Origin of the sequence: Enterobacter sp. Sphag1F (genome assembly GCF_014193275.1) — a bacterium.
Lineage (GTDB): Bacteria > Pseudomonadota > Gammaproteobacteria > Enterobacterales > Enterobacteriaceae > Pantoea > Pantoea symbiotica.
The window spans coordinates 402,429-460,099 of the sequence record NZ_JACHZD010000003.1 but is presented as its reverse complement, the minus strand read 5'-3'; the positions used below and the strand labels follow the sequence as shown (position 1 = coordinate 460,099).

At 56.6% G+C, this 57,671-nt stretch carries 50 protein-coding genes (2 of these 50 cut by a window edge); 27 read left to right on the top strand and 23 right to left on the bottom strand.

The window, feature by feature from the left end; translation table 11 throughout:
* Both FHW71_RS12905 and FHW71_RS12900 read left to right on the top strand, forming a co-directional pair.
* Nucleotides 1–1,045: the 3' portion of a GMC family oxidoreductase gene (locus tag FHW71_RS12905; protein ID WP_008105620.1), read on the top strand. 740 nt of this gene lie to the left of the window's left edge; the window shows 1,045 of its 1,785 coding nt (coding positions 741–1,785); its start codon lies beyond the left edge, outside the window; its stop codon occupies nt 1,043–1,045.
* 11 nt (nt 1,046–1,056) lie between these two features.
* Nucleotides 1,057–2,376 (top strand): cytochrome c, encoded by a 1,320-nt coding sequence (locus tag FHW71_RS12900; protein ID WP_179451841.1) that lies wholly within the window; start codon nt 1,057–1,059, stop codon nt 2,374–2,376.
* A gap of 68 nt (nt 2,377–2,444) precedes the next feature.
* On the opposite strand, the gene FHW71_RS12895 is transcribed toward FHW71_RS12900, so the two are convergent.
* The 4 genes from FHW71_RS12895 to FHW71_RS12880 all read right to left on the bottom strand — a co-directional run bounded on the left by FHW71_RS12895 (nt 2,445) and on the right by FHW71_RS12880 (nt 8,496).
* Complete coding sequence (locus FHW71_RS12895; RefSeq protein ID WP_179451842.1) at nt 2,445–3,854, bottom strand: MFS transporter; 1,410 nt, start codon at nt 3,852–3,854, stop codon at nt 2,445–2,447.
* A 190-nt stretch (nt 3,855–4,044) separates the two neighbouring features.
* Nucleotides 4,045–5,565 (bottom strand): p-aminobenzoyl-glutamate transporter, encoded by a 1,521-nt coding sequence (gene abgT / locus FHW71_RS12890; protein ID WP_154182518.1) that lies wholly within the window; start codon nt 5,563–5,565, stop codon nt 4,045–4,047.
* A 178-nt stretch (nt 5,566–5,743) separates the two neighbouring features.
* On the bottom strand, nt 5,744–7,186 hold the full coding sequence (locus FHW71_RS12885) for a M20 family metallopeptidase (protein ID WP_179451843.1): 1,443 nt from the start codon (nt 7,184–7,186) through the stop codon (nt 5,744–5,746).
* Nucleotides 7,183–8,496 carry an amidohydrolase gene (locus FHW71_RS12880; protein ID WP_179451844.1) on the bottom strand — a complete coding sequence of 438 codons (1,314 nt, stop codon included), beginning with the start codon at nt 8,494–8,496 and terminating at the stop codon, nt 7,183–7,185. The genes FHW71_RS12885 and FHW71_RS12880 overlap by 4 nt, the downstream gene beginning before the upstream one ends.
* Before the next feature lie 113 nt (nt 8,497–8,609).
* Between FHW71_RS12880 and FHW71_RS12875 the strand changes: the two genes are divergently transcribed.
* Nucleotides 8,610–9,512 (top strand): LysR family transcriptional regulator, encoded by a 903-nt coding sequence (locus tag FHW71_RS12875; protein WP_154193242.1) that lies wholly within the window; start codon nt 8,610–8,612, stop codon nt 9,510–9,512.
* Between the two features lie 78 nt (nt 9,513–9,590).
* A complete protein-coding gene (gene yjdN / locus FHW71_RS12870; RefSeq protein WP_008105604.1) occupies nt 9,591–10,022 on the top strand; it encodes a VOC family metalloprotein YjdN in 432 nt (143 codons plus the stop codon).
* Between the two features lie 126 nt (nt 10,023–10,148).
* Here the strand turns inward: yjdN and FHW71_RS12865 are convergent, their stop codons facing one another.
* The 3 genes from FHW71_RS12865 to FHW71_RS12855 all read right to left on the bottom strand — a co-directional run bounded on the left by FHW71_RS12865 (nt 10,149) and on the right by FHW71_RS12855 (nt 13,365).
* The gene (locus FHW71_RS12865) at nt 10,149–11,015 is read right to left on the bottom strand and encodes a nucleoside-specific channel-forming protein Tsx (protein WP_036620733.1); all 867 of its coding nucleotides are present in this window, start codon (nt 11,013–11,015) and stop codon (nt 10,149–10,151) included.
* Nucleotides 11,016–11,350: 335 nt separating this feature from the next.
* Nucleotides 11,351–12,709, bottom strand: a complete 1,359-nt coding sequence (locus FHW71_RS12860) for an ATP-binding protein (protein ID WP_008105600.1) — start codon at nt 12,707–12,709, stop codon at nt 11,351–11,353.
* Nucleotides 12,706–13,365, bottom strand: a complete 660-nt coding sequence (locus tag FHW71_RS12855) for a response regulator transcription factor (protein ID WP_008105599.1) — start codon at nt 13,363–13,365, stop codon at nt 12,706–12,708. The genes FHW71_RS12860 and FHW71_RS12855 overlap by 4 nt, the downstream gene beginning before the upstream one ends.
* Nucleotides 13,366–13,530: 165 nt before the next feature.
* Between FHW71_RS12855 and FHW71_RS12850 the strand changes: the two genes are divergently transcribed.
* The 3 genes from FHW71_RS12850 (at nt 13,531) to FHW71_RS12840 (ending at nt 16,218) form a co-directional block, all read left to right on the top strand.
* The gene (locus tag FHW71_RS12850; RefSeq protein WP_008105596.1) at nt 13,531–13,896 is read left to right on the top strand and encodes a helix-turn-helix domain-containing protein; all 366 of its coding nucleotides are present in this window, start codon (nt 13,531–13,533) and stop codon (nt 13,894–13,896) included.
* Nucleotides 13,897–14,003: 107 nt separating this feature from the next.
* Nucleotides 14,004–14,894: a LysR family transcriptional regulator gene (locus FHW71_RS12845; protein WP_179451845.1), complete on the top strand. Its 891-nt coding sequence runs from the start codon at nt 14,004–14,006 to the stop codon at nt 14,892–14,894.
* 112 nt (nt 14,895–15,006) lie between these two features.
* Nucleotides 15,007–16,218, top strand: coding sequence for an MFS transporter (locus FHW71_RS12840; protein WP_179451846.1), 1,212 nt, complete (start codon nt 15,007–15,009; stop codon nt 16,216–16,218).
* Between the two features lie 141 nt (nt 16,219–16,359).
* Here FHW71_RS12840 and FHW71_RS12835 read toward each other — a convergent pair whose 3' ends face one another.
* Both FHW71_RS12835 and FHW71_RS12830 read right to left on the bottom strand, forming a co-directional pair.
* A complete protein-coding gene (locus tag FHW71_RS12835) occupies nt 16,360–18,750 on the bottom strand; it encodes a glucose/quinate/shikimate family membrane-bound PQQ-dependent dehydrogenase (RefSeq protein WP_179451847.1) in 2,391 nt (796 codons plus the stop codon).
* 284 nt (nt 18,751–19,034) lie between these two features.
* Nucleotides 19,035–19,634, bottom strand: a complete 600-nt coding sequence (locus FHW71_RS12830; protein WP_154154634.1) for a hypothetical protein — start codon at nt 19,632–19,634, stop codon at nt 19,035–19,037.
* A gap of 409 nt (nt 19,635–20,043) precedes the next feature.
* Between FHW71_RS12830 and FHW71_RS12825 the strand changes: the two genes are divergently transcribed.
* Nucleotides 20,044–21,282, top strand: coding sequence for an MFS transporter (locus tag FHW71_RS12825; RefSeq protein ID WP_008105588.1), 1,239 nt, complete (start codon nt 20,044–20,046; stop codon nt 21,280–21,282).
* Between the two features lie 121 nt (nt 21,283–21,403).
* Here the strand turns inward: FHW71_RS12825 and FHW71_RS12820 are convergent, their stop codons facing one another.
* Complete coding sequence (locus FHW71_RS12820) at nt 21,404–22,564, bottom strand: Gfo/Idh/MocA family oxidoreductase (protein ID WP_179451848.1); 1,161 nt, start codon at nt 22,562–22,564, stop codon at nt 21,404–21,406.
* Between the two features lie 267 nt (nt 22,565–22,831).
* On the opposite strand from FHW71_RS12820, the gene FHW71_RS12815 reads away from it, so the two are divergent.
* Both FHW71_RS12815 and FHW71_RS12810 read left to right on the top strand, forming a co-directional pair.
* Nucleotides 22,832–23,710 (top strand): BadF/BadG/BcrA/BcrD ATPase family protein, encoded by an 879-nt coding sequence (locus FHW71_RS12815; RefSeq protein WP_179451849.1) that lies wholly within the window; start codon nt 22,832–22,834, stop codon nt 23,708–23,710.
* Nucleotides 23,711–23,728: 18 nt separating this feature from the next.
* Nucleotides 23,729–24,850, top strand: coding sequence for an ROK family transcriptional regulator (locus FHW71_RS12810; RefSeq protein WP_179451850.1), 1,122 nt, complete (start codon nt 23,729–23,731; stop codon nt 24,848–24,850).
* A 95-nt stretch (nt 24,851–24,945) separates the two neighbouring features.
* On the opposite strand, the gene ugpC is transcribed toward FHW71_RS12810, so the two are convergent.
* Together ugpC and FHW71_RS12800 are read right to left on the bottom strand one after the other, a co-directional pair.
* Nucleotides 24,946–26,037, bottom strand: a complete 1,092-nt coding sequence (gene ugpC, locus FHW71_RS12805) for a sn-glycerol-3-phosphate ABC transporter ATP-binding protein UgpC (RefSeq protein WP_179451851.1) — start codon at nt 26,035–26,037, stop codon at nt 24,946–24,948.
* A gap of 13 nt (nt 26,038–26,050) precedes the next feature.
* On the bottom strand, nt 26,051–26,650 hold the full coding sequence (locus FHW71_RS12800; RefSeq protein ID WP_061723467.1) for a GNAT family N-acetyltransferase: 600 nt from the start codon (nt 26,648–26,650) through the stop codon (nt 26,051–26,053).
* 528 nt (nt 26,651–27,178) lie between these two features.
* On the opposite strand from FHW71_RS12800, the gene FHW71_RS12795 reads away from it, so the two are divergent.
* The 4 genes from FHW71_RS12795 (at nt 27,179) to FHW71_RS12780 (ending at nt 31,796) form a co-directional block, all read left to right on the top strand.
* A complete protein-coding gene (locus tag FHW71_RS12795) occupies nt 27,179–28,522 on the top strand; it encodes an extracellular solute-binding protein (protein WP_008105576.1) in 1,344 nt (447 codons plus the stop codon).
* Nucleotides 28,523–28,581: 59 nt separating this feature from the next.
* On the top strand, nt 28,582–29,454 hold the full coding sequence (locus FHW71_RS12790) for a sugar ABC transporter permease (RefSeq protein WP_154154622.1): 873 nt from the start codon (nt 28,582–28,584) through the stop codon (nt 29,452–29,454).
* A complete protein-coding gene (locus tag FHW71_RS12785) occupies nt 29,454–30,269 on the top strand; it encodes a carbohydrate ABC transporter permease (RefSeq protein WP_061723466.1) in 816 nt (271 codons plus the stop codon). The genes FHW71_RS12790 and FHW71_RS12785 overlap by 1 nt, the downstream gene beginning before the upstream one ends.
* A 198-nt stretch (nt 30,270–30,467) precedes the next feature.
* Nucleotides 30,468–31,796: a glycoside hydrolase family 28 protein gene (locus FHW71_RS12780; RefSeq protein ID WP_179451852.1), complete on the top strand. Its 1,329-nt coding sequence runs from the start codon at nt 30,468–30,470 to the stop codon at nt 31,794–31,796.
* A 77-nt stretch (nt 31,797–31,873) separates the two neighbouring features.
* On the opposite strand, the gene FHW71_RS12775 is transcribed toward FHW71_RS12780, so the two are convergent.
* Nucleotides 31,874–32,944, bottom strand: coding sequence for a tartrate dehydrogenase (locus tag FHW71_RS12775; protein WP_179451853.1), 1,071 nt, complete (start codon nt 32,942–32,944; stop codon nt 31,874–31,876).
* A gap of 85 nt (nt 32,945–33,029) precedes the next feature.
* Between FHW71_RS12775 and FHW71_RS12770 the strand changes: the two genes are divergently transcribed.
* From FHW71_RS12770 to FHW71_RS12755, 4 genes are all read left to right on the top strand, one after another.
* Nucleotides 33,030–33,935 (top strand): LysR family transcriptional regulator, encoded by a 906-nt coding sequence (locus FHW71_RS12770; protein WP_179452016.1) that lies wholly within the window; start codon nt 33,030–33,032, stop codon nt 33,933–33,935.
* A 254-nt stretch (nt 33,936–34,189) separates the two neighbouring features.
* Nucleotides 34,190–35,611, top strand: coding sequence for a sodium:solute symporter family protein (locus tag FHW71_RS12765; RefSeq protein ID WP_179451854.1), 1,422 nt, complete (start codon nt 34,190–34,192; stop codon nt 35,609–35,611).
* A 1-nt stretch (nt 35,612) separates the two neighbouring features.
* The gene (locus tag FHW71_RS12760) at nt 35,613–36,800 is read left to right on the top strand and encodes an exo-alpha-sialidase (RefSeq protein WP_179451855.1); all 1,188 of its coding nucleotides are present in this window, start codon (nt 35,613–35,615) and stop codon (nt 36,798–36,800) included.
* Entirely contained in the window at nt 36,797–37,480 is a 684-nt protein-coding gene (locus tag FHW71_RS12755; protein ID WP_179451856.1) for an SDR family oxidoreductase, read from the top strand. Before FHW71_RS12760 ends, FHW71_RS12755 begins: the two co-directional genes overlap by 4 nt.
* Nucleotides 37,481–37,527: 47 nt before the next feature.
* Here the strand turns inward: FHW71_RS12755 and FHW71_RS12750 are convergent, their stop codons facing one another.
* Nucleotides 37,528–39,480, bottom strand: a complete 1,953-nt coding sequence (locus tag FHW71_RS12750; RefSeq protein ID WP_179451857.1) for a sigma 54-interacting transcriptional regulator — start codon at nt 39,478–39,480, stop codon at nt 37,528–37,530.
* Between the two features lie 197 nt (nt 39,481–39,677).
* Between FHW71_RS12750 and FHW71_RS12745 the strand changes: the two genes are divergently transcribed.
* The 5 genes from FHW71_RS12745 to FHW71_RS12725 all read left to right on the top strand — a co-directional run bounded on the left by FHW71_RS12745 (nt 39,678) and on the right by FHW71_RS12725 (nt 44,891).
* Nucleotides 39,678–40,697, top strand: coding sequence for a Gfo/Idh/MocA family oxidoreductase (locus FHW71_RS12745; RefSeq protein ID WP_154182562.1), 1,020 nt, complete (start codon nt 39,678–39,680; stop codon nt 40,695–40,697).
* The gene (locus tag FHW71_RS12740; RefSeq protein WP_179451858.1) at nt 40,697–41,476 is read left to right on the top strand and encodes a TIM barrel protein; all 780 of its coding nucleotides are present in this window, start codon (nt 40,697–40,699) and stop codon (nt 41,474–41,476) included. Before FHW71_RS12745 ends, FHW71_RS12740 begins: the two co-directional genes overlap by 1 nt.
* 85 nt (nt 41,477–41,561) lie before the next feature.
* On the top strand, nt 41,562–42,476 hold the full coding sequence (locus tag FHW71_RS12735; protein ID WP_101762333.1) for a substrate-binding domain-containing protein: 915 nt from the start codon (nt 41,562–41,564) through the stop codon (nt 42,474–42,476).
* A gap of 198 nt (nt 42,477–42,674) precedes the next feature.
* Nucleotides 42,675–43,643, top strand: coding sequence for a glycosyltransferase (locus tag FHW71_RS12730; RefSeq protein WP_179451859.1), 969 nt, complete (start codon nt 42,675–42,677; stop codon nt 43,641–43,643).
* Nucleotides 43,644–44,891 carry an O-antigen ligase family protein gene (locus FHW71_RS12725; RefSeq protein ID WP_179451860.1) on the top strand — a complete coding sequence of 416 codons (1,248 nt, stop codon included), beginning with the start codon at nt 43,644–43,646 and terminating at the stop codon, nt 44,889–44,891.
* 44 nt (nt 44,892–44,935) lie between these two features.
* On the opposite strand, the gene FHW71_RS12720 is transcribed toward FHW71_RS12725, so the two are convergent.
* A complete protein-coding gene (locus FHW71_RS12720) occupies nt 44,936–45,865 on the bottom strand; it encodes a glycosyltransferase family 2 protein (protein WP_179451861.1) in 930 nt (309 codons plus the stop codon).
* Between the two features lie 230 nt (nt 45,866–46,095).
* Here FHW71_RS12720 and FHW71_RS12715 point away from each other — a divergent pair, with 230 nt between their 5' ends.
* Nucleotides 46,096–47,547 carry a methyl-accepting chemotaxis protein gene (locus FHW71_RS12715; protein WP_179451862.1) on the top strand — a complete coding sequence of 484 codons (1,452 nt, stop codon included), beginning with the start codon at nt 46,096–46,098 and terminating at the stop codon, nt 47,545–47,547.
* Between the two features lie 461 nt (nt 47,548–48,008).
* Here FHW71_RS12715 and FHW71_RS12710 read toward each other — a convergent pair whose 3' ends face one another.
* The 5 genes from FHW71_RS12710 to FHW71_RS12690 all read right to left on the bottom strand — a co-directional run bounded on the left by FHW71_RS12710 (nt 48,009) and on the right by FHW71_RS12690 (nt 52,361).
* Nucleotides 48,009–48,299: a DUF1330 domain-containing protein gene (locus FHW71_RS12710; protein ID WP_179451863.1), complete on the bottom strand. Its 291-nt coding sequence runs from the start codon at nt 48,297–48,299 to the stop codon at nt 48,009–48,011.
* Nucleotides 48,299–49,180: a glutathione-dependent disulfide-bond oxidoreductase gene (yghU, locus tag FHW71_RS12705; protein WP_008106935.1), complete on the bottom strand. Its 882-nt coding sequence runs from the start codon at nt 49,178–49,180 to the stop codon at nt 48,299–48,301. The genes FHW71_RS12710 and yghU overlap by 1 nt, the downstream gene beginning before the upstream one ends.
* Before the next feature lie 101 nt (nt 49,181–49,281).
* Complete coding sequence (locus FHW71_RS12700; protein WP_179451864.1) at nt 49,282–50,301, bottom strand: LacI family DNA-binding transcriptional regulator; 1,020 nt, start codon at nt 50,299–50,301, stop codon at nt 49,282–49,284.
* A 124-nt stretch (nt 50,302–50,425) separates the two neighbouring features.
* Nucleotides 50,426–51,307: a sugar phosphate isomerase/epimerase gene (locus tag FHW71_RS12695; RefSeq protein WP_007888450.1), complete on the bottom strand. Its 882-nt coding sequence runs from the start codon at nt 51,305–51,307 to the stop codon at nt 50,426–50,428.
* A 16-nt stretch (nt 51,308–51,323) separates the two neighbouring features.
* Nucleotides 51,324–52,361: a Gfo/Idh/MocA family oxidoreductase gene (locus FHW71_RS12690; RefSeq protein ID WP_179451865.1), complete on the bottom strand. Its 1,038-nt coding sequence runs from the start codon at nt 52,359–52,361 to the stop codon at nt 51,324–51,326.
* A gap of 322 nt (nt 52,362–52,683) precedes the next feature.
* Here FHW71_RS12690 and FHW71_RS12685 point away from each other — a divergent pair, with 322 nt between their 5' ends.
* The 3 genes from FHW71_RS12685 (at nt 52,684) to FHW71_RS12675 (ending at nt 55,963) form a co-directional block, all read left to right on the top strand.
* Nucleotides 52,684–53,712 (top strand): LacI family DNA-binding transcriptional regulator, encoded by a 1,029-nt coding sequence (locus FHW71_RS12685; protein ID WP_179451866.1) that lies wholly within the window; start codon nt 52,684–52,686, stop codon nt 53,710–53,712.
* Between the two features lie 147 nt (nt 53,713–53,859).
* Nucleotides 53,860–54,783, top strand: coding sequence for a TIM barrel protein (locus FHW71_RS12680; protein WP_179451867.1), 924 nt, complete (start codon nt 53,860–53,862; stop codon nt 54,781–54,783).
* A gap of 10 nt (nt 54,784–54,793) precedes the next feature.
* Nucleotides 54,794–55,963: a Gfo/Idh/MocA family oxidoreductase gene (locus FHW71_RS12675; RefSeq protein WP_179451868.1), complete on the top strand. Its 1,170-nt coding sequence runs from the start codon at nt 54,794–54,796 to the stop codon at nt 55,961–55,963.
* Nucleotides 55,964–56,059: 96 nt separating this feature from the next.
* On the opposite strand, the gene FHW71_RS12670 is transcribed toward FHW71_RS12675, so the two are convergent.
* The 3 genes in view from FHW71_RS12670 to FHW71_RS12660 are tightly spaced (at most 9 nt apart) and all read right to left on the bottom strand, a layout consistent with a single transcriptional unit that may run on beyond the window.
* Nucleotides 56,060–56,797 carry an amino acid ABC transporter ATP-binding protein gene (locus FHW71_RS12670; RefSeq protein ID WP_286176210.1) on the bottom strand — a complete coding sequence of 246 codons (738 nt, stop codon included), beginning with the start codon at nt 56,795–56,797 and terminating at the stop codon, nt 56,060–56,062.
* A gap of 9 nt (nt 56,798–56,806) precedes the next feature.
* Entirely contained in the window at nt 56,807–57,562 is a 756-nt protein-coding gene (locus FHW71_RS12665) for an amino acid ABC transporter permease (RefSeq protein ID WP_179451869.1), read from the bottom strand.
* Between the two features lie 5 nt (nt 57,563–57,567).
* Nucleotides 57,568–57,671 carry the end of an amino acid ABC transporter permease gene (locus FHW71_RS12660; protein ID WP_179451870.1) on the bottom strand. The gene runs 592 nt beyond the window's last position, so the window shows 104 of its 696 coding nt (coding positions 593–696); the start codon falls outside the window, past its right edge; it ends in the stop codon at nt 57,568–57,570.

The following is a 57,671-nucleotide window of genomic DNA, read 5'->3' as shown; positions in this document are numbered from 1 at the left end:
TTACGCCTGTTACATGTATTCCAAAGCCTCGCCGAACGTCAACATCCTGCCCGCGCTGCGTCAGGAACCGAAGTTCGAGCTGCGCAACAACTCCTACGTGCTGCGCGTTAATTTGACCGACGATAAAAAACGCGCCACCGGCGTGACCTATCTCGATGGTCAGGGCCGCGAAGTGGTGCAGCCTGCGGACCTGGTGATCCTGTCGGCGTTCCAGTTCCACAACGTGCACTTGATGCTGCTCTCCGGCATCGGCAAGCCGTATAACCCGATTTCCAACGAAGGTGTGGTCGGCCGTAACTTTGCCTATCAGAACATCTCGACGCTGAAAGCGCTGTTCGACAAAAACACCACCACCAACCCGTTTATCGGTGCCGGTGGCGCAGGTGTGGCGGTGGATGATTTCAACGCCGACAACTTTGATCACGGCCCGCACGGCTTTGTGGGCGGTTCGCCATTCTGGGTGAATCAGGCCGGAACTAAGCCGATTTCCGGTTTGCCGACGCCGAAAGGCACGCCAAACTGGGGCAGCCAGTGGAAATCGGCGGTCGCGGATACCTACAACCATCACATCTCGATGGATGCGCACGGCGCGCACCAATCTTATCGCGCCAACTATCTCGATCTCGATCCGAACTACAAAGATGCCTACGGCCAGCCGCTGCTGCGTATGACCTTTGACTGGCAGGATAACGACATCAAGATGGCGCAGTTCATGATCGGCAAAATGCGCAAAATTACCGAAGCGATGAACCCGAAAATGATCATCGGCGGCGCGAAAGGGCCGGGATCGCACTTCGATACCACGGTCTATCAAACCACGCACATGAGCGGCGGCGCGATCATGGGTGAAGATCCGAAAACCAGCGCGGTGAACCGTTATCTGCAGAGCTGGGATGTGTCGAACGTGTTTGTGCCAGGGGCTTCGGCGTTCCCGCAGGGACTCGGCTACAACCCAACGGGCATGGTCGCAGCGTTGACCTATTGGTCAGCCAAAGCGATTCGTGAACAGTATCTGAAAAACCCCGGCCCGCTGGTACAGGCATAAGGAACACGGCGATGATCAAAAGCATTTTAGCCCTGTTTCTGGGCACGATGACGTTCGCCGCAGTGGCGGACGAGGCAGGTTCGGACGCGTTGGTGAAGCGCGGTGAGTATTTGGCGCGCGCGGGCGACTGCGTGGCCTGTCACAGCACCGAAGGCGGTAAACCCTTTGCCGGTGGACTGCCGATGGCGACGCCGATCGGCACCATTTACTCCACCAACATCACGCCGGACAAAGCCAACGGGATTGGTGAGTACAGCTATGACGACTTCCAGAAAGCGGTGCGTCACGGCGTAGCGAAAAACGGCGACACGCTCTATCCGGCGATGCCGTATCCGTCTTACGCGGTGGTCAGTGATGACGACATGAAGGCGCTCTACGCCTACTTCATGCACGGCGTGCAGCCGGTGGCGCAGGCGAACAAAGAGAGCGACATTCCGTGGCCGCTGTCGATGCGCTGGCCATTAGCCATCTGGCGCGGCATGTTTGCGCCGGACGTGAAAGCGTTTCAGCCGGCGGCACAGGAAGATCCGCAACTGGCACGCGGTCGCTATCTGGTGGAAGGTCTCGGCCACTGTGGCGCTTGCCATACGCCGCGTAGCATCACCATGCAGGAAAAAGCGCTCAACAACGGCGAAGGCAACAACTATCTTGCTGGCAGCAGCGCGCCGATTGATGGCTGGACCGCCAGCAACCTGCGTGGCGACAACCGCGATGGTTTAGGCCGCTGGAGCGAAGAGGATCTCAAGCAGTTCCTGCGCTTTGGCCGCAACGATCACACCGCGGTGTTTGGTGGCATGACCGATGTGGTGCAGCACAGCCTGCAATATCTGAGCGATGACGATATCAGCGCGATTGCTAAATATCTGAAATCCCTGGGCGCGAAAGATCCAAATCAGGCGGTGTTTAAGCAGGATGATGCGGTGTCACAGGCGTTGTGGAAAGGTGACGACAGCCAGCCAGGCGCATCGACTTATGTCGATAGTTGCGCGGCGTGCCACAAAACCGACGGCAGCGGCTATCAGCGCTTCTATCCGGCGCTGCGCGGCAATCCGGTGGTGATGGCAGACGATCCGACTTCGCTGATTCATATCGTATTGGTTGGCGGTACTTTACCTGGCGTGCAAGGCGCACCCACGGCGATCACCATGCCGGCTTTCGGCTGGCGCCTGAACGATCAGCAAGTGGCGGATGTGGTGAACTTTATCCGTGGCAGCTGGGGCAATGGCGTGAAGTCGAGTGTGTCGGCGAAGGATGTGGCCGAACTGCGTAAAGACGAAACCGTGCATTCAAAGCAGGGTAATGCGGATATTAAGGTGTTGGAAGGGCAGTAAAGTGAGTTGGTGCGGTTTTTGAATCGGTCGGCATGAATGCCGACCCTACAAAACCGCACCTGCAATCTTTAAATATTCTCCAAATCCATCCCACGGGTTTTCGGCCCGTAAATTCCCACCGACAGCATCACCATCAGCATGCTCAGCACGATAAAGGCGATCACACCCTGGCTGCCGGCATACTGCAAAATAATGCCAATCAAAATACTGCTAAACACCGTCGACAGGCGGCTAAACGAGTAGCAGAAACCCACTGCGCGGGCGCGAATGTGCGTCGGGAAAATCTCGGTCTGATAAGCGTGATAGCTGAAGGTCAGCCATGCGTTGCTGTAGGTGATCAGGAAGCCGCAGATGATCATCAGCACCGGATTAGTCATAAACGCAAACAGCGTGCCGAACACCACCGTCATCAGCGATGAAAACACGATCTGCCATTTATTCTCGAACTTGTCGGCGTAGCGGCTGCAAATCAGCGAGCCGAGCGGGTAGGCCAGCGTAATGAAAAACGCATACAGCAGGCTGTGCGTAACGGTCGCGCCTTTGCCCGACAGCAGCGCTGGCAGCCAGTTGCCGAAGCCAAAGAAACCAATCGCCTGGAAGAAGTTCATTACCACCAGCATCAGCGTGCGCTTGCGATACGCCGGTGCCCAAATCTCACTGAAACGCCCTTTTTTTGGTAATTGTGCCGCAGCATCGCTGCTGGAAAAGTCTTCGCCCGGCGCGATGCCACAGCGCTTTTCCATCGCGCTCAACACCTGATGCGCTTCCTGATGCCGTCCTTGTTGCGCCAGCCAGCGTGCGGATTCCGGCAGGTTTTTACGAATCAGCCAGATCACCAGCGAGCAGACCGCACCGGCAATCACCACCCAGCGCCAGCCTTCAAGGCTGAGAATGGTTTGCGGCACCAGCCACCATGACATCAGCGCCACCGCCGGTACCGACAGAAACTGGATAAAGAAGGAGAAGGCGAACGCGCGACTGCGCAGATGTGCCGGTACCCATTCGGAAAGATAGGTATCGATGGTCACCAGCTCAACGCCAAGGCCAATGCCAACGAGGAAGCGGAACAGGATGATCATCTCCGCGCTCTGCTGGAACGCCATAAGCAGCGAAAACGCGCCGTACCACGCCAGCGCGCACATAAAGGTCAGGCGGCGGCCAAAACGGTCGGCGTAGGGCGCAAGCAAACTCGCGCCGACAAACAGGCCAAGGAAAGTGGCGGAGGCAAATGCCGCCTGGTCGGCGACGCCGAACACGCCGGCAGAACCGGTATGAAACACGCCCGCCGCCACCAGGCCGGAGCTGATGTAGCCGGTTTCAAACAGATCGTAGAGTTCAAAGAAGCCGCCGAGCGCCAGTAGCGTGATAAAGCGCCACAGACCAGCGGAAGAGGGCAGCGCATCGATGCGCCCGGCTAAGGTGCGGCGATCCGCGCTCATGTGATCGTTCGCCATCCCTGTCGACGTGATTGTTGTCATTGTTGTGTAAACCTCGGTGTTTGCAGAACCCGCTGACGGCTGAGATTGGTTTTAAAAATAATTAACCGTTAGCAAGCGAAGGAATAGCAGGATAATAAATTCGCTGAGAGTTGCCGAGAGGCGGGACGGTGACATTTTGGCAACATACGTTGCAGTTCACAGAAAAGTAGTCGCCATCCGTGGCGCAGGCTTAGTGCAGGCTCGGATAGACGCCCGGACCGATCGGTAAACCAAGTGCGTACCACGCCAGCAGCAGCACAATCCAGGTGGTGAAGAACACCAGCGGATAGGGGAAGATCAGCACGTAATAGGTGCCCAGCTGTGCATCTTTTTGATAGCGCTGCAGGAAGCCAAGGAACAGCGGCAGGAACGGCGACATCGGTGCCAGCGGCAACACCGCAGAATCGGCGATGCGGAAAATCATCTGCGCAAACGCCGGATGGAAGCCCAGCAGCATAAACATCGGCACAAACACCGGTGCCAGAATTGACCAGATGGCCGAGCCGCTGGCGATAAACATGCACAGAAACGCCGAGAGGAACATCAAGCCCATAAACGCCGGTGCGCCACTAATGCCCGCGCTCTCCAGCACATCGGTCAGGCCGATGGCCATGAACTTGCCCATGTTGCTCCAGTTGAAGAAGGCAACGAACTGCGACAGCGGAAACACCATCACAATAAAGCCCGCCATGCTCTTCATCGGATCCACCAGCAGCTGTGGGATATCATCCGCGCGGCGGATCTGCTTCGTCACCGCGCCATAGGCAATCGCCACCACAAAGAAGAACAGGATGATGATCGGCACAATGCCCTGAATAAACGGCGACGGAATGATACCGCCAGTTTTCGGATTGCGCAGCGGCGCGTGTTCTGGCACCACCAGCAGCGCCATCAGCGCGATAAACACCAGCGCAGCGATACCGGCGGCTTTCAGGCCGCGATTCTCCAGCGCGGTGAGCGGCGGCAAACGATCGTTATTGCCGCCGTTCCACGCGGGCAGGCGCGGCTCGACAAACTTGTCGGTCAGCAGCGCACCGGCGATGGTCAGCACAATCACCGAGCTGGCCATAAAGTACCAGTTGTCGATCACGCTAACGTGCACGGTATCGCTCACCGCTTTGGCGGCTTCGGTGCTGATGCCGGACAGCAGCACATCGGTGGTGACAATCAGCAGGTTGGCGGTAAAACCCGATGCCACGCCCGCAATCGCCGCCATCAATCCCGCCACCGGATGGCGTCCCACCGCGAGGAAGATCAGCGCGCCAAGCGGCGGCATCACTACCAGCGCGGCATCGGACGAAATGTGGCTGAAGAAGGCGATAAACAGCACCATGTAGCTGGCGTAGCGACGGCTCACGCGCGAAGCCATTTTCACCATCAGCGACTGCAGCAGGCCGACTTTTTCCGCCAGGCCCGCACCAATCACCAGCGCCAGAATCGATCCCAACGGCGTGAAGCCGCTGAAGTTTTTGATGATGTTGGGCAGGATCCACTGAATCCCGGCAACGCTCAGCAGGTTGTTCACCCGCACCAGCTCGCCGTTGGCCGGGTTTTTCACCGCCACGTCGAGGCTGCTGAGTATGGCGGTGGCGACCATTAGCACCACAATCAAATAGACGAACAGTAAGAATGGATTCGGCACTTTGTTGCCGACGCGTTCAATCCAGCTAAACAGCTTTCCAGGGCTGCGGTTCTCCGTGGTGGCTTCCATAGATCATTCCTCGTCAGTCGTCTTATTGTGTTTGCATGCCCGCTGGGGGCTATATTTTTTGTATTTTTTTGGTATTTCAGAGGTCGCCATTAATGGCGATCTGTATCGTGCGTTCATCGTGACGGTCGCCATGAATGGCGACCCTACGACGCGGGGTGCGCGCCGGTAAAACGCATTGTTATTTCAACTTCGACGGTTTGACATCCGCTGGAATCGGGCAGACGTAAGGCTGCTCGCGGCGCACGCGCTGGAACTCGTCGCGGCAGCGTGCCAGCGCTTCGTCATCCTGCAACAAGGTCAGCGCGGTGGCAGCCATCACTTTTGCGGCCAGACACATGCCTTTGTGGGCAATGGAAGTGCGGCCCTGCGCCACCAGTTGCCAGGTGTGCAGCGGCGTGCCGAAGGCGAAGCAGGGCGCAAAACACTGTGCGGTTGGCGTCACCCAACTCACATCGCCGACGTCGGTTGAGCCGTAAAGGATCTCGCGCGTCACCGCATAAGGCGCCACTTCATCCATCAAAATCTTGTCGCCCAACGCTTCCGTCCAGGCAACGCCCGCTTCACCGCCGGTGCGCGCTGCATTGAGACGCGCGTTACGCAAATCGTCTTTGCTTAGCGTGGATCGAATCTCGGCGGCAAATGCCTGCTCCGCTTCACTGTAGTCAGGCAAACCAAACTGATGCAAATAGCGCTCCATCACGCTTTCCAGCGCGCGATTTGGCACGTAATTGGAGCAGGCTTTATCGAAGCGCACCGTCATCTGCGTGTCGGTCATCAGGGCCGCGCCTTTGGCGATGTTGATGACGCGCTGATAAATATCCTGCGCCTGATCGAGCTGCGGCGCGCGAATCAGATACAGCACTTCGGCATCGGCTTGCACCACATTGGGGGAGACGCCGCCGGCATTGGTCACCGCGTAGTGCAGACGCGCTTCCTGCACGATGTGCTCGCGCAGGAAGTTGGCGCCGGTGTTCATCAACGTCACCGCATCCAGCGCGCTGCGTCCTAAATGCGGTGAGTTGGCCGCGTGCGCCGCCACGCCTTTAAAGCGGAAGGCGGCCTGAATATTGGCCAGCGTGCTGAGGTTAAACATGCCGCTGAAACCTTCGGGATGCCAGGTCACTGCCGCATCAACATCGTCGAACAAGCCTTCGCGCACCATAAAGGTTTTGCCGGAGCCGCCTTCTTCGCCCGGACAGCCATAGAAGCGCAACGTGCCGCGCTGGCCGTGTTCGGCCCACCAGGCTTTGATGGCGAAAGCGGCAGCCAAACCGGCGGTGCCGAGCAGATTGTGGCCGCAGCCGTGGCCGTTACCGTTTTCCACCAGCGGCTGCGGCGCGGCGCAACCCGATTGCTGACTCAAACCGGCCAGCGCATCGAACTCGCCGAGAATGGCGATCACCGGTTTGCCGCTGCCAATGCTGGCGATAAACGCGGTGTCGATGTTGCCGACGCCGCGCTCAACGCGAAAACCTTCCCTCTCCAGCGCATCGGCCAGCAGCGCGGAAGATTGGGTTTCTTCAAAGCGAGTTTCCGGTACGTCCCAGATGGCATCGCTGAGGGCGGTGAAACGTGGCTGGTTTTGGTTGATGTAGTGATCGATAAATTCGCTATGGCTCATCGCTGGCCTCCAAACTGTGCGTGATTGAGGGCCAGCGTCGCCAGCGTTTGCACGGCGGTCGCCATGATCGCTTCGTCGAAATCGAACTTCGCGTTGTGATGGCCCGCCGCCAGATCGCAACCGAAAATCACGTAGGAGGATTGGCCGCCGCGCTGCTGCACGCGCTCCAGCATGTAGGTGGCATCTTCCGAGCCCGCCGCCTGCTGTTTGGTATCGATCACTGAGTTGAAAATGCCCAGCGCCTCGGCCTGCTGGTGGATGAAAGCCACCCACGGCGGGCTCGGCGTGCAGCTTCGCGCGCCGCCCATCAGCTTGACGTCATATTCCACGCCGTACATCGCCGCCGCACCGGCAATCACGCGCAGCGCCTGCTGATAGATATCGTCGTTAACCTGATTGCTAACGCCGCGCGTTTCCACTTTCATCAGCGCACAGTCAGGCACCACGTTGCGTCCGGTTCCGGCCTGCAATACGCCAACGTTAACGCGCGCCACACCGCCGCTGTGCTGCGGCAGATTGTGCAGCGCCAGCGTGGCCTGCGCCGCTGCCAGCAAGGCATTGCGACCCTCTTCCGGTTTGCCGCCGGCGTGCGCGCCGATGCCGGTGAAATTGACGTCGAGTTTGGTGGTGGCGAGGAAGCTGTCGCTGCCACAGACGATTTCACCGGCCGGTACGCCGGTGCCGAGATGAATGGCAGTGAACAGATCGACATCATCCACCACGCCCGCCGCCACCATTGCTTTCGCTCCGCGCACGCCTTCTTCGGCAGGCTGGAAAATGATTCTGATGGTGCCGCTCAGCTGCGCTTTCATCTCCATCAACACGCCCGCCAGCGCCAGGCCGATGGTGGTGTGGCCGTCGTGACCGCAGGCGTGCATCATGCCGGGATTGCAGGAGGCAAAGCCTTCGCGCGTTGGCAGATGATCGGCGGCGCGGCTTTCGTTCTGATCGAGCGCATCCATATCCACGCGAAAACCCATCACCGGGCCGGGACGACCGGTTTCCAGCGTGGCGACCACGCCACAAAATCCGCCGGAGAAGTGCTTAAGCCACTGTGGCAGCGCGCCTTGCTCCAGCGCGCGTGCTTCCTGCTGCGCCAGCACCTCAGCACAGGGCAATCCCATGCGCGAGTCGGCATCGATCACCTCGCGGCCCAGCTTGAGTTGATAACCAAGACGATGCAGCTCTTCAGCCACCAACGTGGCGGTGCGGAACTCCAGCCAGCCCGATTCGGCAAAATGGTGCAGATCGCGTCGCCAGGCCTGCATCTGCGGGATGCGCGCGTTGACGAGGTCAGAAAGGGTTTTCATCGGCATTTCCTTTGTGTTGGTTTTTTATGCATTCATCCGAATCTACACATTGGTTTTGCCGCGCATAAGATGCGAATATCTTGCTACTGATAAACAACGGTTATCATCAAACTATGTCTGCGAACCTCAAACTTCATCAGCTGCGCGCGTTTGTTGACGTGGCGCGTCAGGGCAGCATCCGCGCCGCCAGCCGCTTGTCTGGGCTTTCACAGCCTGCGCTGACCAAAGCGATTCAGGAACTGGAGCTGGCGCTGGGCGCGCGCCTGTTCGAGCGGCGACAGCAGGGCGTTACGCTGACCGATATCGGTGATAACTTTTTTAAGCACGCCAGCCTGGTTCTGGAAGAGCTGCGGGTGGCGCAGGAAGATATTCAGCAGCGGCTGGGATTAGCGGGCGGGCGCGTCAATATCGGCGTGGGCGGCAGCATTGCGCGCACCGTCATGCCGCAGGTGATCAATCAGTTTCATCGCGAGTATCCGCTGGTCAAGGTGCGGATTGTTGAAGGTCAGCTGGTTTCGATGGTGCATGAACTGCGCCAGGGCGAACTGGATTTCACCATCAATACCTACGATAAAAATCATCTCGATCAGGAATTGGTGTTTGAACGGCTGATGGAGCGTGATTATCAGGTGGTGATGCGCAAAGGGCATCCGATGGCGCACGCGCGCACGCTGGCCGAGCTACAGCATTGCGACTGGACCATGCCGACGCCGCAGGGCAGCTATTATCGGCTGCTGCACGATCTGTTTGGCGAGCGCGGCATGGCGCCGAAAATCGTCGTCACCTGCGAGACCTTTATGGCCTGCACCAGCCTGGTGGCGCAGAGCGATTTCGTCAGCATTATTTCGCGCGATGTGATTGAAGATCCCACGCACGGCGGCCAGCTTATTTCCCTCGATCTCGACGAACCCTTACCGAAAGCAACTTTCTATCTTATCCAGCGTAAAGACACCGCGCTAACGCCGATGAGCGCCTATATGGCGCAGCTGTTCCGGCGCTACTGTCAGCAAAGGTAAGAGTGCGGCCTGGCTCGCAACTGTATAAATAATGCGCACTACACTTGCAGTGGACGTTCCCTTTATGGAGTACAGACCATGCAAGTTACCCCGTATGTGTTTTACAGCGGTCGCTGCGAAGAGGCGATTGCCTTCTACCTCGACGCCACCGATGGCGAGTTGCTGTTCAAGATGACTTATGGCGATATGCCGGATGAAACGCCGGTGGAGGACGAAGGTTGTATCTCGGGCGTGAGTTTTTCGCCTGAGCAGATTATGCATGCCCACCTGCGCATCGGGCAGGGCGAAATTATGATGAGCGACGGCGCACCGCAGGCGGCGTATGGCGGTTTTGCCGTGAGTTTATCTACGCCGGATGAGGCGCAAGGCAAGCGTTGGTTTGAGGCGTTGTCAGCGGGCGGTGAAGTGACGAAAAGCTGGGCACCGACGTTTTGGGCCAATGGCTTTGGCATGTTGACCGATAAGTTCGGCGTGCCGTGGATGGTGAATGCGTATAAGCCGCAGATTTAGGTGAGTAGTGCGCGCTGGCCCTCACCCTAACCCTCTCCCACAAGTGGGAGAGGGAACCGATCGAGCTAACTACTCCCTCTCCCGCTTGCGGGAGAGGGCTGGGGTGAGGGCTATGCAGCTCAAAGCTTAGAAGTTGTAACCCACCACCAAATAATAACCCCAGCCAGTCGATTTCACTTCAAACGGACCGTTACCGAAGTTCAGCTCCTGGCCGTCAGCCCACTGGCCGCCGTTGTGGAAGTAACGTGCAACAGTAGAAACATGCCAGTGATCGTAGTTCAGCGACAGGATGTGGCTCGATGCAATCGAGTTGCTGGTACGTGAACGATCGGACTCATCACGCAGATCTGAACCCCAGTCGAAGTTGGTGAAGCCGATATAGCTCAGCTTGCCGCCCCACAGGTCGGTAATCGGCACAAAGTATTTCACCTTGAAGCGATAACCATCCCAGCTGTTTTCGTTCGCCGCACCGTAGTTTTCCCACTGGTATTTCGCGTAAACGTTCAGCGACAGGCCGATATCGCTGTGCGTATCGATGTCGGTGCCGAGACCCATGTACCAGGTGTTCTGACGGTTATCGCTGTTGCGACCCATGTCATAGATGTAGTTGTTGGCGAAGTACCACTCTTTAAACGGACCAAAAGAGAGATCGGTGCCGGTCAGTTTATCAATCGAGAAACGTGGCTCAATTTCCATAAACATCGGCGAACCGTGGTCGAACACGCCGTTGGCGTTGCTGTTACCCACGCCGAAGAAGTTGGTCAGATCGAGGTAGCCGTAGAAATCGAACCAATCCTTTTTGGCAAAGGCTTCGTATTCCAGATACACGTCGTTGTTGAACTGTGGTCCAAAACGGGTGTGGTAGCTGCCCACCACGTTCACGCTCTGATGCCACCAGTCAGAAACGTACTGCGGATCGCTGTCTGCCGCTTGTGCCGCACCAGTCCAGCTGCTGGCCAATAAGGCCCCTGCTATCAACGCTTTATATTTCATTATTATTAACCACATGCTTTTGATCGCCGGGCCGTCGCCGCGATCGGGTGAAATTGATCCCAGGGGATGGGCAGTGAGTTGTCGTATCCGGTCTGTGTCGCCAGATTTTCAAGCTTGCGTAATGTGCCTGTAACAGAGGCATAGAAAATAGATTTTGGTCACGTTTGTCAAAAAGTGTTGCAGTTTGATTCACTGGAAATGTGATCGTTATCACATAAAGGCGGTGAGGCGAACGGAACCCCGCAACCGTTTACGTGTCGCGTTCGTCGGGAAAAAGGTGTTGAAGGAATGGTGCGATAGGTTGCAAGGTCGCCATGAATGGCGACCTTACGGGGTTATGGGAGGGTAACGCGCACCTGCAGGCCGGCAATCTGGCCCTGTTGATCGTGGCGGTTCGACAGCGCAACCTGCATCTGATGCTTCTGCGCCACGCTGCGCACAATCGATAAGCCTAAGCCGCTGCCTTGCGCCTGCACATCCGGCGAACGGGTGAAGCGATCAAAGGCACGTTCGATAAAGGATTCCGCCATGCCGGGCCCGTTATCGACAATATCCACCACGGTGTGATTGCCGACGCGATGCAGCAGCACATCGACCAAACTGCCTTCCGGCGTGTGCAGCATCGCATTGCCGATCAGGTTATCGAACAGGCTACGCAGATCGGAGCGGCTGGCGTGCAGGCGATAATGGGTGGTGCCGTTAAAGCCGATATCGATGCCGCGCTTATCTGCCACCACCATCAGCTGCTCAATGCTCTCTTTCAGCAGGTCGTCCAGCTCGATGCTTTCTACCGTGGCGACCACAGATTGATCTTCCTGACGTGAGATATTCAGCAGCTGCGTCACCAGATGGCGCGTGCGCGTTACGCCCGCTTCCAGCTGATCGAACTGGCGGCTGGCTTCACCGGGTTGAATATGTTGCCGCAGATTCTCCAGCTGCAAAGTCACGGCGGTAACCGGCGTGCGCAGCTCATGCGCCGCATCTTCCAGGAACTGGCGCTGCGACGACCAGGCCGCGCGCAGTCTATCCAGCAAAGCGTTGTAAGCTGCCACCAGCGGCAGCACTTCATCCGGTAAACCATCAGGTGAAACGCTATGCGGATGCAGCGTTTCCTGGGCTGCGATATGGCGCGACGCCACGCGCAAATCGCGCGTTATCGCCCGCACCACCAGCCATATCACGATCAGTGAGAGCGGCATCATCAGTACCAACGGAATGATGGCGGAGAGCGCTCGCTTGACCATGATACTTTTCATGTAGCCGATATTATGCAGCACCTGAATATTGCCGATTTCACTGCCCAGCTCGCCGGGCCGCGTATAGACTCGCCATTCGCAGTCGTCGCCACAATCACCGACTTTCAAATCGGTCCAGCCTTTTTTCAGCTGCAACGGCGCATGCAAACCCGGCCAGGAGCTGGCGCGCAGATGGTTGCTTTCGTCCCACAGCTGAACGATATAGGTGCTTTTGAGTTTCTCTTCATGCATCACCATCGGCATCAGCGCCGGCATGCGTTGGCTGCTGGCCCAGGCATCGGCGATCTTGGCGAGCTGATCGTCCTTCATGGTGCCCATCATGTCGCCGTAGCAGTGATAGAAATACCAGGTGACGCCGCCAATCATCGCCAGATGCAGGATCACCAGCGTGGCGAGCAGTTTGTTACGCAGCGAGCGCATAAAGGTGAAAGGTTTCATATTGCCGGTACCCGCCAGCCAAGTCCGCGTACGTTGCGGATCACTTCGTTATCCAGTTTGCGACGCATACCGTGAATCAGTACATCCACCGCGTTGCTGCTGACCTCTTCGCCCCAGCCGTAAATGCGGTTTTCTAACTGCTCGCGTGAGAGGATCGCGCCGGGCCGCTCCAGCAAGGCGTAGAGCAGGGCATATTCGCGAGCGGTGAGCTGTTCGCGCTGGCCTTTGTACAACACTTCGCGCGTCATGATATCGATCTGCACATCGCCGCTGCCGAGCAGAGAATCTGCCGCACCGTGACGACGGCGGGTAATGGCGCGCATACGTGCCAGCACTTCTTGCAGATCAAAGGGTTTCAGCAAATAGTCATCCGCGCCGCTGTCCAATCCCTGAATGCGTTGCTGCACGGTATCGCGGGCGGTGAGCACCAGCACCGGCGTCATGTCGCCGCGCGTGCGCGCTCGACGCAGCACCTGCAGGCCATCTTCACGCGGCAAACCAAGATCCAGCAACACGCAGGTATAGCCGCCTTCGGCCCAGGCATTGCTGGCATAGACGCCGTCGCGTACCCAATCCACCGACCAACCTGCCGCTTCCAGCGCTTGCTGCAGATTCGCGCCAATCATTTCGTCATCTTCTACCAGCAGCACACGCATGATGCCCTCCAACTTAACTGAACGCAGTGTAGCGACAGATAATTAGGCCAGAATTATACCCGTTTTCCCGCTTGCTAATTCTGCGCTAATTTTCTGCTAATTAAGGGATAAATTTAACGCGCTATTGTGGCTGCACTGGACATATTGCCAACGCAGGAGAATCCCATGAATCAGCGCGAATTTATCCGTAGTTTGCTGGACTGGATAGAGAATAACTTAGGGCACGATCTTCATCTGGATGAAGTAGCACGCCGCTCGGGATACTCCCGCTGGCATCTGCAACGTCTGTTCCGTCAGCACACCGGTTTTTCGCTGGCCGAGTACATTCGCCAGCGCCGCTTAACCGAATCTGCATTGACGCTGATTAACAGCGATGAGGCGATTTTGCAGGTGGCGATGAGTTACGGCTTCGATACGCAGCAGGCTTATACTCGCACCTTCAAAAACTACTTCATGGTCACGCCAGGCCAGCTGCGCCGCCAGCGTCGCGTCGAGCCAGATCGCTTATTGTTCCCGTTGGCGGTCGCGTAGGGTCGCCATTTATGGCGACCGTTTCACCAACCGCACAAACCCAATGGCGACCGGGCTCAGGGATGTGTTGTAATCTGCTGTTCTCACTCTCTTAACTACCAGAGAACATGGATAACAGCGACAATCTCTCCGCCATGATGCTGTTTGCGCGCGTAGTGGAACGACAAAGCTTTAGCGAAGCCGCACGCACCTTAGGCGTTTCCAAATCCCACGTCAGCCGCGAAGTGGCGCGACTGGAAGTGCGACTCGGCATCAAGCTGCTGCAGCGCACCACGCGCAAAGTGGTGCTGACCGAGCTCGGCCAGGCTTACTATCCGTTCTGTGTGCGCATGCTGGAAGAGATGCATCGCGCCGACGCCTTTGTGCAGCAGGTGCATCAACTGCCGGCGGGCAACGTGCGCTTGCAGGCGCCGATCACCTACGGCTGCCAGTGCGTGGTGCCAACGCTGAATGACTTTATCCGCCGCCATATTCACATCAACGTTGATCTCGAACTCACCACCAGCGATGACCCGCAACCCAGCGCCGACGTGGCGATTGTGATTCGCGCGCGTGCGCCCGACGCGGCCAATTATCGTGAGCTCGCCAGCATTGACTGGGGCTTGTACGCCACGCCGGATTATCTGGCGGCGCATGCGCCTATCGATCATCCCGACCGCCTGACGCGCCACGATCTGTTGCTGTTTCACGGTCCGGCGCACACCGCCGCGCTGCCGTTTCGCCGTGATAAACAGCGGCTGGCGCTGGATGTGCATAGCCGTTTCCGCGCTAACAACAGCATGGCGCTGCTCAATGCGGCGCTGGCGGGCACCGGCATCGCTTATCTGCCCGCTTATATGACGCAGGATGCGTTAGCGCGCGGCGAAATCCAGCAGGTGCTGCCGGAATGGCAAATGGATCGCCTGCACAGCTATCTGTTGCTGAAAGAGCAGCCGCAACCCTCTTCGCCAGTAACCTTGCTGTGCGATGCATTAATCAACGCGCTCGGCATGGCGTAATTGTTGTTATCTGGCAACAATGCTACGCCGCCTGGCAATTATCATCACAACCCTGTTTTCTCTGATTGCTCGCTGTTAGCCTGCTAAAAAAGCAAAAAACAGGGATATCACCATGCAGCAATCTCCACTCGCGTTAGCGCCCGAACAGCAACACTGGAAGCGAAATCTATTTGTCTGCGTGCTGGGTTCGTTCAGCACCATCGTGGCGATGACGCTACTGTTGCCGTTTCTGCCGCTCTACGTGCAGCAACTCGGCGTGCAGGAACCGGCGGCGATTGCGCGCTGGTCGGGTGCGGCCTACGGCGCCACCTTCCTCAGCGCCGCCCTGACCGCGCCATTGTGGGGCAAACTGGCCGATCGCTATGGCCGCAAACTGATGCTGATCCGCGCCAGCCTCGGCATGGCGATTGCGATGTCGCTGATTGGCATGGCCACTGCGCCGTGGCAGCTGGTGGCACTGCGTTTGCTGGCGGGTTTGCTCGGCGGTTATGCCTCGGGATCGACCATTCTGGTGGCGGCGCAAACGCCAAAAGAGCAAACCGGTTGGGCGCTCGGCGTGCTGTCGTCCGGCATTATGGCGGGCAACGTAGTGGGGCCGCTGCTGGGCGGTGTGTTGCCGCCGCTGATTGGTATTCGTCACACCTTCTGGCTGACCGGCGCGGTGATTTTCCTCGCCTTTCTCGCAACTACTTTTCTGCTGAAAGAGGTGCCGCGCTCCTCTGGCAAGAAAACCGTGCAAAGCAGTTCAGCCGATGAGGCACCGCCGAATCTGCCGGTGGTGCGCCTGATGTGGCTGTCGGGCATGCTGCTGATTTTCGCCAATATGTCGATTGAGCCGATCATCACGCTGTATATCGGCCAGTTTGTCAGCGGCGATCACGCAATAATCGTCACCGCCGGATTGGTGATGGCCGCCGCCGCGCTCGGCAGCATTATTTCCGCGCCGCGTCTGGGACGGCTGGCCGATCGCGTTGGACATGGTCGCGTACTGGTTTACGGATTGATAGCCTGCGCGTTGCTGCTGATCCCGCAGGCGTTTATCAGCGAAGCGTGGCAATTGGTGGTGCTGCGTTTTCTGATGGGCATGGCGCTGGGTGGATTGATGCCGTGCGTCACGGCGCTGATTCGTCACAGCGTGCCGCAGTCGCAGGTGGGTAAGATGTTGGGTTATTCGACTTCGGCGCAGTATGTCGGCCAGGTTTCTGGTCCGCTGTTCGGCGGCTTTATTGGCGGCGCGTTTGGTATGCGTCCGGTGTTTCTGGCGACCTGCGTGATTATGGCGCTGTGCGCGCTGTTAAACGCCCGCGTGCTGCGTAACCGCTAACTCGTAGGGTCGCCATTCATGGCGACCTTTGCAAAAACCGCACAAACTTGCCGTGCTGTGCGCCCATCATGAAGGTCGCCATAAATGGCGACCCTACGAAAAAGCGGGCCTAAGCCCGCTTTGTTACCTCAATGCGAAAACTTACTTCGCATCTGGCAGTGCATAAGCAATCACATAATCGCCCAGCTTGGTACCAAACGAACCGTGACCACCTGCCGCGATAACAACGTACTGCTTGCCATCCACTTCATAGGTCATCGGCGTTGCCTGGCCGCCCGCTGGCAGACGTGCCTGCCACAGCATTTCACCGGTATTGGTGTCGAACGCACGCAGATAGTTATCTGCGGTAGCACCAATGAAGAATACGTTACCCGCAGTGGTGATTGGGCCGCCCAGCATTGGCATACCCATTTTGAACGGCAGTGGAACTGGCGCGCTATCGCGAACCGTACCAATGCGTTTTTTCCACACGGTTTCGTTAGTCTTCAGATCAACCGCTGAGACATAGCCCCAGGCCGGTTGTTTACACGGCAGACCAAACGGTGACAGGAACGGATTCAGCTCCACACCGTACGGTACGCCGTACTGTGGCTGGATGCCGGTTTCAGTACCTGAACCACCTTTGTCGTCAGCCGGTGGCTCGATCGGGTTGCCCGGACCGCGCGGAACCAGCTTGGAAACAAACGGCAGCGCCATTGGGTTAGCAATCGCAATCTGACGATGTGGATCCACCGCGATACCGCCCCATTCGAACATGCCGAGGTTGCCTGGGAATACCAGCGTACCTTGCTCAGACGGCGGGGTGAACGGACCTTCATAGCGCAGACGCTTGAAGATCACACGGCACACCAGCTGGTCGTACAGGGTCGCGCCCCACATGTCCTTGTCCGTCAGATTCTGTTTCGGACGGAAGGTCAGTTCGGAGTACGGCTGAGTTGGTGAAACGTGGTCACCTTTAGCGGCGCCCTGTGGAACCGGGGTTTCCGGCGCAGGGACAACCGGCTCGCCGGTGCGACGATCCAGTACAAAGATGTTACCGGTTTTCGCCGGTGCATAAATGACCGGAACGGTTTTGCCATCTTTGGTGGTGATATCGGCCAGCGTCGGCTGCGACGGCAGGTCCATATCCCACAGATCGTGATGCACGGTCTGATACGACCACACCAGCTTACCGGTGGTGGCGTTCAGCGCCAGTACGCTACTCGCATACCGCTCCTGCTCTGCTGTGCGGTTGCCGCCCCAGATATCCGGCGTTGACACACCCATTGGCAGGTAAACGATATCCAGTTTCGGATCGTACACCGCCGGTGCCCATGAGTTCGGTGAATTCATGGTGAAGGTGTGTTCATCCTGTGGAATCGCGTTCGGATCTTTCGCGCCCGGATCGAACACCCACAACAGTTTACCGGTGTTGACGTCGAAGCCACGGATGGCACCAGACGGCTCACGGGTTGAGTAGTTATCGGTGACCGCACCCGCAACCACGATAGTGGTGTCGGTGATGACCGGCGGTGATGTCGGCTCGTACTGACCTGGGGTCAATACTGGCTGCTTGTGCTGCAGATCCAGTTCACCGTTGTTGCCAAAGGCAGCACAACGTTCACCGGTTTCCGCATCCAGCGCGAACATGCGGCCATCATTTACCGGCAGGTAAATACGGCGTGAGCACAGCGCAGGTTGGGTATTGGCCGCATCAGCTGCAGCAGGGACTTCGTGGTAAGAAACGCCACGGCAGGTCACGTGCTGGAAGGTTGGATTCGGCTTCAGGCCGGGATCAAATTTCCACTTCTGCTTACCGGTTTTAGCATCCAGCGCAAACAGAATCTGGTGCGGTGAGCACAGATACAGGGTGTCGCGGATTTTGATTGGCGTGACTTCATCGGTGATTTCGCCCGGATCGTTTGGCGTCTTCAAATCGCCGGTCTGGAACTGCCAGGCAACCTGCAGCTCTTTAACGTTACCGGTGTTGATCTGCTTCAGCGGCGAGAAACGGGTGCCTTGCTGGTCACGTGCATACGCAGGCCAGTCAGCATCATCGATATTGCTCAGTGGCTGTGCCTGCGGAGCATTTGAGGCCGCCGCTGGAATTTCACCGTTCAGCTCTTGTGGATCGTGGAACACTGCCCACGCTAGCACCAGTACGCTGGCAAGCAGCGCCACTGACAACAGCGCCAGAGCGCCTTTGCCGGCATTATTCAGACCGCGATACACAAACGGCAGAACCAGCCAGATGCCGAAGATCACCAGCACATCGGTACGCGGTGCCAGCGCCCAGAAGTCGAAACCGACTTCCCACACGCCCCACACCAGCGTTGCCAACAGCAGCAATGCGTACAGCAGTAATGCTGAGCCGCTACGGCGCCACAGCAGAATAGCGGTGATCAACATGACCACACCGCCAATAACGTAGTACCAGGAACCACCAATGGCGGCTAACCAAACGCCACCAACCAGCATAAACGCGCCCGTCAGCAGTGCAAACAGCACTGTGAGAAAACGGATTACGCCAAAAGATGAGGAAGCTTTCCCCATAATATTGACCTCTTTCTTTGCCATTAAAAACTAAAAAGGAAACAACGCGTTGGGTTGCTTCCCGACATAGAGTACGAAATAACGAAACGGTTCGAACGACGCTTTCCGTGCGGCGAGATGTTCCCTTTGCGTTAAATTTTATCTTAAAAACGTTAAAGGGTTTGATATTTTTAGTGCTTTGCACTCGTGGGGAGGAAGTAGTGCGACATTTTATGGGGGAATAAAGGTGTTATGTCCGGTTAGATCGGGCCATAACACCTAAGAGCAACACTTTGTGTAAACGTTTACCCTTCGAGCAGCATGCTGCTGGTACGTTGCTGTTGCCAGCCACTCAAATTAAGTTGCGCATAGTGTTCAGCAGGTAGCGTTAACTGCTGGGTACGTAATATTACCTCCGCTTCTCTTTCGCGACAGGACTCCAGCAGAAAAGGAAAGCTAAACTTGAGGTAATTATCGTTAAAAAACTCATCGGTCAGCACAATACCGCGAAAAGGAAAGGTGGATATATTCTTCCAGCAGGTGCCGGGCGGTGCCAAATCATATAGCCAAAATGAGAAACGCTCTGCGGCCTGGCGTAATGCACTATCTTGCTGAACTAAATCGGCATAATTGATCGCCAGTTGTACATTCTCATTCTGCAGGCAGGAATAATTATCCGGTGCCTGTAAAAAGCGCAAAAGGTTATTTCCCGTTAACGGGATGATTATTAATTCGGGTGCATCCGGCAACTGGTTATGCAGCGAAATTATGTTGCATCCATTAAGTGTTGTCGTGCTTTCCTGTTCGCAATGCATAAAAGGTGCTGAATAACACACGCCAGCTAGCGCACCGTCGAAACGGCGAATGCGCTCAGTAACATAAGGATTATAAGATCTGTTTTCCATTTATCTCTGTGAATAAATTAATTGGATGGAACGTCTTAATTATTATAAGAACGGGCGTCTGGTGAAATCTTAATCGCGACAATATAAACCCTTTACTTAATAAAGTTGAGCTTTTTTAATTGTCTCTGATAGAGAGATATTAAGTGAAGCGGTTGCGATAATTCACACTCATCTTATCTGTGATGATATTTTCACGTTATAACCATCAGCCCGCTAATATTAAGAGCGCTATGCTTAGCTAAATTTTGGATAAGCTTCTGTTTTTAAACAGCACGGCTAGCCATTGCCTGGCTCAACAAGATGCCGCACTCTGTGGCCTGAAAAAATAAAGCGGAAGCCATGATGTGGCTTTTCACCAGGTTGGTGCAACGACGCTAACCGATGTAATGATTTAGGATGGGATAAAACTATGGGTTCTACAGTATCCGCAGCAGAGGATTCGTTGCTGCGGCACAGGTCGTTTGTCGCCTTTTGGCTGGCGCGCACCTGTTCATCGTTTGGTTTTCAAATGTTCTCGGTCGCGGTCAGCTGGCAAATCTACGCGCTGACCCACAGCGCGATGGCGCTGGGCATGATCGGTCTGATGCAATTTCTACCTTCCGTGCTGCTGGCACTGCCCGCCGGACATCTGGCGGATCAGCTCGATCGTCGCCGTATCGTGTTGCTCGGACAATGCATTGAGTGGCTGGCGCTGCTGGGGCTGGTTGCGCTCACGCTGATGAACTGGGCGGGCAAGATTGAGATTTGGGGATTGGTGTTCCTGATCTCCGTCGCCAAGGCGCTCGAGTGGCCAGCGATTACCTCGATGCTGCCCGCGCTGGTGCCGCCGCCGATTCTGGCCCGCGCCATGGCCGCCAGTTCGGTGGGCGGACAGGCGGCGGTGATTATCGGCCCAACGCTCGGCGGCTTCCTTTATGTTGCGGGGCCGGATGTGGTGTATGGCGTTTCGGCGCTGTTCTATCTGTTCTCCATCGTGCTGGTAAGCCGACTGCGCTATGAGCGGCCGCCGCAGGCGCGCTTGCCGATGAATCTGCCGAACCTGTTTGCGGGCGTACGCTTTATCCGCGATCGCAAAGATGTGCTCGGCGTGATTTCACTCGATCTGTTCGCGGTGCTGTTGGGCGGTGCGACTGCGCTGCTGCCGATCTTCGCGCAGGATATCCTGCATACCGGGCCGTGGGGATTGGGCATCCTGCGCGGTGCACCATCGGTCGGCGCGCTGCTGGTTGGCGTGTGGCTGAGTCGTCACAAGCTGGAAAAGAACGTCGGTATGATCATGTTCGGTTCGGTGGCGGGTTTTGGCGTGGCGACGCTGGTGTTCGCGCTCTCCACCCAGCTGTGGCTGTCGGTGATCGCGCTGGCGGCGCTGGGTGGCTTCGATATGGTCAGCATGGTGATTCGCGGCGCGCTGGTGCAGTTGGATACGCCGGATGATATGCGCGGCCGCGTCAATGCGGTCAACGCCATCTTCATTAATACCTCGAATCAGCTCGGCGAGTTTGAGTCAGGTTTATTGGCGGCGTGGATGGGCGCAGTGCCCGCAGCGGCGATTGGCGGCATCGGCACGCTGATCGTGGTAGGCGTGTGGATGACGATTTTCCCGCATCTGCGTAAGCGCCAGAAGCTGGAAAACGAAACCGTGGTTTGATGGGAACGGTTCGCCGTCATGACTTCGTTCGTCCATTTTGACGGTCGCCATGAATGGCGACCCTACGGCGTAGGGTGCGCATTCATGCGCACCGTTTCACAATCCGCACGATCCCCCAACATCACACGTTAATTGCTTTCCCCAGGCTGGCGTCAAAGGTTTTCCAACTCTCCGTCATATCCACCACAGTTTTCGATTTTCGCGCTTCATCGATTTTGATCGCGGTAAGTCCCGCTTCCAGCGCATCCACCACGGAAACCTTCAGCGGCGTTCCTTGCGTAATATGTTTCACAATCTCTTCTGCCATCAGCGCATCGGCGCCGTAATGGCCATCATAAGCGTTGCCGTCATACTCGGTATCCACTTCGCGCTCGCCGGTGCGGGCGTTGTGCACGCGGAAATAGTTACGCACGAAGTCACCTTCGGCCATGCCATCGGTGCCCATCACGCAGAAGCGGCGGAACTCATCCGGCACGTTAAGGTTGGCGTGGAAGGCGAGGGTGGCGCCACCGGCATACTCAATCAGCGCGGTTTGGTAATCGACGATATCGGCATCGCCGTCAAACACCGCATCGGTGCTTGACCAGCCGCTCGGCTTAACGTGATACACCTCAGACTGCGGCGTTATCGCACCTTTAGGCGCATGCTGCGGCGTGAAGTTTTTGCGTCCGCCAAAGCTGGCAACGCGCACCGGACGCTCGCCGACCAAACCCTGATAGAGATCGATATCGTGGCAGCATTTTTCCAGAATGTACGGGCCAGCGTACTTCTCCAGACGACGCCAGTCGCGCTGGAAGAACGCACCGTGATACGGCTTGATGTGTTCAGTGGCTTCAATTGAGGTAATTTCGCCGAGGCGATTTTCATCGCGCGCGGTGAGCAGGTCGCGATAGAGCGGCGAGTAGCGTAGCACCAAGCCGACCAAAATGCGCTCGTGACCATATTGCTGCACCAGCTGCGCCATCGCCATGGTCTGCTCTTCGTTGATCACCACCGGCTTCTCGGTGAAAACCGTGTAGCCCGCCGCTAAGCCCTGACGAATATGTTCAAGGTGCATAAAGTTCGGCGAACCGACCAGCAGCAGATCAAAGCCGCCGTGTTGCAGCAGCGCATCAACGCTGTCAAACGCGGTGCCCGGTTCGATGCCAAAGCTGTGCAGATTCGGTAATCCTGCCGGAGCCGGATCGACATAACCCACCACGGAAAACGCTGTGTCGGCTTTGTTGAACTCTTTCACCACATGGGAAAGACGAAAGCCCAGACCAATAATGCCCACTTTCATGTTGTACCCCTGAAGCCCGTTGCCTGTAAGCCGCCCGACCTGTCAGGCTGCTGATAATCTGACCGCTAACTTATTACGACAGAAAAACTAATGTCAATCCGTGTGACGGATCTCAATTGGTGAAAAATTGTTATTTATATGATTTATATCTATTTTAATTAACTATACGGATTGCCTATTTATTTGTTATTGCGATTTAAGTTTTTTTCCCCTATCTTTCGCACATCTATAAGCGTCATACCGTTTCGGGCTGGCAGGAGGAAGCGCGTGCAATCACTAATGCTGGGTATTGATGGCGGTGGCACGCACTGTCGTGGACGCCTGACCGACAGCGCCGGACGGCTGCTGGCGGAAGCCAAAGGCGGTCCTGCTAACGTCTGGTCGCAGTTTGATGCCGCCATTGTGGCCATTGAGCAGGTCATCGACGATCTGTTTGCGCAGGCGAATTTACCCGCTGAAGCGCGCGACCGCACGGTGATCGTCGCCGGGCTGGCGGGCGCGAATGTCGCCTCGGTGCAAACCCGTCTCGCTAGCTGGCAGCCACGCTGTCAGGCGCGCTATCTATTTACCGATGTCGAAATCGCCTGTGCCGGTGCACACGCCGGTGCGCCGGGCGCGGTGTTTATTATTGGCACCGGCAGCCAGGGCGCGGCCTGGGATGGCGCACACTTCACGCTGCTCGGCGGCTGGGGTTTTGCCCTATCGGATGCCGGTTCGGGCGCGATTCTCGGCCAACGCGCGCTGCGGCTGGCGCTGCTGGCGCACGAAGAGATTGTGCCCGGCTCGGCGTTAACGCAACGCATCATGGCAAGCTATCAAAATAGCCCGGAACAACTGCTGATCTGGTCGAAACAGGCGACGCCTGCCGATTGGGGTCGCGTGGTGCCTGAGGTGTTCGCTGCCGCGCAGCAGGGCGATGTGCACGGCACAGCGCTGGTGCAGCAATGCGCCGCGGATATCGTGCAGATGGTACAGCCGCTGCTGGCGCGCAGCCACGGCAAGCTGGCCTTGATGGGCGGATTAGCCGAGCCCATTCAGGCGTGGCTGCCGGCGGATATCGCCGCGCTGCTGGTGCCGCCGCAGGGCGATGCGCTGAGCGGTGCGCTTCGCCTCGCCACGCAGTTCAGTCTGACACTTCCCGCTTAACTTCAGATAAAGAGGCTCATGAGCGCTCCCAACGTAACCGCGCGCATTCTGCGGCTGATTGTCGAAAATGCGCCTATTAGTCAATCCGATCTCAAAGTGCGCAGTGGCCTGAGCATGTCGACGGTATCGCAAGCCACCAATCGTCTGCTGACCGGCGGCATCGTGCAGGAGTTGGGGCTGCGCCGTGTTTCAATGGGGCGACCCAAAACGCTGCTTGGCCTCAATCCGGATCACGCCAGCGTGGTGGGGATTCAGCTCAACGCCGAACGCAATCTGATGGTGCTGACCGATCTCAGCGGCAACATCATCGGTGAACAGCAGATTCCTTCTGGCGCGATGACACCCAAGCAACTCGGCGATGCGCTGGCGAAGTTTTTGCGCGGCGTTGAGGGCAAAAAGGTGGGGGCGATTGGTCTGGCGCTGTCGGGTTTGGTTGATGCCAGCAACGGCGTTTGCGTGCTGTCACGTGCGCTGGGCTGGGATAACGTGCCGATTGCCCGGCTACTGGAAGAGCGTTTCTCGCTGCCGGTATTTATTGAAAACGACGCCAACGCGCTGGCGATGGCGGCGCTGGTGTTTGGTCAGCTTGGTCACGCGCAGTCGGCGGTGATTGCTACCTTCGGCAAAGGCATCGGCGCGGGGATTCTGCTCGATCGCCAGCTCTATCGCGGTCGTCACGGCAAAGCGGGTGAGATTGGCGTTTCGCTGCTGGGCGATGGCTCTGAGCGTTTGCTTGAGGATGTGGCATCGTCGCAGGCGATTCTGCAGCGCGTGGCGGCCACCACCAAAGACGAGGTGCCGCACACGCTGCGCGATCTCGATGTGCGTCCAACGTCGGAGGTGCTGAGTGCGCTGGCCGAGGCCGGGCAGCATTTGGGGATGTCGCTGGCGAACCTGTCGGTGGCTTACGATCCGGACGTGGTCTATCTGGCGATGGAGCCGCAAATGGCTTCGCGCATTTTGCTTGATCACATTACGCAGAGTTTCCAGACCTACCGTTTGAAGCTGACGCCGCACATGACGCCGCTGCAGTTCCTCACCGAATCCAACCGCATGTGGGCGCAGGGCGCTGCCGGGTTTGCGGTGAATAAGTTGTTGGATTTACTGGCCGCGCAGGCCGATGAGGATATCGCGTCGTGATTTTGTGCGCGCGTTGAGACGGTCACCATAAATGGTGACCCTACATCGTAGGGGCGCCATTTATGGCGACCGCCACCATGAACGCACCGCACCCCTCAACGTAACCGCAAACCCTGCTCATCAAACAGCAAACAATGCTCGGCGCGCAGCTGGTAACTCATCCTCTCGCCAATCGCGTGTTCCGCCACGTTACGCTCCTCAATCACCAGCAGCTTCTCTTCGCCGATATCGAGATAGAGATAATTGGTGTGTCCCAGCATCTCGCTAAACGACAATTCGCCGCTGAAACTCACGGCATCATCGTTGCTGCTCACCGGCTGGAAATGCTCCGGGCGCACGCCCAGCGTGATTTTCTGCCCTTCGCGGCACGGCGCGGCGATCGGCAGCGTCAACTGATTGATGCCCAGCGCTGGCACACGTAGCTGCACCGCACCCGGCGCGATCGCCGCCACTTCGGCATTAAGGAAATTCATCTTCGGCGAGCCAATAAAACCGGCGACAAACAGGTTGTCGGGATCGCGATACAGCGCCATCGGTGCGCCAACCTGCTCAATGCGGCCCTGACGCAGCACCACAATGCGATCCGCCAGCGTCATCGCTTCCAGCTGATCGTGCGTCACGTAGATCATGGTGTTGCCCAGCGAGGTATGCAGGCGAGCAATCTCAATGCGCATCTGCAAACGCAGCTCGGCATCGAGGTTCGACAGCGGCTCGTCAAACAGGAAAATGCGCGGATGACGGATTATCGCGCGGCCAATCGCCACGCGCTGCCGCTGTCCGCCGGACAATGCACGCGGTAAACGGTCAAGGAATTCAGTCAGATGCAGACGAGCCGCCGTCTTTTGTATCGCCTGTTCAATTTCCGCTTTCGGGCGCTTCATCACCTCCAGCGGATAGGCCAGGTTGCCGCGCACCGTCATGTTTGGGTAGAGCGCATAGGACTGAAACACCATGGCGATGCCGCGCTCGGTGGCGTGCTGATCGGTCATGTCGGCGCCTTCAATCAGCAACTTACCGTCGGTAATTTCCTCCAGCCCGGCAATCATGCGCAGCAGCGTGGATTTCCCGCAGCCGGAAGGACCGACAAACACCACGAATTCGCCGCTGTTAATGGTGAGATCGATGCCGTGAATCACGTTCACATTCTCGTAGGACTTCTTAACGTTTTGCAGATGCAGGCTGGTCATGCGATGCCTCGAATCAGAGAAGTTGGCCCATATAAATGGCGTTGCTGCGCATAATCGGCGTGAAGCCGAGGCGCTGATAGAAACCACACACCTGCTCATTCTGCAGGCTGACGCCGAGGTAGACGCCCGGCACGCCTGCAGCACGCAGGTCGTGCAGCAGTTGTTCAATCAGCTTGCGCCCCCAGCCGCCTTGCTGTGCGGCAGGCAGCAGATTGATGTGCAGATGTGCAGGCCACTGCGTCACCAGCTGATCCGCCGCCGCATCGGGCTGATGAATCGCTTCCAGCACTTTGCTATCGAGCGCCGCTTGCGGCGCGTAATCGCGATACTGCTGTTGCAGCTGTGGCCACCAATCGCTATTCAGCTTTGCTTCGAAGGCGCGCGTATCGGGCGCGGCAACCGCGTAACCCACCACCTCGCCGTGCTGTTCCAGCACATAAGCAAATTCAGGCGCAAAGCGCGCATAGGGAATGACAAAGCGCAGGCCGGGCAGCGCGGGATCGGAGTAGAGCGCGCTGGCATCGGTGCCGGCATTGGCGGTCTCTAAGCAAATGCGCGACAAGGCGGGGAAATCAGCCTCGCTGGCGCGACGAATAACACCTTCAGCCGTCATGGTGGAGCCTCTGTGGTCAGGAGATGAACAGATTTTACGGTAAAGAAAGCCGACTTAGTTTTCAAGGTGTAATAATTGCGCTGGCGCACAAAGCTGATGCGAACTATAACCACAAAGCATGACGGAAAGCCTGACAAACTCACGCGCCACGCCTGTTCACACGCCAGATCACGACACATTGCCATTGGCTCTCGCAGCGTAATGATAATAACTATAGGATTTTCATATGCTCTATCAGTGAGTTAAAGCGCTTCGTTTGCCTGAGTGATTTATACTGGTGCTCAAGCTTTAATCTTCAACGCCGTCTGGTTTGCGCACTGAATCGCAGCATCCTCTGCTGTTCCAGTGGCTTTTCTTCTTACTCTTTGCACTGTATCACAGAGCAAAAATTCCGCAGTGTCGATGTTTGACTTTATTTTGTGCATAAAGTAAGTATGAGTTATGTGCGTTGTCGCTGCTGAATCAACCTGCCGGGAATCGCAGGTGTCGAGATGAAGGGATGCCAGTCATCTGTTGGAGAAACCGAGCATGATGTGTGATTCAACCAATCGTCCTTCCCGTTTGCAAAGCTCACTGCGCACCGTGTCGCGTCTGGTCTCCGCCGGGATTTTGCTCGGTGCGACCATGGCAGCCGCGCAGGCCGTCACCCTGAATGAGTGGGATATTTACAACTATCCGCAGCAGACCGAAGCGGTGGATGAAGCGGTAAAAGCGTTCCAGCAAAAGAATCCGGGCATTGTGATTCAGCGTTCGGTGCACTCCTTTGAAGACACGCGCATTCCGCTCAAGCTGGCGTTGACCGCCGGTGACGGGCCGCAGATTGCGCAGGTGAATCAGGGCGGCGGCGATATGGGCTCGCTGGTGAAAGACAAACTGCTGTGGCCGCTGGATGATTACGCCAAAACCTACGGCTGGACCACGCGCTTCCCGGATTCGATCCTGAAACGTAACCGTTGGTCAGATAAACAAGATTTCGGCAGCGGTAAACTCTACGGCGTGGCGAGCCTCGGCGAGATGGTGGGGTTGTACTACAACAAAGCGCTGCTGGATAAAGCCGGTGTCGCGGTGCCTAAAACCTTGCCGGAACTTGAGCAGGCGATGGAGAAACTCAAAGCCGCCGGCACGCCGCCGATGATGCTGGGCTTACTTGACGGCAACATGGGCCAGCAGCTGCTCAGCACCTTGTGGGAAGCGCAGATTGAGAGCAGCGACCGGAAAAAACTCGACGATCTGATTTACGACGTGGGCGGCACCTTTAAAGACGACAAGCTGGTGAAAGCCGCCAACCTGATGAAAGGCTGGAACGATAAAGGCTATCTGTTCCCCGGCTTCCAGGGCATTGGGCACGATGATGCTGCGACCCTGTTCCAGAATGGTCAGGCGGCGTTCCTGGTAAGTGGAACCTGGTATCTCGGCCAGTTTAAAGACAACAAAGATCTGCACTTCGCTGCGATGCCTGCGGGCGAGGGCGTGCAGCATCCGCTGATGGTGGGCGGCACCGATCTGGCGTTCTCTATCACCAGCACCGCCAAAGACAAGGCGCAGCAGGACGCAGCGGCGAAATTCATCGATTACATCGTCTCGGATGAGATGGCGAACCGCTGGTTGAAAGTGGGCTTCCTGCCGGCTGGCACCAGCAAAAATGCGCAGATTCCAGCGGACAACCCGCTGCTGGCGGAAGCGTATCAGGTGTGGGTAACGCTGAATGACAACGATGGTCTCGGCCATTATCTCGACTGGGCCACACCAACCATGAACGCTGAACTGAATCAGAATGTGCAGCTGCTGCTGGCGGGACGTCAAACCGCCGATCAGATGGTGATCAACTTCGATAACAATTATCAACGTTACCTGAAAACCCTCAAGCACTGATGACGTACGGCCCGGCGTAAGTGGCCGGGCCGCGAACAGGCCCGCAAGCGAGTACGGTTATGCTGAATAAATCTGCCTGGCGCAATGCGCTCTATCTTCTGCCCGCGGTGCTGGTGTATGCGGTGTTTCTGCTGCTGCCGCTGCTGGCCTCGTTAGGGATCAGCTTCACTGAATGGGACGGCACCTCGTGGCCGATTTTCATCGGCATGGGCAACTATCTGCGCATGTTCCAGGATCCGGTGTTCTGGGTGGCGCTCGGCAATAACGCCTTGCTGATGCTGTTCTACACGCTGTTTCCGATTGGCGTTGGGCTGCTGCTGTGCAGCTTCCTGTATGAGACGCGCAATAACAAAGAGCGCAGCGTGTTGCGTATTCTCTTCTTCCTGCCCTATATCATGCCGATGGCAGTGCTGGGCGTGGTGTGGCGCTGGCTGTATAACCCGGCGTTTGGCCCTATCGATCAGTTTCTGCGCGCCATCGGTTTGCCGCAGCTGGCGAAGTCGTGGCTGGGCGATTTTACCTGGGCGCTGCCCGCCGTGGGCTTTGTCGCTACCTGGTACTTCTTCGGTTTCTGCTTAGTGCTATTTATGGCCGGCTTGCAGCGCATGGATCCCTCACTGCTGGAAGCGGCCGATCTCGATGGCTCATCACGCCGCCAGAAATTTATGCGCATCACGCTGCCGTCGCTGCGTCCCGAACTGCGCATCGCGCTGCTGCTGACGGTGATCGCCAGCCTCAAAGCTTTCGATCTGGTCTACGTGATGACGCAGGGCGGACCGGGCACGTCAACCATGGTGACCAACATCTTTATGTATAAGCAGGGCTTTGATCTGCACTACTTCGGCTACGCCTCCGCCGTGGCGGTATTCAGTATGCTGATTGTGTTGATGATCAACGGCTTAATTCATCTTTGTCTACGGGAGCGTCACTGATGCGCGGCACGCCAACTGTCTCACGCGCGCTGATCTGGATTGTCGCGCTGATGACCATTCTGCCGTTTTTAATGGCGCTGATGACCTCGTTTAAGACCCAGATGGAGCTGTTTCAGGGCGTGTTCACCTTGCCTTCATCAATCAACTTTAAAAATTACATCACCGCGTGGCAGCAGGGACATTTCAACGTCTACTTCATGAACTCGGTGCTGGTGGTGATTCCGGTGGTGATCTGCAGCATCCTGCTCGGCATTCTGGCGGGATTCGGTTTTGCCTGGCTGAAGATCCCCGGCAAAACGGTGGTTGCCGCACTGCTGGGCCTTGGCATGGTGCTGCCGAGTGAAGCCTTTATTATTCCGCTCTATCACGAACTGCGCTGGATGGGCCTCACTAATACCTATCTGGCGCTGATTCTGCCGCAAATCGCTTTGTCGCTGCCGTTCACCACGTTGATGATCGCCACCGCGTTGCAGCAGGTGCCGCGCGAGCTGGTGGAAGCGGCGGTGATGGATGGTGCATCGCGCCGCAAAATTCTTTGGGGTTTATTGGTACCGGCGATTTGGCCGACGCTGTCTACGCTGGCGCTGCTGCTGTTTATCTGGACGTGGAACGAGTTCCTTATTCCGTTGATTCTGGTGAATAAAGATGAGCTGCGCACCTTGCCGATCGGCATGATGTTTTTCCAGAACAAAAACACCATCGATATTCCGGTGCTGATGGCGGGCGCAATGATTGTCATCCTGCCGCTGGTGGCGGTGTTCCTGGTGTTTCAGCGCAAATTTATCAGCGGCGTCACCGAAGGCGCGGTCAAGTAAGGTCGCACACCACAATCATCACGGTCGCCATGAATGGCGACCCTACAACATCCACACACCACCGTCGTAGGGTCGCCATTTATGGCGACCTTCGTGATGAACGCACGATACATAACGGCACTTATTGTCCACCAGCAAAAGGTTTTGGTCATGCGGCGCGTGCTGCAATAGCGCATCGCCGCTATTCAGGAGAACCGCATGCACGTTTCACTGGCTGATTTCTATCCCATCGCCGATGGCGAAACGCTGGATACTTACTGCTTCCAGCGCGCTCTCAATCATCTGGCATCGCGCGGCGGCGGCACTTTGTCGGTGCCGCCCGGTCGCTATCATCTCGGCACGCTGACGCTGGGTTCCAACATCAATCTGCATCTCGAAGCGGGCGCCACGCTGCTCGCCAGTTCCCGCGTTGAGGATTATCAGCAGCAGCTGGCGCAGAGCCAGGCTGAACTGTCACAGCATGTGCTGATCTACGCCGCCGGACAGCGCAATATTCGCATCAGTGGCAAAGGGGTGATCGACGGTAACGGCGATGCCTGGTTTGCCGCAGAAAAGGACGATCAGGGTTATCGTCTGCCGCGTCCGCAGCGCCCGCGCATCGTGGTGTTTGAGGATTGCGAGCAGGTGACGCTGGAAGATTTCACTATTGTTCAGGCGCCAATGTGGACGGTACATTTGGTGAGTTGCCGCCATGTGCACGTCGATCATCTCACTATCGATAACAGCATGAGCATGCCGAACACCGATGCGCTGGATATCGACAGCTGTGAAGCGGTGTTTGTCAGCAATAGCTACCTGAGTGCGGCCGATGACGCCATCTGCATCAAAACTACACACAAACCCGCGCATCTGCGACGTGCCGCGCGACAAATCATGATCAGCAACTGCCTGCTGCGTTCTTACAGCTGCGCGTTCAAAATCGGCACCGAAACCTTCGACGACGTGGAAGATGTCACCGTCTCCGGCTGCACCATCTTTGATTCCAACCGCGCGATTGGCTTGCTATCGCGCGATGGCGGCCAGTTCCGCCGTTTGCTGTTCAGCAATATCACGCTGGCCTGCCGCCACGCGCCGCCGTGTCATTGGGGTAAAGCCGATGCACTGTTTGTTTCAGTGCGCGCGCGCGATCCGGCGATAGTGCCGGGCAGCATCGAGCAGCTGCAATTCAGCAACGTCAGCGGTGTGATGGAAGGGGCAATTAACCTGCATGCGGAACAGCCGGGACAGATTCGTGATGTGATGCTGGCGAATGTGCAGCTGCGGCAAGTGGTGGCGACAGGCGCGGATCAAGGGCATTACGATGTGCGCCCGCCGTGTAACCCCGAATCGCCGACCGGCATGGGTTTGGACAATGCGTATAAACTGGATAGCGCATCGGGTTTAGCGTACGGCGTTGCCGCTTATCCGGATGGATTGCCGGGCGTGTTTGCACGCGGCGTGGAGAATCTGCAGTTGCATAACGTGGTGATTGCGCGCCCGCAACCGTTGCCGCACGGCTGGCATGCGGAAACGGTACAGATTTCGTAGGGTGCGTACCTGTAATTGAGGTCGCCATAAATGGCGACCCTACGACGGGATGGTGCGCATTTATGCGCACCTGGATGTTACAGCGCCTGCGCGATAGCCGCGCCAAGCTCCTCGGTTGACGCGTTGCCGCCGAGGTCACGCGTCAGGCTGTTGCCCGCTGCCAGCGTGCGCTCAATGGCATCCAATACCGCCGCGCCCGCTTCGGCATAGCCCAGATGCTCCAGCATCATCGCGCCACACCAAATCTGGCCAATCGGGTTGGCCACGCCTTTACCGGCGATATCTGGCGCCGATCCATGCACCGGCTCAAACAGGCTAGGGAATTTGCCTTCCGGATTGATGTTGGCCGAAGGCGCAATGCCGATGGTGCCGGTACAAGCTGGGCCGAGATCCGACAGGATGTCGCCAAACAGGTTGCTGGCGACCACCACATCGAACCAATCCGGATGCAGCACAAAGTTAGCGGTGAGAATATCGATATGATATTTATCGACTTTCACTTCAGGATAGCTCGGTGCCATCGCTTCCACGCGGCTGTCCCAATACGGCATGGTAATGGCGATGCCGTTGGATTTAGTCGCGGACGTGAGGTGTTTTTTCGGGCGCTTCTGCGCCAGATCGTAGGCAAATTTCAGGATGCGATCGACGCCAACGCGCGTCATCACCGTTTCCTGAATCACCACTTCACGATCGGTGCCGGGGAACATGGTGCCGCCGACCGACGAGTATTCGCCCTCGGTATTTTCACGCACCACGTAGAAATCGATATCCCCGGGCTGACGATTGGCCAGCGGCGCTTTGACGCCCGGCATCAGACGTACCGGGCGCAGATTGACGTACTGATCAAACTCGCGACGGAATTGCAGCAGCGATCCCCACAGCGACACGTGATCCGGCACCACATCCGGCCAGCCCACCGCGCCAAAGTAGATGGCATCGAACTGGCTGAGCGTGGCGAACCAGTCATCGGGCAGCATTTTGCCGTGCTGCTGCCAATATTCGGCGCTGGCGAAATCAAACCATTGCCACTCCAGCGCAATATCAAATTTCTTTGCCGCTGCATCCATCACGCGGATGCCTTCAGGCATCACTTCTTTGCCAATGCCATCGCCAGGGATGACGGCGATTTTATAGGTTTTGCCGCTCATAGGGTTTCTCGCAGGTTGCTGTTGATGTTCTGTACGCAGTATAACCATGCATCTGTGGGAAATAATTAGCCTGAGCGATAAGCCAATGTTGAATAAAAGTAGAGAATCGCGCACCTCAACCGACGATCTGGCGTTCTTCGTGCGCGTGGCGGCGCTGGACAGCTTAACCGCTGCCGCACGCGAACTTGGCTTATCGCTACCGGCGGTGAGTAAGCGCCTGAGCCAGCTGGAGCAGCGCTTAGGTGTGCAGCTGCTCAAGCGCACCACGCGGCGGCTGGAACTGACGGCGGAGGGCAAACGCTATCTGGAGGGTGCGCGTCCGCTACTGGATCAGCTGGCGGAGCTGGAGGAATCGGTGAGCAGCCAAACCTCGGTGCTGCGCGGCTCGCTCAACATCAACGCCTCTTTCGGCTTTGGACGGCGTCACGTCGCACCTTGCGTGTCGCGCTTTGCCGCGCTGCATCCCGAATTAGCCATGAGTTTGCAGCTCAGCAGCCAGCCGCTTAATTTTCTCGATGCGCGCGTGGACATCGACATCCGCGTCGGTGAGCCGCCCGATGCGCGACTCATCGCGCGTAAGCTGCGCACTAATCCGCGCGTACTGTGCTGCTCACCTGCGTACGCCGCGCGCCACGGCATGCCGGCAAGCATCGCCGCGCTGGCCCAGCACAACTGCATTTTACTGCGCCAGTTCGACAGTGATTTCGCGCTGTGGCGCTTGGGTGATGGCACACAGCAGCTGACGCAAAAGGTGCGCGGCAGCTTAATCACCAACGATGGCGAAGTGGCAATGCAAATGGCGTTAGATGGGCATGGCATTCTGCTGCGTTCGTGGTGGGATGCGCAGCACAGCATCAAACGCGGTGAACTGCTGCATGTGCTGCCAGAGTGGAGCGCCGCTGATGGCGACATTTTTGCCGTCTGGCAGCCGCAGCGTCAGTTGCCGGTACGCATCAGCGCGTTTGTTGATTTCCTGCAGACGGAGCTGTAATTAATAAGTCTATTTTGATTATTTATAATCATCATTGATGATTTGTGAGCAGCATCAAACAAATTCAGCCCTGTTTATCCTATAAATTGCCTCCATTATGCGTAAATTCATTCTTGTTTGAGCGAAATGAATCATAAGCGTAAGTGGGGTGGCGAAGTGCATAGACACGCGTTAATAACAACATCGGCCACCTCATCAACGGAACGCGTGAAGCCCAGCGCGTTCCACGACCCTACGTTATCGATGAGGCTGAAATGAAACAATTCTCTACAGAAGGGATGGTGATTATCGTCGGGATTGTCATTGCGTACATCCTGTTCACCACCTGGCTCACCTGGCGCCTGCGCAGTAAAAACAGCGGTGACTTTATGGCCGGATCCAATGTGATGCCGGCTTTTGTGGTGGGCGTGATGCTGATGTCGGAATACATCGGCGCAAAATCCACCATCGGCACGGCTCAGGCAGCCTTCGAGGATGGCTTTGCCGCGTCATGGTCGGTGATTGGTGCCGCCATCGGTTTCCCGCTGTTTGGTTTTCTGCTGGTAAAACGCATCTACAACACCGGCAAAATCACCATCTCTGCGGCGATCGCTGAACGTTATGGCAACTCCACCAAAAACATCATCTCGCTGATCATGATCTATGCGCTGCTGCTGGTTAACGTTGGTAACTACGTTAGCGGTGCGGCGGCGATCTCCACGGTGCTCAACCTCGATCTCACCACCGCAGCGGTGATCACCGCGATCGTCAGTACGTTCTACTTTATGTTCGGCGGCATGAAAGGCATCGCCTGGGTCACGCTGCTGCACAGCGGACTGAAATATATCGGTATTCTGATCATTCTCGGTGTGGCGCTGCACATGACCGGCGGCGTTAGCCCGATGATCAAAGAGATGCCGCATTTCTACTGGACGTGGGATGGCAACGTCGGCGGCAGCACCATCTTCGCCTGGATGATTGGTACCATCGGCTCGATCTTCTGTACGCAGTTTGTAATTCAGGCGATTGCCTCGACCAAAAGTGCCGAGTCCGCTAAACGTGCGACCTGGGTGGCGTTCTTCTTCTGCATGCCGATTGCCATTGCCATCGCGCTGATTGGCGTGGCGGCGAAATACCTGCATCCCGATATCAAAAGTCTCTATGCGTTGCCGGTGTTCCTGCAGGATATGAGCCCGTGGCTGGCGGGGATTGTCACCACCTCATTAGTGGCGTCGATCTTCGTCAGCGTCAGCACCGTAGCGCTGGCGATTGCCTCGCTGGTGGTGAAAGATTTCTACGTTCCCTATCGCAATCCGACGCCGGAGCGCGAGTTCCGCATGACGCGCTGGCTGTCGCTGCTGATCGGTTTCCTGCCGCTGATTTTCGTGCTGTTCGTGCCGGAAGTGTTGAAGCTCTCATTCTTCACCCGCGCCATTCGTCTGTCGATTTCAGTGGTGGCAATCATCGCCTTCTATCTGCCGTTCTTTAAAAGCACGCGCGGCGCTAATGCCGGCCTGATTGGTGCCTGCGTCATGACTTCGGTGTGGTATCTGCTCGGCGATCCTTTTGGTATCAACAACATGTATGTGGCGCTGGTCACGCCTGCGGTGATCATGGTGATTGACCGCCTGATCCCGTCAAGCCAAGCCCATGACAAAAAAGCCCCGAAATCTTCAATGCAAAACAGTGGAGCCTGAAATGAGTGATTTAACCCTTACCGTTGAACGCAGCGGTAACCTCTCTCCGCACACACAGGATGCGCAACAGCTCACGGCAATGCTGCCTTCGGTCTGCCCACAGAATCACGCGGCGAATCTGTTGCCGCTGCCCAATGGCGACCTGCTGTGCGTATGGTTTGGTGGCACGCAGGAAGGGATCGCCGATATTTCGGTCTGGTGCTCGCGGCTGGAAAACGGCAGCACGCAGTGGAGCGAGGCACAAAAGCTCTCTGACGATCCCACGCGATCCGAGCAGAATCCGGTGCTATTCCTCGATCCCGAACAGGTTCTTTGGCTGCTGTGGACGGCGCAGAAATCCGGCAATCAGGACACCGCGATTGTGCGCTACCGTCAGTCACGTGATTTCGGCCGCAGCTGGGGCGCCATCGACACCTTGCTCGATCAGCCCGGCACCTTTATTCGCCAGCCGATTGTGGTGCTGCCAAATGGTAACTTGCTGCTGCCGGTGTTTTATTGCCGAACGCAGCCAGGCGTGAAATGGGTGGGTAACGATGATATCAGCGCGGTGAAAATCTCCAGCGATAAAGGCCAAAGCTGGCGCGATGTGGCGGTGCCAGACAGCCTGGGCTGCGTGCATATGAACATTACGCTGCTGCAGGATGGCAGCTTGCTGGCGCTGTATCGCAGCCGTTGGGCCGATTTTATCTATCAAAGCCGTTCGACCGATGGCGGCGAAAGCTGGAGTGCGCCGCTGGCGACTGAACTGCCAAACAACAATTCGTCGATTCAGGTCACGACGCTGCGCAACGGCCATCTGGCGCTGGTGTTTAATGCCATGAGCGCCAAAGATGCCAGCGAGCGCCGCTTATCGCTGTATGACGAAATCGAAGATGAAGAGGATGACGGCGATGTGGCGGTGGCGGCCGAGCCGGTGGTGCACAGCGGACGCACCGCATTTTGGGGCGCACCCCGCGCGCCAATGACTTTGGCGATTTCCGCCGATGGCGGCAAAAGCTGGCCATGGCAGCGCAATCTCGACGAGGGCGACGGCTACTGCATGACCAATAATTCGCAGCAAAAACTCAACCGCGAGTTCTCCTATCCGAGCATCAAGCAAAGTGACGATGGTGCGCTGCATGTGGCTTACACCTATTTTCGTCAGGCGATTAAATACGTGCGCGTCGATGAAAGTTGGGTGAAAGGATGAGCAGGCCGCGACACGCGCTGGTGACGGGCGTCAGCTCTGGCATTGGCGCGGCCATCGCTGACCATCTGTTGCAACAAGGTTGGCAGGTGACCGGTTTTAGCCGCACGCCGGTGCAGAGAGATCATCCGGCGTTCACCTCGGTCAGCGTGGATTTGTTGGATGCCAATCTGCTAAAGCAGGCGCTACTGGCGCTGCCAAAGGTGGATGCGCTGGTGCACGCTGCAGGCATGATGGCGGCTGCGCCGCTTGGTGAGTTGGATGAGGAGCAGAGCGCGCGTTTGTGGTACCTGCACGTGCAGGTGGCGCAGATCATGGCGAATGCCTTGCAGCCGCAGATGGCGCAGGGCGATCGTATCTTGCTGATCGGCAGCCGCACGTCACGCGGCGCGGCGAATCGCAGCCAGTACGTGAGCACCAAGGCGGCAATGGTGGGCATGGCACGCAGCTGGGCGGCGGAACTGGCACCCAAAGGCATCACAGTGAATGTGATTGCGCCGGGCGCGACGGAGACGCCAATGCTGCAGCAGCCCGGCCGCGCCAGTTCACCGCCAACGCTGCCGCCGATGGGGCGCTATATCAAGCCAGAGGAAGTGGCGGCGCTGGCGGGATTTGTGCTGTCGCCGGCCGCTGATGCGATTACCGGGCAGGAGTTGGTGATCTGTGGTGGGGCGTCGTTGTAAGTTGTGCGGTTGAAAACCAGGTCGCCATGAATGGCGACCCTACATAATCAGCGCCGCAATCCCGCCACATCCACCTGCCACAGATTCAGCTTGTTATACAGCGCAGTGCGTGAAATCCCCAGCAGCTGCGCGGACTGGCGCAGGTTGCCTTTCTGCTCGCGCACCACCTGCATCACATGCTGGCGCTCATTCTCCTGCAGCGAGGTCAATTCGCTGGCGACAGGCGCGTTACGCTGCACCATCTCTTCCGGCAAATCGTGGCGATCAATCTCCAGCCCTTCACACAGATTCACCATGCGCTCGACCAGATTCTCCAGCTCGCGCACGTTGCCGGGCCAGTGCCACGCCTGTAAACAGCTCATCGCCTCGGCGGAGAGCTGCGGTGCGATGCGCTTCAGCCGGGTGCAGAGCGCCTGAATAAAAGTATTCACCAGGCCGGGAATATCCTCCTGACGCTCGCGCAGTGGCGGAATCTCTAGCGAAATTACATTCAGGCGATAGTAGAGATCGCGGCGGAACGCGCCTTTCTCCACCGCATCCAGCAGATTGCAGTGGGTGGCGGCGATGATACGCACGTTAACCTTGATGGGATGCGCCGCGCCGATTCTCACCACTTCGCCTTCCTGCAGCACGCGCAGCAGGCTGGTTTGTGCCTCGAGCGGCATCTCGCCAATCTCATCGAGGAACAAGGTGCCGCCATCCGCCAGCTCAAATTTGCCCGCTGAGCCGCCGCGCCGCGATCCGGTAAAAGCACCGTCGACATAGCCAAACAGTTCGCTCTGCACCAAATCACGCGGCAGCGCGCCGCAGTTGAGCGCGATAAAGGCTTCCTGCTGGCGCGGGCTGGCGTTGTGAATCGCCTGCGCGAATAACTCTTTGCCGGTGCCGCTTTCGCCGGTTAATAGCACGGTGCTGTCAGAGCGGCTGCTGGCGCGCGCTTTCTGAATCGCTTGTAGCACGCGCGGTGCGTGCCCGCGAATCATCTCAAAGGTGTAGCTGGCGCCCACGCCCATCACACGGCGCGTAATGGCGCGGATACGCTGGTTTTCGCGCAGCGACAGCACGCGGCCGCCGTCGGGCGCGGGCATTAGCGAAATCAGGCAGGAAAGGGGATTCACACCATCCGGCATAAATTGCAGCTCACGGTCATTGCAGAACTGCATGGTGAGCAGCGATCCGCCTTGTGGTTGCAGCAGCACGTCGATCGGCCCGGCGTTGGGATCGAGGCCGCTAAAGATCTGGCGGGCATAGCGATTCAGCGTTTTGATGCGGCCGTGGCGATCGCAGACGATCACGCCTTCGTTCAGGGTTTCGAGGATCGACTGCTGCTCGGCCAGCAAACGGCGCAGCATCAATTGCTGACCGACCGCTTCCGCTGCCGCCTGTACCGTGCCGAGCGTGTGCGCATTGAAGTTGTCGGGCGTGGCGGTCAACGTGAGTACGCCCAGCAACTGGCCGCTGGCATCACGCACCGGCGCGGCGGCGCACTGGCGATGGCGTTTGCGCAGATCGAGCTTCCAGTTCTCGCCGCTCAGCACATACACCAGCCGCTGCTCAATCAGGCAGCGCGCGGTGCAGTTGGTGCCGAGCACCTCTTCGCGCAGGATGCTGCCGACCGGCGTCAGATCCGCGCCGCAGAAATGCAGCGTCACGCCTTGCGCATCGGTCAGATTGATGTGGCCATCCGGGTTATACGCCAGCAGGTTCTCCATGATGCTGCGCGCTGCGAGGATCAACTCGGCGTTGTGCTCAAGGATCGCCGCCAGTTCTGCAGCGGGCGGAGAGACATAGGCAAAGGTGGCGGGATCGATCGCGCGCTGCTGCGATCGCTGCCACGACTGCAAAATGCTGTGCCGCATCCAGCCAGGCTGTTCGCCGCGTTCGAAGCTGTGCCAGCCCTGCCACAACAACGTATCCCATTCACCCACCTCGGCGCTGTCCGGCAAGCTGAAGATCGGATCGCTTTCATCTTTAAACGGCAAACGCTCATTGGCACGCATGTGACACTCCTGACCAAGATGGAATGTACATTTTATTGACATGTGAAGTTGACATGTAAATTTTGTTGCCAGATTGTGAGCTATATCTGTGTTATGCCTCACATAAAGCGGCGGATTGTAGTTGGCATCGCCTTTGCACTACAGATTGCACATCCCTGCGCTCGAATGAGCACATCCAAAACAAAAAGGAATAGGTCATGACATTTCATCTTAAGCCAGTACGCGTCGGCCTGATTGGCGCCGGACGCATGGGCAGCTTCCACGCGGAAAACCTGGCCTGGCGCGTGCCGGGAGCGATCCTGGCGGCGGTGGCCGATCCGCAACCGGGCGCGGCCGAAGCGCTGACCAACAAGCTGGGCGTCGCCAAAGCCTACAGCGATCTGCATGCGCTGCTGCAAGATCCAGAGATTGAAGCGGTGGCGATTGCCGCGCCGGCGCGTACGCACGCCGAATGGGTGATCGCCGCCGCCAAGGCCGGCAAGCATGTGTTCTGCGAAAAGCCGATGGCGGTAACGCTGGATGAGGCGGATCGCGCGATTGCTGCCGCGAAAGCGGCTGGCGTGGTGTTGCAGGTCGGTTTTAACCGCCGCTTTGATTCAGGTTTTGCGGCGGCGATCGCCGCAGTGAAAGCAGGTGAGAATGGCACAACGCAGCTGAGCCGATCGTTGACGCGCGATCCCGGCCTGCACGATCCTTCGCGCATCCCGCAGTGGACGATCTTCCTCGAAACGCTGATTCACGATTTCGACACGCTGTTGCATTTCAACCCTGGCGCGAAGCCGGTGGAAGTCTATGCGCTGGCCGATGCGCTGGTGCGTCCGGATTTCAAAGACAAAGGCTTGCTCGACACTTCGGTGGTCACCATTCGCTTTGATAACGGCGCGATTGCCACCGCTGAAGCCAACTTCCAGGCGGTATATGGCTACGACGTGCGCGGCGAAGTGTTCGGCAGCAAAGGCATGCTGCAGGCGGGCCACATCAACGTTAACAACTGCGTGCGCTATCACCAGGATGGCATCGCGATTGAAACCTCACGCATGGATTCAGACCTGCTGCGTGAAGCCTATGTGGCGGAGATGGCGGAATTTGCCCGCTGCATTCGCAGTGGCGAGACACCGCGCGCTACCGGTGAAGATGCGCGCAACGCGCTGGAGATCGCGCTGGCCTGTATCGACTCGGTGCAGCAGCAGCAGCCGATCAAACTGGGAGGTCGCTAATGGCCGGTTATCAGCTGTCGGTATGTGCCGAAATGGTGTTTCTCGATCTGCCATTCGCCGAGCGCGTGAAACGCATTCACGAACTGGGTTTTGGCGTCGAAATCTGGGGCTGGGCCAACAAAGATATTGATGCGCTGGCAGCAACCGGCGCGCGTTTCACCTCGATGACCGGCTACGTCAGCGGCAACCTGACCGACGATGACGAGATCCAGCAGCTGCTGCAAAGTGCCGAAGCGTCGCTGGCGGTAGCCGAACGGCTCAACTGTCCGGCATTAAACCTGCACGGCACCGGCCTGGATGACAAAGGTTTGCCGGTCAAACCGGTTGAAGTGGTGACCGGCGCGATGTGGCTGAAAGCCGCCGATACGCTGCGCAAGGTGGCGCAGCTGGGCGAGCGCGCCGGACGCGTCTTTACGCTGGAGAACCTCAACTTGCCGGTTGACCATCCCGGCACGCCGTTCGCGCTGGCCGCCGACACGCTGGCGCTGGTGGAAGCGGTAAACAGCCCAGCGCTGAAGATGAACCTCGACCTGTATCACGCGCAGATCGGCGAAGGCAATTTGATCGAACTGATTCGCCGCTGTGGTTCGGCGATTGGTGAGATTCAGGTGGCCGATGTGCCGGGGCGTCAGCAGCCGGGCACCGGCGAGATTAACTATCGCGCCATCGCCCGCGCGCTGCACGATGTCGGCTATCAGGGCACGGTTGCGCTGGAAGGCTGGGCCAGCGGCGAAAGTGGCGCCGCGCTGCAGCAGTTCCGCGATCACTTCACGCTTTAATTGTTCCACCGCCGGGTATTTGCCTGTTGCTCGGCGTTAACTCGATGAAATAAATAATAATATCTCAACCCTACAGGACTAACCCATGAACATCAGAAATGTGATGCTGTGCCTCTGCGCGCTGCTGCTCAGTCTGAGCGTGAGCGCTAAAACCTTCACCGTCGGCGTAGCGCTGGCCAACTTCGATCTTAACTTTGTTTCGATTCTGCGCACCCAGATGCAGGCTGAGCTAAAAGCTAATCAGCTCAACAGCCAGTTTGTCGATGCCAAAGGCGATGTGGCGCTGCAGGTGCAGCAGGTGGATGATTTTGTGAATCAGGGCGTCGATGCCATCATCCTCAATCCGGTGGATACCCAAGGCGTATTGCCGATGATTACCGCAGCGAAAAACGCCGGCATTCCGCTAATCTTCGTCAATCGTAAGCCAGAAGTGAAGTTGCCCACCGACATGGCGTATGTCGGTTCAGACTCGGCGTTAGGCGGCGAAATGCAGATGGAAGCACTGGCGAAGAAGATGAACTACAAAGGTAACGTAGCGATTCTGATGGGCGCGTTGTCGAACGAAGAAGCGCGCGAACGCACCCGTGCGGTGGAAGCGGTGATCGCTAAATACAAAGATATGAAGGTGATTGAGAAGCAGAGCGCCAAATGGCAGCGCAACGAAGCGGTGGATGTGGTGTCGAGCTGGCTGCTGAACCAGCGTCCGATTGACGCTATCGCGGCGAATAATGATGAGATGGCGATTGGTGCCATCATGGCGCTCAACCAGGCGAAGAATGAGAAGATTTTGGTCGCCGGTATCGACGGCACGCCGGATGGTCAGCAGTTCGTGAAGAACGGCAAAATGACGCTGACGATTTTCCAGGATGCAAAAGGGCAGGCGACCGGCGCGGTGCAGGTGACTAAAGCGCTGCTGGAGAAACAGAAAGTGCAGGAGTTTAACTGGATTCCTTATCAAACCATTACGCCTGAGAACTACGCGCAGTTCGCCGCGAAATAACCTTTTTAGCTGACGAAAACTCTCCTGCTTGCAGGAGAGTTTTACGCTGGAAACCAGATTTATTCCCCCTCCACTTCGCTTTATTTGCCTAACTCTGACTGATAAACTCCGGCTGCAACCAGAATCGCTTCTGGTTAATAATTGCTCAGGCACGATGCATTGACAGAACGCACGCGTTCACCCGGAGAAAAGTGCAGGATGGATAAAGACATTCTCAAGACCATTAATTCTCAGCACCTTTTCCCCGCGCAAAGCGACCGGCATATCTTTTTTGGTGTTGATGGTAAATTCATCGCCCACTCGTTGATTACCATCATGTCGATAATCAAGCATGCCGATGATGCGCGTTATCACTTTCATCTTATCTCTTCGGAAATCTCCGCAATTGATACGGCGCGTCTGGAAAAAGTATTCACCGGACAGTCACATGGATTAACGCTGCATCATATTCAGGACAGTCTGTTTAGTACTTTCCCCACTACAGAGCTGTTCACTCGCGCGACCTATTATCGTTTTCTCGCTCCGCTTATATTGCCTCATGCCGATAAACTGCTTTATCTCGATGCGGATATGGTTTGTCTGAATCCTCTCGACGAATTATGGCAAATTGCCATGCCATCCGAAGTGATTGCCCTGGTTGTGGGTGAGATTGCAGCACTGCAAGCGCAGTTGGCTGAAAATGTTGGCCTGCGTGGAAAACGCTACTTTAATGCTGGCATGATGCTGATTGATGTTCAAAAGTGGAACCGAGAGCAGGTGAGTGAACGCGCTTTTAATTTGCTCAGCGAAAAGGGAAAACAGTTCCAGTATCTTGATCAGGATGCGTTAAATACGTTGCTTGAAGATCGTGTGATATTTACGGAAGCTCGCTTTAATACCATTAACATGCTCTCACACGATGATAACGGTTATACGCAGGATGTGCCGCATAATACCTGCTTATTGCATTACGCTGGTGCTGATAAACCCTGGCAACAGTGGAATCAACAACACGTTGGCCATTACTATCGCGATCTTTATCAGATTTCACCGTTGGCAGATGTTCCTTTCGAAGCACCTAAAAACGCGCAGCAAGCGAAGAGAATGTATAAATATTTGTTCCGTAGCCATCAACGGTTATCGGCACTCTATTGGCGCATTAAGTATTTTAAAATGAGGTATTTTTGAGTGCAGACTTTACGTTTAAAGCCGCTGCTAACCGAAAACAATGTTTATCAGCTTTGCTTTCTGTTGTTGACTATGGCGTTTGCGACCTCGTTAGTTATTCCGGCATACCCTAAGAAAACATTCTATCTGGTCGGTTATTTAACGCTGTTTTTTCTGCTTGCTCAGGGAATAAAAAGAAAATTCGTACTGGATAAGAGTGCTTTTATCGTCGCCATTCCCATTTTGCTCTTGGGCTTAGTCAGGGTGATTTGGTCGCGTATTTATGCCGATGCGTATTTCAGTGATGTGGTGGATAACTATTTTCAGGGCGGGAAACTCTTCATTATCTCCGCTTTTGTAAGCTATTTTTTCATCGCATGGCGTCATTGTCTGTCGGAGAAAGTCTTGCGCATTAGCGTGTGCCTGTTGATTTTTGGTTTACTGCTGACGCTTGGTGCCGCTTTTTATGAGCACGCTCAGACACAGCAACGTATTAGATTACTCACAGATTCAGCTGGAACCGTTTCGTACCTGATCACGGCATTGGCTTTAACTGCACTGTTTATTGTCAATAAGGTGATCGTTCGCCGTCTCAATCAAATTCTGCTGTTCACGGCTATCTTTGTGGTGAATATGCTACTGATGTTCCTCACTGAATCTCGTGCGGCGGTATTGGTGTTGCCTGTTTTATACCTGCTATGTTTCTATCTGGTTCATCGCTGGGCGGGAAAATATTCACTGGTGATTCTAGTGCTACTCATTGCTGGTGGCCTGTTCTTGATGCCAAGCTCTATTATGCATCGCCTGGACAATATCCAGAACGAGATCGATAGTTATCAAAAAAATAATGACACCTCGATTGGTGCACGTTTCTCGATCTGGAAAAGTGGCTATCACAGCGTCTCCTGGTCGCTGCTGGGGCAAAGTCCGGATGACAGAACGGATAAAGCACGCGCTTATATTAAAGCCAATGAACGTGCTAATCCTGAAGCCTATAAAAATGTCATGTATCACTTGCATGATGACTTATTAGAAACGCTTTCGCTGCAAGGGATCGCCGGTGCCGTCACCCTGATTATTTTTTATGTTGGGTTGATTATGGTGGCTGTACGGCGTCAGGCATTGGATGTCGCGCTGCTGCCTGTTTCCATTTTTATTTTCGGTTTAACTGATACCGTATGGATACAAAGCAGTTCGGTGTTTATTCTGATGGCCTCGATTATTATGAGTTATGCGCTGATACAGCGTAAACCCATAACCAATAAATAGACTTTGTAGGGTCGCCATTTATGGCGACCGCTTTACTCAACAATTCAAGCCATCCCCCGCAACTTCATCCTTAGATATTTTTTCTTCAAACTAAACCTGACTTTACTATCCATTAGGAATGAAACCAAAGGCACGTGCTCTATTGCCTGCTTCACGACACCTTTTTCATGCTCATCGCTGATTAACGGATAAAATTTATGCGCCAGATTGATCCAATGGCAAGCGAGCAAGTTACGGTATTTTTCACCTAACACAGCATCCATCTGTTGCGTGGCTTTAATCAGCATCGATATTTTATTGGCATCCAGCGCGCTGGAGAGGCTTTGACCCCGTTTAAAATAAAGATAAGGCCCATATTTTGCTAAAGAGATCTTTTCACTGGCTTTCAGGATAGAAGGAAATAAATACGCATCTTCATAGCAGGTGAAATCGGGAAAGTGATTATCGGCAAACAGCGATCGTCTAATAAACTGACCAATGAAGTGCGCCTGAATATCGCGATGGATAAGGAATTTTTCAATCACCTGATGCTGCGATAAGGCAGTAACCTGCAAACCGTTCCACATTAGCGGCTGCGGCTTACTTTCATAAACTTCATTCAGCGGCGCCAGCAGAATATCGGGTTGTTGTGCCTGCAAAAACCGCACGATGTCAGCAAAGGCGTGCGGCAGAAGCTGATCGTCGCCATCCAGCATAGTGACATAGTGGCCGCTGCATTTGCTGACGCCAAAATTTCTTACCTTGCCGATGTTACGGAGCATCACGTCAAAGATTTTCACATGGCTGAATGAAGCGGCAAAGGTATGCAGCAACTCACCGGTATTGTCCGTGGATGAGTCGTTCACCAAAATAATCTCGACAGCATCCTCAACGCCCGTGCAGGCCTCTTTAAGGCTGTTTAATGTCTCGGCAATATACTTTTCGCAATTATGAGCCGTGACCAGGACGCTGAGCGTGCAGGGTGAATCCATCATTAGCCTCTATCCGTTAACAGCCTGTGTGGCGAACAAGTCTATCGTTTTCTGTGCTGAAGGGAATGAAATTGTGTTGCACGGCTTCGGTGATACTCCTCACAACTCCACACATCATTAATTACCGTAACTAAACTTTCGCGCCGCTCCGCCGATGTTTTTACCACTGAGTCCGTGCGCTTTGCCCCAGGATTTTGGGGCTCTACGATCAACTTCTGGTGTGGAAAAATGTCATGATCGCAACGCCCTTGTCAGGCCCGGCGGCTTCGCCGGTGGAAATGGTTTCGCTCAAACGTATTGCCCAGCGCGCGGATAGCCTGGCGGTGATCCTCTGTTGGGCGCTGTTGCCGATTGCACTTGGCGTTGGCTGGCTCAATGACAGCGTGCTGGTGGCGCTGATTGCCGGCTTAGTGCTGGCGCTGCTGGCGACGTTTTTTGGCACCGCACTGCGCGGTACGCTCACTTCACGGCTGGTGTTATCCACGTTGTTAATCGGCTGGGCGGGCTTGCTGATTCAGGTAGGCGGCGGCGAAACCGAATACCACTTCTCGGTGTTTGTGCTGATGTGGGCGCTGCTGGCATGGCGTGATGTGCGCCCGTTATTGATGGGTGCTACGGCGGCCGCCACGCATCATGTGTTATTCAATTATCTGCAGGAAAATGATCTGTTCGGCGTGGTGGTGTTCCATCATCCGGGCTGGGACATGGTGTTTTTCCACGCGCTGTTTGTGGTGGTACAAACCGCGATGCTGCTGGTGATTGCGCGCCAGATGGCAGCCGATGCGCGCTCCGCCAGCGAAGTGGCGCAACTGGCGGCCCACATCAATCAGCAAGCCGGTTATCTCACGCTGAGTGCCGATACGCAGCAGAGTGAAACGCCGTTTGCACGCACCTTCAGTACTACGCTTGGCACCATGCACGGCACTTTGCATCAGGTTAGCGACGGCGTAGGCCTGTTGCTGGCGGAGTCCGATAGCATTCTTGAACGCAACGCCGCGCTCTCGACGCGCACCGATGAACAGGCGCAGGCGTTGGAAGTGGCGGCCAGCGCGATGACGGAAATCAGCATCGCCGCCAGCTTAACCCGCGACAAAGCGCAGAGCGCACGCGAGCTGGCGAGTGAAACCCGCGTGGTGGCGACGCGTGGTGAAGAGAATATTCAGTCGGCGATTCGCTCGATGGAGAAAATCAGCGAAGAGTCGAGAAGGGTGAAGATCATTCTGGAGCTGATCGACGGCATTGCCTTTCAGACCAACATTCTGTCACTGAACGCCTCGGTGGAAGCGGCGCGCGCCGGTAATCACGGACGCGGTTTCGCCGTGGTCGCCAGCGAAGTGCGTAATCTGGCGATGCGCAGCGAAAGTGCGGCGCGTGAAATCCGTCAGCTGATGGATGCCAGTTCAACCAGCACCGAGCACGGCACCGTGCAGGTGGAGCATGCGGCACAAACCATGCGCGAGATTCATAGCAGTATTAGTGGGTTATCGCAGCTGGTAACGGAACTGTCGGAGATGAGTGAGCAGCAGAATTTGAGCATTGAGCAGATTCAGCAGAGCATCAATAGCATCGATCACAGCGTGCATCATAACGTGCAGCATGTGGCGGAAACGTTGCAAGTGGCGCAGCAACAACAGCAGCAGGCCAATGCGTTGAAGCAGGCGATTTCGTTGTTTAAGTTGGGATAGAAACGTCATGGCGTAATGCCGATCAGTTAAGCGCAGAGCGACTTTCGTTCGCCATGTGCTTAGGCAGTTGCAGCACTTTCGTGCAGCGACCGAGCAAAGGGCGTCTGGCCACGCCCTCTGCACTCCCGGGCCTTGCGTCAGCCCAACCCGCCGCTGCGCGGTACCTTCACTCATTCACGATTCCTGACGGACCGGTGTCGATTCGCTCCTGCTCAGCGCCACCTCTCGCCGCATCCTTGCGGCTCGCCCTGGAATCCCTCATTCGTTCAGCGGAATGGGATGTCGCCTCAACACCCACGCTGCAGCAGTAGTGCGAATTATTAACTCACAACCGCTATAAATCTCGTCGGGTTGCCAATCATGGCGGCCTGGTGCGCATGAATGCGCACCCTACGAAAACCTCGCCAAACACTGTAGGGTCGCCATTTATGGCGACCTGGTTAATCACTGCGCGGACGCGCTTACGCGACGCCATTCACCAGCAGCACGCGGTACTTCGCGCCTTTCAGGCGATGCGCTTTGGCTTCCTGATACGCCGGGCTGAAATACCAGCCTTTCGCCGCCTCAGCATCCGGGAACTCCAGCACCACCACGCCTTCCGCTTCCGGGCCTTCCAGCGTTTCCAGCGCGCCATAAAACGCCAGCGGGGTGATCGGGTGATCGCCGCGCGCCTGGCCGGCTTTCTCGGAGTACTTCGCCAGCTCGTCTTTGTCTAAGGTTTCGTCCTTAATAAACACCACATATGCAGCCATTACTTCTCTCCTCGCGCCTGGCGTTTGTCTTCAGTGTTGTTATCGAAATCGGCGGCATCATGGCGCTCCAGCAGCTGATCCTGCGGCTCGGCACCAAAGGCGCGATTCACTTTACGACCACGAATCACCGCCGGACGCTCAGCAATCTCTTTCGCCCAGCGCACCACATTTTTGTACGACTGCGCATCAAGGAATTCGCTGCCGCCATACTGGTTGTTCAGCACCAGATTGCCGTACCACGGCCAGGTGGCGATATCAGCAATGGTGTATTCGTCACCGGCGAGGAAACGATTGTCGGCCAGCTGACGATCCAGCACATCCAGCTGACGTTTGGCTTCCAGCGTGAAGCGGTTGATGGCGTATTCGATTTTTTCTGGCGCGTAGTGATAGAAGTGACCAAAGCCGCCGCCGAGGTACGGCGCAGAACCTTGCAGCCAGAACAGCCAGTTCAGGGTTTCGGTGCGGCCCGCCAGCGAGGTAGGCAGGAAGTGGCCAAACTTCTCAGCCAGATAGAGCAGGATGTTGCCGGATTCGAACACGCGCTGCGGTGGCGTGACGGAATGGTCGCTCAGCGCCGGGATTTTCGAGTTCGGGTTTACATCGACAAATCCGCTGGAGAACTGATCGCCATCGCCGATACGGATCAGCCAGGCATCGTACTCAGCGTCTTTGGCACCGACCGCCAGCAACTCTTCCAGCAGGATAGTAATTTTCTGGCCGTTTGGCGTGCCGAGCGAATAAAGCTGCAGCGGATGTTTGCCGACCGGCAGGGCTTTCTCGTGCGTCGGCCCGGCGGTTGGACGGTTGGTTTTCGCGCCGTTACCTTTGGCTTCCGGGTCCCAGGTCCAGACTTTCGCGGGCTGATACTGATGTTCCGACATAGTGGTTTCGCCTTGTTGTGTTTGTATTTTTGCTGCTACTGAGTGTAGCAGCGCGTGATACAGGCGATTTAACCGCGCTGGCGGTGCGACGCAAAGTCCGATTATGTAAAGTTCTCTTGCGTAAACAGCATAAAGTCCACTTTACCGGGCTGATAGGTGTCGGGAATCTCGCCCTCTTCCAGATGTCGCAGCATCAGCGTTAAGGCCAGCTGGGCATGGCGCAGGGTGTTTTGATCGAGGGTTAAGGTCAGCACGCGATCCTGCAATAGCCTGCGCGTGGTGCTGTACAACTCGTGCGTGACGTACAGCACTTTGCCGTCGAGCCGATGCCGCGCCAGCGCTTCGTGCACCTGCGTATTGCCAATGCCGGTGTTATACAGCCCAACAATCGGCGGCGAGGCGGCCAGCGTTTTTTCTAACAGGCGGCTGATGCGTTCGCGTTCATCCTGACCGGCAAGAATCTCGCGCAGGCGCAGCTGCGGAAAGCGTTCGGCCAGCACCGCCTGAAAACCCTCAATGCGCAGGCGATGCGCTGCGTAATCGGCGCGTCCGCTCATCAACACCACTTCACCCGGCTGCGACAGCATGCTGCCGAGCATCAAACCGGCGGTGCGTCCGGCTTTGTATTGATCGATGCCGACGTGGCACAGCCGCGCGGCATCGGGCAGATCGGCGACCAGGGTGATCACCGGCACGCCACGCGCTTTACAGGCGGCGAGCGCATCGTAGATCAGCGGGTTTTCATGGGCGAAGACGATCAGCGCGTCCATCTTTTTACTGCTGGCGGTGATGTGCGCGGCGAGTTTCTCCGGCGCGTTTTCCGGGATTAGCGTGCGATGCAGACGCAGACGGCGATAACCGAGTTCGTCGGCGAGTTTGGCAAAATCTTGCGCTAGTTGCTGGAAGAAGAAGGAGGCGTTACCGCTGAGCAGCACTTCGATCTGCCACGGATGGCGATGCTCCTCGGGCAGAATGCGTTTCAAACCGGCGTCACGCGCTGCCTGCAGGATTTTTTTGCTCATGGCGGGCGATACGCCGCCGCGATCGTTGACTACCCGGTCAACCGTGGCGACACCAACGCCCAGTTGTTTTGCCAGCTCGGCCAGCGTCACTGCTTTCATGTTGCGTGCATTCCATCAGAGCGGGCCCTCATCCTAACCTTCTCCCGCCAGCGGGAGAAGGGACTGTTTTGTTCCCTCTCCCCGTGGGAGAGGGCTAGGGTGAGGGCATCAGCCCGCACTTACCTTAACCCAACAGCTCACGCTCAATCAGCTCACGGGTTTCCACCGCCTGATACTTCATCTTTTCCGGATAGCCAAACAGCGCCGCTGAGATAATCGACTCGCCGCCGACCTTAAAGGTGCGGTTGGCGAAATTCATCTCGCGCAGCGCTTCAAACAGCGCATCGAAATTCACTTCGCCTTCACCGACCGCCACGTGCTGGTGGATGGTGGCATCCACGCCTGGCGGGTTGACGATATAGCGGCAGTGTTTGGTGTGGTTCATGGTATCGGCGATCAGCATATGCGACAGATCGTCGCCCGCGTAATGCAGCATGTTCTTCACATCGCCCACGCCTTTGTCGTAATAGAAGGTGTGCGGTGCGCTGTAGATGTACTTCACGTTTTCGCTGCGGAACGACTTCACAATGTCAGCGGTTTCGTTGCTCTGCTCGCAGAAATCCCACGGATGCGCCTGAATTTCAACGCGGATGCCTTCACGTTCGATGATCGGCAGCAGCTCTTCCATCGAGCGATAGAACATCTCTTCACAAATTTCCGGCTCGTTGGGATTGCCCGACAGCTCGGTGTTGATCACCTGCACACCCATTTCGACGGCGATCTCGATCATGCGTTTCCAGTTCTTCACCGCCGCCTGACGACGCAGTTCATCCGGGCCAGACCAGCGATAAACGGTGATAAACGAGGAGATTTCCAGCCCGGTGGCATTCAGCGCATTTTTGTATTCGCGCATGATTTCACGGCTGGCTTTCGGATGTTTATAGAACGGGTTGATCTGCGGATGCGGCGACTGCTCGATGTACTTGTAGCCCCATTCCGCCACCTGATGCACCATGCGCGTGATGCCAAGATCCCTGATTACATCCACATCAAAAGCGATTTTCATAGTTTTCTCCTGAGCGTTAAGCGGTGCGCTCTTCATTAAAGACCACACCGATCTGCTGTCGCACTTCATCCATCGCGTTCAAGGTCGCCAGCGAGGTGGCAAGCGGACGCACAGGTGAGTCGGTCAGGCCCTGATGAATACACCAGGCGGTATGTTCGATTTCATGACTGAGCTGAATATAGCGATTAGCCGGTTCTTCCCAGCGCAGCGTGTGGCGGCCATCGCTGGAGGTCAGACGGAAGTTACCCGGCGCGTAAAACTGGCCGTCGAGATAAAGCGTGGCATCACGACCGGCGATTACGGCGGTGCCAGGCGTGTTGCTGAACAGCGTGGTATTCAGCACCGAATGCATGCCGTTGGCGTGGGTCAGCAGCATCGACGCCTGTCCGTTGACGCCACCCGGCGCGGGCTGGCCCACGGCGGTAATGCTAGCGGGTGCACCGCCGACCAAAATACTCAACCCCAGCAGATAACTGCCGAGATCCAGCATGGTGCCCCCCGCCAAATCTGCATTGAAAATGCGGTGATCTTCGGTGAAGTACTCGCCATGATCGGCCAGCAGCGTATGAACGTCACCTAATGCGCCATCGGCTAACAGCTGGCGAATCACATCGTATTTCGGCGCAAAGTCGCACCACATCGCTTCAACGCACAGGCGCTGCTGCTGTTGTGCTGCCTGTTGCAGCTGCAAGGCTTGCTGCGCGTTGAGCGCCAGCGGTTTTTCAATCAGCACATGTTTGCCAGCCTGCAAGGTTCGCAGACCGTCGTTGAAGTGGTGATTGTGCGGCGTGGCGATATATACCACATCGACATCGTTGCGGCTGAGCAACGCATCAATGCCTTCCACCGCATGCGGGATTTCCCATTTAGTGGCAAAGGCTTGCGCTTTATCGAGGCTGCGCGAAGAGACCGTCACCAGCTGCTGCTGCGTATGGTGGCGCAGCGCGTTGGCAAAGTGATCGGCAATCCAGCCGGGCCCGACAATGCCCCAGCGCAGCGCAGGAATTTGATGGACAGGATGACGACGCGGGACAGGTAAAGTGGTAGGGAACATGGTATCTCCGTTTATTCGACCTTTTTAAGGCAGATCGCGTTAAATGTAGGAAGAGCCAACCGCAGTCTCTACTCTTTTTCTGATGTGAAACCATCAGCCTAAACCGCCTTTAATGCGCCAATAAATATCAAACATTTATTCTGAATGGTATGGAAATGAAATGAGTTATTTCTTTTTTGCGAGGGCGATCAAAATACTGAGAGATTCTCTATCACTCAATGCCGTTTAATGATGATTTCTGCGTTTGAGGATTGGTGATTTATCGCGGGTTAGGGCATTATTTTTGATAATTTATTATCATTTTTTAATCTGGAAATAGCGCATGAGTAAAATCACTATGACCGCGATTGCCGCCGCTGCCGGTGTTGGCGTGGCGACCGTTGATCGCGTATTAAACCGTCGTGCGCCGGTGCGCGCCGCGACGGAGCAGAAGGTGCTGGAAGCGGCCAATCGCCTCGGCTATCGCATCGGCAATGTGCCGCTGCTGAGCGGCATCGCGCCCGCCTCAAGCGTAACGCTGCGCATGGGCTTTATCCTGCTGTCAAAATCCTACTCGTTCTATCATTCCCTCACCGATGCGCTGCGCCAGCATACGCAGCCGTTTCATCCGGCAGGCAGCGAACCGCTGTTTACCTGGCACGACATTGATGATGTGGAAGCGGTGGTGGCCTCGCTGTATGCGCTGGCCGAGCAGGTGGATGCCATTGGCCTGGTCGCGCTGGATCACCCGCTGATTCGCCATGCGATTGAAAACATATCGCGTCAGGGCGTGCGGGTTTATGCGTTGTTTTCCAACTTTTCACCGTGCGGCCACGCTGGTTATGTCGGTCTGGATAACCAAAAAGCCGGGCGCACTGCCGCGTGGATTGCCACGCATCTGTTGCATCAGCCGGGCTCGGTCGGTGTGCTGGTGGGCGACCATCGCTTTATCTGTCAGGAGAGTAATGAGATCAGTTTCCGCTCCTATCTGCGCGAACAGGACAGTGCGCGGCGCGTGCTGGAGCCGCTGAAGACCAATGAATCGATTGATGGCGGCTACCGTTCCACGCGTCAATTACTGGAAGAACATGCCGATTTGGCGCTGATCTTCGCGCCGTGCGGCGGTATTGAGGGCGTGATTCACGCGTTGCGCCAGCAGCCGCAGCGCAAGGTGGCATTGATTTGTCATGGTCCGGTGAAGGAGGGCGAGCTGGCGCTGATTGATGGCACCATTACGGTGATGATCCGCAACCGCATCGACGAAATGGCCATGCGTTTAGCGCAGATGGTGCAGCAGCATCATGCGGAGCCGGGCGATCATTTCACCCAGATCATCCTGCCGTTCGATATCGTCACGCGTGAAAACCTGTAAAGCGCGTCATTGCTGGATTTGATGTGTTTTCTATCATTTTTATGATGCGAAATACTATGATCGCTATCAAAAAATGAATGTTTCATGGTTGTTGGCGATGAAATATTTGTTTGATACTTGCGCTATCCACTACCGCAAGGAACGATCATGACTATTCATATTGCTAACGCGCCCTGTAGCTGGGGCGTTGATGACCCGAAAAATCCTTTCCTGCCGCCGTGGCAGAAAGTCCTGAGTGAAGCGTCACAGGCCGGTTATAAAAGCATTGAGCTGGGCCCGTGGACCTATCTGCCGGTTGAACCTGCCGAACTGCGCCAGCAGCTGGAAGCGCACGACCTGTCGCTGGTGGCGGGCACCATCTTTGATGATTTGGTGAGTGAAGCCAATTTCCCGGCGATGGTTGAGCTGACGCACAACATTTGCCGCAACCTGTCGCTGGTGCCGACCGCCACCAAAACCCATGTGGACAACAAACCTGCGCCTTATCTGGTCATTATCGACTTCGGTAATCCAGAACGCGCCAAATATGCCGGTCAATCCGACAAGGCGCCGCGCCTGTCAGATGAGGAGTGGCAGCGCATGATGCAGCACATCACCACGCTGAGCCAGATTGCCTGGAACGAATATGGCGTGCGCGCGGTGATCCATCCGCATGCCGGCGGCTGCATTGAGTTCGCTGACGAGCTGCAACAGCTGGTGGAAGACATCCCACACGAGGTAGCCGGTTTGTGCCTCGACACCGGGCATTTGTACTACTCCGGCATGGATCCGATTCCTTATCTCAGCCTCTACTGGGATCGCATCGATTACCTGCACTTCAAAGATGTTAACGACGCGGTGTGGCGCGACGTGATAGCGCGCGGCGTCGATTTCTTTGCTGCCTGCGCAGAAGGTGTGATGTGCCCGATTGGCAAAGGGGCGATTGATTATCCGGCGGTGCGCGCCTTCCTGGCAGAGCGCAATTATCAGGGCTGGATCACCGTCGAGCAGGAGCGCGATCCGCGCGATGCCGACACCAGCCTGCGTGACGTCACCGCCAGCCTGCACTATTTGCAATCGGTCGGATTCTGAGGAGAACAGCATGATTAACGGCATTAAAGCTCTGGATCGCTCGCTGCGCTGGGGCATGGTTGGCGGCGGCGGTACCAGCCAGATTGGGTATATCCACCGTTCGGCGGCCACGCGTGACAACAACTTCACGCTGCTGGCGGGCGCCTTCGATATCAACGCCGAGCGCGGCCGCGCCTTTGGTACCTCGCTGGGAATTGACGCCGATCGCTGCTATGCGGATTACGAAACGATGTTTGCGGCAGAAGCGGCGCGTCCGGACGGCATTGAAGCGGTATCGATCGCTACGCCTAACAACACGCACTTCACCATCTGCCGCGCCGCGCTCAATGCGGGTTTGCATGTGGTGTGCGAGAAGCCGCTGTGTTTCACCGCCGCCGAAGCCGATGAGCTGGAACAGCTGTGCGCCGAGAAGAAGAAAATCATCGGCGTGACCTACGGTTATGCTGGCCATCAGCTGATTCATCAGGCGCGCGAGATGATTGCGGAAGGTTTGCTGGGCGAGATCCGCATCATCAACATGCAGTTCGCGCATGGCTTCCATAACCAAGCGGTTGAATTACAGAACGAAAGCACCAAGTGGCGCGTCGATCCGCGTTTCGTCGGGCCGAGCTATGTGCTGGGCGATTTGGCGACGCATCCGCTGTTTATCGCTGAAACCATGGTGCCGCATCTGCAGGTAAAACGCCTGCTGTGCAGCCGCCAGAGCTTTGTCAAAACCCGTGCGCCGCTAGAGGATAACGCCTTCGTGATGATGGAGTACGACAACGGCGCGGTCGGCACCATGTGGGCATCGGCGGTGAACTGCGGTTCGATGCACGGCCAGAAAGTGCGGGTGATCGGCGAGAAGGCCAGCCTGGAGTGGTGGGACGAACAGCCGAATCAGCTGCGCTATGAAGTGCAGTGCGAGCCGGTGCAGATTCTCGAGCGCGGCATGGGTTATCTGCATCAAAGCGCACTGGCTGACGACCGTATTGGCGGCGGGCATCCGGAAGGATTATTTGAAGCCTGGTCCAATCTTTATCGCCGTTTTGCGCTGGCAATGGATGCTACCGATCGTGGCGATCGGGCGTTCCTCAAGGACTTTTGGTATCCCGGCGCGCATGCCGGTTTGATGGGTGTGCGTTGGGTGGAGCAGTGCGTGAAATCCGCCGATGCGGGTGCGGTGTGGGTGGATTGTTGAGATAGGTGCGGTGATTGGCAAGGTCGCCATGAATGGCGACCCTACAAAGGGTAGGTGCGGTTATTGACCAGGTCGCCATAAATGGCGACCCTACAATTAATTAGAACGCAAATCGCTGAGAAAGCGTTGCGCGCGCGGATGCTGCGGCTGGGTGAAGAACTGTTCCGGCTGTGATTTCTCCAGAATCTGTCCCTGATCCATAAACCAGATGGTATCCGCCACTTCACGGGCAAAATTCATCTCGTGGGTCACGCACATCATCGTCATTCCTTCCTGCGCCAGACCGCGCATCACCGACAACACTTCGCCGACCATCTCTGGATCGAGCGCCGAAGTCGGTTCATCGAACAACATCACCGGCGGCTTCATCGCCAGCGCGCGGGCAATCGCCACGCGCTGCTGCTGGCCGCCAGACAACTGCGCCGGATAGGCATCGGCTTTATGCGCTAAGCCGACGCGTTCCAGCAATTCACCGGCCTGACGACGCGCCTCGCTGCGCTTCACGCCCAGCACTTTCATCGGCGACATCATGATGTTCTCGGCCACCGACACATGCGGGAACAGGTTGAAGCTCTGAAACACAAAGCCGATGCGCGTGCGCAGTTGATTGAGGCGCGTGCTGCTGCCGTGAATATCGGTGCCATCAAACACGATCTGGCCGTCATCGATGGGTTCCAGGCGGTTAACGGTGCGGATCAGCGTTGATTTGCCCGAACCGGACGGGCCGCACACCACCACCACTTCACCGGGATTAATCTCGGCGCTCAGGTTGGTCAACGCCTGATACGCGCCGTACCATTTGTTGACCTGATTAAACATGATCATCGGTCCCATGCGGTTTCCTTATTGCGAAGAGGTTTTAGTCAGCATCACCGCAGGCGCTATGCTGGGCGTTGGCTGCGGCGGTTGACGACGTTTCTGCGCAATGTGCGCTTCGAGTTTATTGGCCAGCCAGGTAAGGCTGAAGCAGATGAGGTAATAGCTCAGCGCCACAATGGCGAACACCTGGAACGGTTTGGTCAGCAGCTGATTGCTCACCTGATTGGCAGCAAAAGTCAGCTCCGGCACGTTGATCACGTAGCCGAGCGTACTGTCTTTAATGATCGACACCAGCTGGCTAACCAGGCTCGGCAAGGTGTTGAACAGCGCCTGCGGCAGAATCACCAGACGCAGGGTTTTCAGGTGGCTCATGCCCAACGCGCGCGATGCTTCGTATTGGCCGTGCGGCAACGCCTGAATGCCGCCGCGCACGATCTCCGCGATATAGGCACTTTCATAGATCACCAGCGTACACAGCATGGTGGCGAAGCCGCTGATGTTGTGGCCAATCAGCAGCGGCACACAGAAGTAAGTCCAGAACACCACCATCATCAGCGGGATGCCGCGCAGCAGGTAAACCCAGCCGGTGGCGGGCCAGCTCAGCCAGCGCCACGGCGACAGACGCGCCAGGCCTAGCAGCACACCAATTGGAAACGCCAGCAGCACCGCCAGCACCGAGATCAGTAGCGTACAGAGCACGCCGCCAATCGGACCGTTCGGGTATTGGCCCATCAACAGCAGCATGCCGTTGTCATGCAAAATGGTGAAAATCTCAAACATCGCCATTACCTCGCATAGACGCGCTGGAAGCGGCGGGCCAGCAGTGCGCCAAGGCCCATCAGCAGCAGGGAGAAGAACAGATAGCCCACGGTCGCCACGATGTAGGATT

Bases quoted from the DNA above. Each gene is read 5' to 3' on its own strand.
- FHW71_RS12900 (WP_179451841.1), top strand. From the start codon at position 1,057: ATGATCAAAAGCATTTTAGCCCTGTTTCTGGGCACGATGACGTTCGCC.
- FHW71_RS12895 (WP_179451842.1), bottom strand. From the start codon at position 3,854: ATGACAACAATCACGTCGACAGGGATGGCGAACGATCACATGAGCGCG.
- abgT (WP_154182518.1), bottom strand. From the start codon at position 5,565: ATGGAAGCCACCACGGAGAACCGCAGCCCTGGAAAGCTGTTTAGCTGG.
- FHW71_RS12885 (WP_179451843.1), bottom strand. From the start codon at position 7,186: ATGAGCCATAGCGAATTTATCGATCACTACATCAACCAAAACCAGCCA.
- FHW71_RS12880 (WP_179451844.1), bottom strand. From the start codon at position 8,496: ATGAAAACCCTTTCTGACCTCGTCAACGCGCGCATCCCGCAGATGCAG.
- FHW71_RS12875 (WP_154193242.1), top strand. From the start codon at position 8,610: ATGTCTGCGAACCTCAAACTTCATCAGCTGCGCGCGTTTGTTGACGTG.
- yjdN (WP_008105604.1), top strand. From the start codon at position 9,591: ATGCAAGTTACCCCGTATGTGTTTTACAGCGGTCGCTGCGAAGAGGCG.
- FHW71_RS12865 (WP_036620733.1), bottom strand. From the start codon at position 11,015: ATGAAATATAAAGCGTTGATAGCAGGGGCCTTATTGGCCAGCAGCTGG.
- FHW71_RS12860 (WP_008105600.1), bottom strand. From the start codon at position 12,709: ATGAAACCTTTCACCTTTATGCGCTCGCTGCGTAACAAACTGCTCGCC.
- FHW71_RS12855 (WP_008105599.1), bottom strand. From the start codon at position 13,365: ATGCGTGTGCTGCTGGTAGAAGATGACGAAATGATTGGCGCGAATCTG.
- FHW71_RS12850 (WP_008105596.1), top strand. From the start codon at position 13,531: ATGAATCAGCGCGAATTTATCCGTAGTTTGCTGGACTGGATAGAGAAT.
- FHW71_RS12845 (WP_179451845.1), top strand. From the start codon at position 14,004: ATGGATAACAGCGACAATCTCTCCGCCATGATGCTGTTTGCGCGCGTA.
- FHW71_RS12840 (WP_179451846.1), top strand. From the start codon at position 15,007: ATGCAGCAATCTCCACTCGCGTTAGCGCCCGAACAGCAACACTGGAAG.
- FHW71_RS12835 (WP_179451847.1), bottom strand. From the start codon at position 18,750: ATGGGGAAAGCTTCCTCATCTTTTGGCGTAATCCGTTTTCTCACAGTG.
- FHW71_RS12830 (WP_154154634.1), bottom strand. From the start codon at position 19,634: ATGGAAAACAGATCTTATAATCCTTATGTTACTGAGCGCATTCGCCGT.
- FHW71_RS12825 (WP_008105588.1), top strand. From the start codon at position 20,044: ATGGGTTCTACAGTATCCGCAGCAGAGGATTCGTTGCTGCGGCACAGG.
- FHW71_RS12820 (WP_179451848.1), bottom strand. From the start codon at position 22,564: ATGAAAGTGGGCATTATTGGTCTGGGCTTTCGTCTTTCCCATGTGGTG.
- FHW71_RS12810 (WP_179451850.1), top strand. From the start codon at position 23,729: ATGAGCGCTCCCAACGTAACCGCGCGCATTCTGCGGCTGATTGTCGAA.
- ugpC (WP_179451851.1), bottom strand. From the start codon at position 26,037: ATGACCAGCCTGCATCTGCAAAACGTTAAGAAGTCCTACGAGAATGTG.
- FHW71_RS12800 (WP_061723467.1), bottom strand. From the start codon at position 26,650: ATGACGGCTGAAGGTGTTATTCGTCGCGCCAGCGAGGCTGATTTCCCC.
- FHW71_RS12795 (WP_008105576.1), top strand. From the start codon at position 27,179: ATGATGTGTGATTCAACCAATCGTCCTTCCCGTTTGCAAAGCTCACTG.
- FHW71_RS12790 (WP_154154622.1), top strand. From the start codon at position 28,582: ATGCTGAATAAATCTGCCTGGCGCAATGCGCTCTATCTTCTGCCCGCG.
- FHW71_RS12785 (WP_061723466.1), top strand. From the start codon at position 29,454: ATGCGCGGCACGCCAACTGTCTCACGCGCGCTGATCTGGATTGTCGCG.
- FHW71_RS12780 (WP_179451852.1), top strand. From the start codon at position 30,468: ATGCACGTTTCACTGGCTGATTTCTATCCCATCGCCGATGGCGAAACG.
- FHW71_RS12775 (WP_179451853.1), bottom strand. From the start codon at position 32,944: ATGAGCGGCAAAACCTATAAAATCGCCGTCATCCCTGGCGATGGCATT.
- FHW71_RS12770 (WP_179452016.1), top strand. From the start codon at position 33,030: ATGTTGAATAAAAGTAGAGAATCGCGCACCTCAACCGACGATCTGGCG.
- FHW71_RS12765 (WP_179451854.1), top strand. From the start codon at position 34,190: ATGAAACAATTCTCTACAGAAGGGATGGTGATTATCGTCGGGATTGTC.
- FHW71_RS12760 (WP_179451855.1), top strand. From the start codon at position 35,613: ATGAGTGATTTAACCCTTACCGTTGAACGCAGCGGTAACCTCTCTCCG.
- FHW71_RS12755 (WP_179451856.1), top strand. From the start codon at position 36,797: ATGAGCAGGCCGCGACACGCGCTGGTGACGGGCGTCAGCTCTGGCATT.
- FHW71_RS12750 (WP_179451857.1), bottom strand. From the start codon at position 39,480: ATGCGTGCCAATGAGCGTTTGCCGTTTAAAGATGAAAGCGATCCGATC.
- FHW71_RS12745 (WP_154182562.1), top strand. From the start codon at position 39,678: ATGACATTTCATCTTAAGCCAGTACGCGTCGGCCTGATTGGCGCCGGA.
- FHW71_RS12740 (WP_179451858.1), top strand. From the start codon at position 40,697: ATGGCCGGTTATCAGCTGTCGGTATGTGCCGAAATGGTGTTTCTCGAT.
- FHW71_RS12735 (WP_101762333.1), top strand. From the start codon at position 41,562: ATGAACATCAGAAATGTGATGCTGTGCCTCTGCGCGCTGCTGCTCAGT.
- FHW71_RS12730 (WP_179451859.1), top strand. From the start codon at position 42,675: ATGGATAAAGACATTCTCAAGACCATTAATTCTCAGCACCTTTTCCCC.
- FHW71_RS12720 (WP_179451861.1), bottom strand. From the start codon at position 45,865: ATGATGGATTCACCCTGCACGCTCAGCGTCCTGGTCACGGCTCATAAT.
- FHW71_RS12715 (WP_179451862.1), top strand. From the start codon at position 46,096: ATGATCGCAACGCCCTTGTCAGGCCCGGCGGCTTCGCCGGTGGAAATG.
- FHW71_RS12710 (WP_179451863.1), bottom strand. From the start codon at position 48,299: ATGGCTGCATATGTGGTGTTTATTAAGGACGAAACCTTAGACAAAGAC.
- yghU (WP_008106935.1), bottom strand. From the start codon at position 49,180: ATGTCGGAACATCAGTATCAGCCCGCGAAAGTCTGGACCTGGGACCCG.
- FHW71_RS12700 (WP_179451864.1), bottom strand. From the start codon at position 50,301: ATGAAAGCAGTGACGCTGGCCGAGCTGGCAAAACAACTGGGCGTTGGT.
- FHW71_RS12695 (WP_007888450.1), bottom strand. From the start codon at position 51,307: ATGAAAATCGCTTTTGATGTGGATGTAATCAGGGATCTTGGCATCACG.
- FHW71_RS12690 (WP_179451865.1), bottom strand. From the start codon at position 52,361: ATGTTCCCTACCACTTTACCTGTCCCGCGTCGTCATCCTGTCCATCAA.
- FHW71_RS12685 (WP_179451866.1), top strand. From the start codon at position 52,684: ATGAGTAAAATCACTATGACCGCGATTGCCGCCGCTGCCGGTGTTGGC.
- FHW71_RS12680 (WP_179451867.1), top strand. From the start codon at position 53,860: ATGACTATTCATATTGCTAACGCGCCCTGTAGCTGGGGCGTTGATGAC.
- FHW71_RS12675 (WP_179451868.1), top strand. From the start codon at position 54,794: ATGATTAACGGCATTAAAGCTCTGGATCGCTCGCTGCGCTGGGGCATG.
- FHW71_RS12670 (WP_286176210.1), bottom strand. From the start codon at position 56,797: ATGGGACCGATGATCATGTTTAATCAGGTCAACAAATGGTACGGCGCG.
- FHW71_RS12665 (WP_179451869.1), bottom strand. From the start codon at position 57,562: ATGTTTGAGATTTTCACCATTTTGCATGACAACGGCATGCTGCTGTTG.